Consider the following 53,429-nt stretch of genomic DNA (forward strand, 5'->3'; position numbering starts at 1 on the left):
GATCTCCGTGTATCTTTTTTCGATAATCGCTTTAATTTCCTCCACTACCTTCTGGTAGCGCCCATTTGCCGCTTTGTTGAGAAATGTTCTGACGGTGTTAATCATGCTAAACAACCAACCTTTAATATCCATCATGGTTTCAAACCGTTGCAGCTTATTCCAGACATCCAGATCATACCCGAAAACACTCTCATAGCTTTCATTTCGCTCAATCAAAATCGTTTGTACCACATTGATAATCGAAAATGCCAGGCTTTTTACATACGTCTCGGGATATAACACCGCTGTGTTATAATAAACATCCAGAAACGCAGCAACTCCTTCTTCCTCTCCGCTTTCAACAAGCCGTTCTATGCTCCGTTTGATTTCCAGTATATTGTATTGAAACCCGGTATCGGGCTCCTTTACTTCTGATGCCATAATAATGCGGTTGCCACTGCCAAAAAACTTTGATTTTACCGCATATTCAGCAGTTTGGAATAAGTCAGGCAGCGTCTTCAGGCTGCTGGAAAACTCCGTGATGCCAATCGTGATATGCAAGCCTTTTTGATTAACCGCTTCTTTGCAGCTGTTGGCTGAATCAATGATGGCAGTAAGCATTTCCTCACGGTTTGCATCCTGCATCATAAGAATGATCGCCAGACTGTTATGCTGTTGATTGGTCACGTAGCCCTGAATGTCCTGTAAAATCGTTTCTTCCACACACTTCTGTATGCTGTAAATTATCATTTGCCTGTCTTCTATGGATAGTTCCGTATATAAAACATCAAAATTGTCAATTTGCATAAAGAGCACCGCAACATATTTATTCGTAAAATCCATGCCCAGGTATTTCATGCGCTCCCTTATATCCTGCTCATCCTCTAATTTCCCATATAACAGATCCCGGATTAATTGCTCCTGAAGAAGGGGCATGCTTTCTTGAAGCTGCTGTCTTAGCCTCTGTTCGTTCTGCTCCTTCTCGGCTTCCATCATCTTTATATGTTTTACCTTTTCAATGGTTTGCGTTAACTCCTGCAAATCGATCGGCTTTAATATATAGCCATAAACCTCTAGATCAATCGCACCTTTTAAATATTCATAGTCGTCAAAACAGCTCATAAAAATAAACTTTGTTTCTGGCAGCTCAGCTTTAATCTTCTGCGTCATCTTAATGCCATCCAGAACAGGCATAGAGACATCCGTCAGGACAAAATCAGGCTTTCTTTCAACAGCTTGTCTGTAGCCATCCAACCCGTTAACAGCAAGCCCAACCACTTCGATTTGGAGAGAAGCCCAGTCGATCAAACCACGTATACCCTTTCGATCTGATGGATTATCATCAACAATAAGAATGGTCATCATCTGCATATCCCCCTAAATAATCTTCATAATGTAGGCGCTTTCATATATAAAACAGTATTCCGTGCCCTGCTCAAGCGCCATCGCAAACCTGGTACGCTGTTATTGTACTGTAGCAGATCTGGGGCAAAGAAATGAACCTAAATTTTGAAAGCCCATCAGGATGCAAAGGTGATCATCCAAGAGCGGTTTGAGGACTGTGAATAAGCGATAGTAGGACCAGCGAGAATCGAAACAATTGTCCACATGGGGATAACTTCCCCCTCCCCAGTGACGAAGCGCTTTCATTTTTGCATGTGAAATTATGGTAATGGTCATTCCAATTGAACCACTCTGGCTTCGATGCGTTTCCAAGCGTGTCGCTTGTCGAATTCCTTGACTAGCTTGAGCACAATCGAGTGACTATGCCGTACGCTGCGGGTTCGCCTTCATGAAACGGACGACTTTCCGGAATCCGCCCTCGAACGCTACGGAATCGTCTTACATAGCAGCTCGTGCGACTATTGTATAAGAACGCCTATTAACCGTTTCCGGCGGTTATATAAAAAAGATAGCCTGCAATCGCTCGCAGGCTAGAGCGTGTCTTCAAACCTAATGTAACCATAACAAAATAGAGGCCAGCGATAAAAAGGCCGCAAATGTACAGGTTAGCTTATCGTAACGAGTAGCGAGTCTGCGATAGTGTTTGAGCTTGTTGAATAGACATTCCACAAGATGGCGTTCTTTGTGGAGCCACCAATCGCACTTTCGCTGGACTTTTCGAAGTTTCCGACTCGGAATGACAGCTATCGCTTGTTGCTTCTCGATCAGTTCCAGAATGTTGTTCATGCCATACCCTCGATCGGCAATTACAGTCTTGCCTGCGAGATCCATTTCTTGAAGCATTTCATAGCCTTTCACACAGTCGTGGCTATTGCCGGCGGTCAATTCATAGCGTATTGGATTGCCAAGCGCATCTACGATGGCATGAATTTTGGTCGTTATTCCGCCTCTGGAGCGTCCGATGGCCTGGAAATGCTGCCCCCTTTTGCACCCGCTCCATGTTGGTGGACGCGGACGATGGTAGCATCGATCATGATATGTTCAAAATCAGGGGCTATGGAAATATGCTTCAGAATTTCGTCCCATACACCCGCGAGCTGCCAGCGACGGAAACGCGTATAAAAGGTCTACCATGAGCCGTAATGTTCAGGAAGGTCCCGCCACGGTGCTCCGGATCTCGCGACCCAAAGCATGGCGTTCAGCATTATGCGGTTGTCTTTTGCAATTCGTCCACCTTGTCGTTTTCGTTCTGGTGGCAATAAATCCTTAATTTGATCCCATTGATCGTCACGTATTTCGTATCGTCTTCTCATAGGGTTAGATTACCATGTTTTGGAATGGATTTATAGTTTGAAGACACGCTCTAGTTTATCTATTGCCGGGTCATTTTATTTTTTGAAGCTCTCCCACATTGACTTTGGTCATCTTCTCATCGGCTTCGCGCAGCACCGTGTTCACGTCCTTGCCCGCATAGAGCAGATCCATAAAGGCCGCGATCGGAATACCGGCCGCGCTGCCTACCTGTACGAAACCGAACGGCTTCAACACCGCTACTTTTGGCTTCGTGAAGGCGACTACGTTTTTCGAAGAAAGCTCCGGGGTCGCTTTGCCGAATTGAGCGTTGATCTTCGGATCTTTCAATACGGACGATTGCAAGTTTTTGGTCATCTCGGTTTGGACTTCATCCGACAAAATGACGGATATGATCTGCATCGCCGCATCCTTTACCTTGCTCGTGCTCGTGATCGACATCATCGGCTAGTCCACCCGTTGTCCTACGCCGGGAGCCGCTTTTATTCGACGGATATGTTACGACGTCCCACTTCAAGTCTTTCATGGCGAGAAGGTCCGGCGTCTTCACTCGCTATCTTTTAATGGAGTGGGAACGACGTGGGCATCAGGATCAGCGTTCACTTGGCGGGTTATTTTTCTTGTTTTCCGATGAAATCCGAGACCTCGATCTGAAAGCAGCTTTACAGCAAATCTTCGCTTTCTTCCTTGAGCTCTCCCAAACGAAAAACAAACGGGAGAAGTCTGCTATTTTAGGTCAAGTACAGCAATGGATTTCAAGTTTGCCCAGCTATATCAAGGCTTTGATGCCAAAATTAAGCTGCGAAACTTGAGTTAATAATATCAATATTTTCTGTCCATAACCGTCTGTTTTCTTCCAATTGCTTGCGTCCAGTTTTCGTAATGCGATAATATTTCCGTCTTGGCCCTGATACACGATCATCCCAGTAGCTCTCAATAAATCCATGAGCCTCCATCCGTTTCAAAGCGGGATACATCGTCCCTTCTTTAAGCTCCAGCTTCCCCGCGGTTTCTTCCTGCACAACTTTCGAAATCTCGTAACCATATGTATCCTGGCGATTCAGCACGGACAAAATGATCGCATCAATATAGCCTTTTATCATCTCGTTATGCAAATTTTATGCTCCTCCATTACATCGTTATTCTATGTATATAGATTAACTTATTAAATTAGCCATTTCAACCTTAGTCTGTTCATCAAACTGACGAATCAACAAATTCTATCTCATCAAAAAAATGCACACGTTCCGTCGTCCTTCTCCATGAAGTCCCTTGGCTCGTGCGCATTTTATTAATAGACGTTCAATGTATAGCCACCTTGTTTATGTCCCGTCACTTTAAACTCGCCATACTCCAAATCATAGTCTATGCGTGCAATTTGATCCAACGAATCCAGGACGACAGAAAAACGCTTCGTATACAAATACCCGGCCACAATAAAAGAGCCGCGCACCGGTATTTCGACGGTCTGGCTATGCTTTTGGCGATGCCGCTCGCTTCGCATGCCAAGCTGCTCCATCTGCTCAGCGGCAGCATTGCCCCAGTGATCTCTCGTCCCTACACCCGGAAGCTCCAAATACGTTACCAGCTCATTCTTGCCAAGTAGCTCCGACTGTTGCACATAGCGTCTGGCATGAGCAACCGGAACGCGAATATCGGTTTCGCCATGACAAATAAATAACGGTGTCAATAAGTTAGCTGCCAAGGCCAGACCGCTGCGTGACTCATAGGCCATCGGGTGCGTCTCTGGCGAACAACCAATCCACACATCCAGTTCATCGCGAAACTCTCCCGTATCATCATCATTATACCAGAGCGCATAATTGCTAATCCCGCACAGCGCCGTTACAGCAGTGAAGAAATCGGGAAATTTGCCGGCAAGTGCGTAGGCATTGCCGCCTCCACCGCTCCCTGCTTCAAAGTAGACAATCTCCGGATCAATGATACAAGCAGCGTAATGCTTTCTCACATAATTAACGGCATCGATGATATCAAGCAGCTCCCAGCCATTGCAATCCGCTTCCCCGTCCGAATAAGCTCTTCCCCGCATATCTACTTCAATAACAAGATAATCCTTATTAAATGGCTCTTCCATATACTCAAATGGCGGTATGCTCATATGCCAGCCATGAGTCGTTACTAACATTTTGGCTGGGTGCCGCGGCTTAAGTACACGCATCGCCAATTGCAGCTCCTGATCCCGCGAAGATCGGTAGTAAATAAAATCACAATACGGAGAATAACGACTTTTCCGCGCAACTGCTTCCTGCTTCCCGGTACGGATTCGATCCTCAAATCGCTCATAATGTTCACTCATCTGGCCTACTCCCCTATCCTCACAATTCTACAAATCTAGAATACGCGGAATAAGAGCACAATTTCTCATCGTTTCTTGCCTATTTTCCAAAAAATCACGCTTTTCTTGCTATACTCCATCCATTTCGACCAACTTTGCTGCATCAGTATCCCATCTCCACCGAATCGCTTTCCCTTGCAGATGCACGCCTCCGTACCACCGGTTGATTCCGTTATCGGACACCCAGTCCGCTTCATTTTGGAGCACACGTTTACCATAATCGGTCAAAGCTAATGTAGATTTCGCAAATCCATCCGGGGATTGCTTATAGTCAGGAAATATTGCTGCACCCTCCAGTTTCAACAACGGATGCGAGCCGCTGCACATTTGATTTAAAAAGACCCAATATTGCAAATCTCCCATCCCTAGCTGATGCAATTGATCTCCCACATGTCTAAAAAGCTCAAAAGGGGCATTCACGCCAGCTGCTACCTTTTCTAATGTTGTACGTTCCACAATTCCTAGCCCATTGTTCATAGCAGGATAGCAGGCCAAATGCAGTCGAAAAGCTTGTTCAACAAACGGCAATGCCGATGTATCCTGCTCCAAAACCCGCTGCAGTTCCCCCGGATCAGCAGTGTAGGCCTCCCATACCGCTTTGCCAAGCTGCAGTTCCTCTTGCCCGATTACTTTCCATGTTCCAGACAACATCTTCATTTGCTCCACAGATAATTGTCCCAGCCCCCGGAATAATGGAACTCCGGGAAATCGCCAATGCATAATAAGTGAAGCCTAGTCTTTCCTAACGACTGGCCAGAAAACCAGTGCAATAGAAAGCAGAGCATCGTCTGATCAAACAGATCATGCTCAAACCATAGCACGATGTCATCATATTTTTTAAAATCAGCGAGTATTCGTTCCTGGGCTTCGCTTGTCCGGACAAATTCGTCATACGGAATTCCCATAGCATTTTCCAAATATCGCGCCCGCACCTGCCGATTACTCGGCACCGCACCATCTGTGAACACCGGGCCTTCAGAGTACACCTCGCGCCATACTAAAATATCACCCTCAACAACGCCTGCCCGCAGCTTATCCCCTACCGTGTCGCCATTCACAATATGCAGCATCTTTTGTCCTCCCTCGTAGAGCTGGCTAAACACCGAAACAAAATCGGCAACCGCCAGCGCCCCGCGGAGCTTGTTACGCGCATCGGATAACCGCTTTTTCAGTCCGGATACAGATATGCCCAAAAAGGCTGAAATCTCTTGCAGCGAATAGCCTTCAAAATAGAACAGCTGCACCACGATACGCAGATTGTCCGATAAGGCCGCGATCGAAGCATACAGTTGTCTATGCCGATCCCGGCGTTCAGCAATTTCATGAACATCAGACTGATGATCAGCCGCATGCAAAGCTTCATTCAGCGGAACGGCCTGATGACGCTTTTTCCGTATGAAACGATGGCATTGACGAATGACAATTACTTTCAACCAGCCAGGAAAAGCCTCAGGGTCCTGCAACTGCTGAAGATGCATAAATGCTTCCATCATCGCCTCCTGTACGGCATCCTCTGCCATGTAGACGTCATGTAATTGTTCATAAGCAACAACATATGCCATGGCGAAAAACTTCCTGACAAGCCGCCCGAACGCTGCATGATTTCCCTGCTTTGCTTCCTCTATCCATTCCAGCATCAATTGGTGTACGCTTCCTTTCTTCTTTGCTGCATACAGGTGCCAGGTTGGCGAGAAAAGGTTACATGTCTGCACAACCTTCCAACAATTTCACATATTGCTCGTACTTCACTTTCCATATACTCATCCGATCGTCCACCTTTTCTCCGGCCAGCAGAGCGGCAATCACATCCATACATACATCCCAGCCCGCAAGATCCTTTGGAGTATGCGGCGTTATTTGTTTGATTGTTTCGATCAGCGCTAAGCGGCATCCACCCGAACTAACCGCCGTCAATTCAAAACGTACCCGATCCCCGCCCCATTCATACTCCAACATCTTCCCGGCCGCCAAAGCCGTAATTTTCATATCCACAAACGTACCGTCCTGCATATCAAACTTTAGATATCCGCCTTCACGCAATTCTTCAATCTGCAGTTCTGGAAACCACTGCACCAGCTTTTCATTTTCCGTCAGCCATGCCCATACCTGCTCAACCGGATAATCCCACCTGCGTTCAAAACGGACAATATAGTTTTCTTCTTTTTGTTCAATTGTTGCTAGCATGTAGTTCCTCCTTAACGAGATTTTTAATTCTTTTCACTCTTCACCTAGGATTATCTTTCACAACTTTCTTCAATTGCATGATTTCATTTTCAGATAAACCCGTTATTCGACCTATAAGCGTAATGTCCAATCCTTCTTCTAGCATCTTAAGCGCTGTTTTTCGATTACCTTTTTCTATTCCTTGTTCAAATCCTTCCTTTAGTCCTGCCGTCCGCGCGTCCTCCAGCCAGCTAGCGCGGTCATGCAGCGCCTTCTCCCGCATCGCATACCGCCTCCGGGTTTCCTCATCACTGGCCAAGTAACTCAAACGCGCCTCGGCTTCCTTTATCACTTCGTCCACCTTCATCAGCTCCTCCATTTGTTCAGCTGGTGTTCCTTGCTCCAAAAAACGCAGCCACCGGTGCAGCGGATCATTGATATTGAAGGGCAGCCTTCGAAACTTCGGACATTCAATAAAATGCAGCTCCAATATATCGCTTAGCATATAATGCCGCTCTTCATCCTCGTACAAGTGAAACGTACTGTGGTACTTCTCCAGCGGGAGATAATTATGGTCCAAAATATTTATCCCGATGGACCGCATCAAGTTTTGATAGGGCTGGCCGTTCTGCAGCGAGTCGGTTAAAAGCTTGCCCACATAGAACAAACTTCGAAGATCCATTCGTTCGAACCGGCGTACCTGCATTTCCACATTTACTTTTTCCCGGTCTTCCACCTCGCACAAAATGTCCAGTATCGACTCCTTATCCTCGATTAGCTCACGCGCCAGCTTCGTATCTCCCACTATCGACACATCCGTTATCGCCCGTTCCCCTTCTCGCCGCAAGACGGCATTCAACAATCCGATCAGCAGCCCTTTGCCTGCTTCCTCACCGAACAGCCGCTTAAACAGAAAGTCATTTTTCGGATTGAGCCTTTGTACCTCTAAAGTGTTTCCTTGCTGTGCTTTCTGTTGTGTTTGTTGTGCTGCTATCAACATTGTTTGTTGCTCTGTTTGACGTTCTGCCGCTTTCATCTTTTCTCCTCCCATTGTATCATATCCAGCCCCGCCAATAACCCTAAGGAAGACATCCGTCCTTCTTTTTTCCACGCTGAGAAGAAACGGCTGACGCCATCCTTGACGCGAGGCAAGTTTCTTCCCCTGAAATTTTATAGAATTTATCAGGTAAAACATATAAATTCTATAAAATCAAAAAAGCACGCACCGTCTGCATCTCCTGACGATCAGGATATACAGGCAGCGCGTGCTTCGCGACTGTCAAACTTGTTATTGTGTTGGCTTGCACCCAGTATAGTCAGAAACAAAGACGATGTAAAGAACAACCGCCGTTAAACTGTCTTGATAAATCTGCTTATTGCGCCGCAGCAGGACGCTCCTTCGCCTTATCCGACTCCCCGATCATGCGGTTCGTCTCTTCGCGGCTGAGCATCATTTCCGCCACCGACTTCACCGGAAGCCGCGCCGCCCCTGCATAGCCTTCGCGGGTCGGCAGCAGGCTGCCGGCCGCAAGCCGCTGCTTCGCTTCAGCGATCGCCGCAGCATATTGCGGCAGCCACGCCTCCTGCGCAACCAGCAGCTCATCGACCATCTGCCAAATCTCGCGCGGATTGCACACCGCACCGACGAGCGGATCCATCATCATCGCCTGGCGCAGCAACTGATCGTCGCCATGCACAGCCGCTTCCACCGCCAGCCGCTGCACCGAGATGCTCGCGTTACAGACCGCCGCGCAGCCGAGCGGCAAGTCGCCGACTTGCGGCATGTTAATGCCGTTGCGGTCGACATATCCCGGCGCCTCGATAATCGCATCAGGCGGCAGATTGGCAATGATGCCGTCATTGCGCATGTTGAAGTGGCCCCGATAGACCCGCCCTGTCTCCAACGCCTCAATGATGTAGGAGCCATGCTCCTCGCCGCGCTTTTCTGCTGTATACTCCATTGGCGCATCTTTCAGCCAATTTGGAAAATCGGTCTCAAACCAATTGCGGCCTTCCGTACTGATCCGCAAATAGCCTCCGGTCTCGCCATTAATCCAGCTTCCCAGATCGATCCAGTCGTTAATTTCTTCCGCGCGCTTCCGATACCACGGCAAATACTCGCTCAGATGGCCGTTCGACTCCGTAGAATAATAGCCGAAGCGGCGCAGCATATCGATGCGCACTTTTTCCGTCTTGCTGTACTCGGCGTGGTTTTCGAATGCGGCAAGCAGCTTGCCGGTCATATCCTTGCCGCGGTGCTTCACTTGAATATACCAGGTCTGGTGATTGATGCCCGCACAAATAATATCCACATCCTGCTTCTCCAGCCCAAACACATCGGCGATTTGCCGATGACCGCCCTGAACGCCATGGCATAACCCAATCGTTCGCACGCCGCCATATTGATTGCACGCCCAAGTGATCATCGCCATCGGATTGGCATAATTGAGCAGCAGCGCGTCAGGCTCCGCCACCTCGCGGATATCCCGGCATATATTCAGCATTTCGTTGATACCGCGCTGGCCGTACATAATGCCGCCGGCGCACAATGTATCGCCTATGCATTGATCGACCCCGTATTTGAGCGGGATATCGATATCGTGCTTGAAGGCTTCGAGCCCGCCGATGCGAACTGTACAAAAGATATAACGCGCGCCGCGCAGCGCTTCCCGGCGATCAGTCGTCGGATGGATCTGAATCGCTAATCCGTTCTCCCGAATATCCCGCTGGCAGAGCTGAGTCACCATATCAAGGTTATGCGGATTAATGTCCGTAAAAGCAACTTCAAGCTCGCTGAACTCCGGCACCGTAAGCAAATCCCGCAGCAAACTTCGCGTAAAACCGATACTTCCGGCGCCAATAAAGGCTACTTTAAATGACATGCAACTACGCCTCCTTATCAGTCGGTGGCTGTCACCACTCGTATACCCCCATTGTAACAGCCCAACGATGAAGGCTTTTTCAACATCGCAACCCCTTTTCACTCCAAGTTGTCAACAATTGCAACCTCTTCCCCCGACTTCTCCCAAAAGTTCGCCTCTACCGAGCTCCGATAGGCGGCCGGGGTTGTCCCTGTCAGCTTTTTAAACAACTCGCTAAAATATTGCCGGCTGTTCAAGCCGACATAATCGGCAATTTCCGCCAGCGGAATATCTGTGCGCGCCAGCAGCATTTTCGCCTTATCTACTCTGACCTGCGCTATATAATCGGCCATCGATATTTGCATACTTTTGCGAAAAATGCGCTGCAAATAGACGGGATGCAAACAAATTGCAGCCGCTATATGCTTGGCTTGCAGCTCACCGTCATAATGCTGATGGATATATTCAACCGCTTGCCGGGCATAATGATCGGTTGGGCGGCTGACATGCTCCTGCTGCTGAACCAGTCTCGCAATTTGAATGAGCAGCTGCGACATCAACAGCTGTACCAGACTTTTTTCATCTGCAGTCGCGCTCGCATCCAACTCCAAAACAAGACTTTTCAACGTGTGGTAAACGTCGCTAGGGTCAGATAAAGTTACATAGGCAATATCCCTTCTGTCCAGAAGCTTGCCCAAAGCAGGGCTCGCGGCTGTCAGCTGCGCCAGCGATAGCGAACTGTCTTCGCATTCTGCAAATGTAAACTCAACATTAAGCATCCGGCAAGGCACATCCCGCTCCAGCACGAGCCGATGAGTCACACCGGAGTCAAGTAAAATAAAATCTCCTTTATGCATCGCGATATGCTCCTGCTCCGTCTGTATGACACAAGTGCCCGAAATGATATACATAATTTCTACTGAAGCGTGAGCATGATCATCCATCTGAAAATTGAGCCACTGCTTGTAATAGTACGCATTAATCTGCGGCCGGAATCGGCCGATACGCCATTTTTCATCAAACAAGCTGCATCGCTCCATAACAAGAGAGCCTCCCTCATTGAATCCGGTAATTTCTTCCTGTATATGTTAGTTCTTCCGGTTGATTTACAGGCGAATTGAGATTTGAAATAATAGAGATCTACCTATTGTTTCTATGAAAGGAGAAAGCGAGCTCCCCATGAAAAACATCTCCGCAGTTAATCTATTAACTGCAGTTATATTTCTATTATTCGCTGCCTCCCCAGTATATGCTGAACCGGCCGTATCTGCCTTGCCTTCCTCTCCTCCAGCATCCGCCGACAAAAAAGTTCAGCTGCTGGGCTCTGAGCAAAAGCTCGTAGACCGCAAAATGAAAGTGACAGCCGATGTTCACGTTACTGCCAGCGGCAATGTGACCCTTCTGATCATCGGCTACGACTCGACCAATCGAATTATCGAAATTAAAAAAGAAGATAAATATATGTACAGCGGCCAGACTGCCACCCTGCAGTTGCTGCTGGACAGCGGGGACCGGATCAAAAAAATAGATGTACAAGCACTGGAGCCGATTGAAGCCTCCTATCAAGTGCTTACGACGGCTACGATCGCCCATAAAGATTACTTGGAAGCAATTATCGCTGTCAAAAATGGCAGCAAAGCACAAGCCATTAACGTCATTGCCAAAGGCATCGATGCCAAAGGGCGTGTCGTTGAAGTAAGCGGTGAAAGCAGCTATACATATGAACAACGGACTGCGCTGCTATCGATTAAGATGGATGCGGTTAAAGAGATCGACCATATGCAATTTATGGCTCTTGCCGACGATGAAACCTACTTTATAGACCAGGGAAGCTACATGAAGGACGGTTTTTCAGTCTATACCGCCGTCATAAAAAACGGCAAGCAAACGCAAAAGATTCACGGCATCATCACACCGCTTCAAGCTGATGGCAGTAAGCTGCCCGCCCTCTCAATTGCTGAGAACATTTATTCAAACCGCCTATACTCGGTGCGTGTACCGATCCGGCAAGCTGGCGCCGTACAAGCCACCGCCGCCTTTTTCGATGAGACAAAAAAGAATGCTATCGCCAAACGCGGTATAACGATCATCGTTAACGGGCAAGAGTTGGCCGTGAAACAGCCGCCGATTTCGGTCGCCAACACCCTATATGTGCCGATGCGCGCAATTTTTGAAGCGCTGGGCGCACAAGTCGATTATAAGCCAGAGAAGGGCACAGTGACCGCTGTTAATAAAAAAAATGAGATCACCCTCAACTTCAGAACCGGCACCGCAGCAGTAAAAGCGAACGACAAAGTCACCGTACTGCCCGTCAAGCCGCAAATCATCCACAATACAACAATGGTTCCGGTCCGTTTTGTCAGTGAAGCACTTGGAGCCAAGGTGGTGTGGGAGCCGCAAACGCAAACCGTTAGCATCAGCAATTTTGAGAAAAATGCCTGAGGGCGTCCTTTGCGCACAAGTTGCAAAGCGGTTTGACGGAAGCCACAGACCTTATTTCGCCAATAACTTTCCTTTTTGAAATCTAACGGATGCAAGCGACCTTAATGGGGCATTTTCTTGCAAAATCGCGAGCATGATTATCAAATAGAGACACACGGTTCCGTTACAATTTCAGATCCGTCGAATTTTCGAAAATAGCGGCCGCGACATCCGTTGGCGTTCGTTCATAAACGGCCTAATCCTTCCTCCCCTATTAGATAGAATAAGGTTATAATAGAGTTAGTCGTTATTTGGGGATGAAATAAGAGAAGGTTAGGAGTCATGCAAAATGGATATAACAGAAATCCCGCTGGCGCTAATCGACGAGGACAGCGCGCAGCCACGCTATCAGTTTGATGAAGAGGCGTTGCAGGAATTAATGCAAAGCATTGAAGAGCTGGGTTTGCTCTCCCCGATCAAGGTGCGTTCAACCGGAGACGGCCGCTATAAAATTATTTACGGCAACAGGCGCTACAAAGCTTGCCAAACGCTCGGCAAAAGCAGTATTCCTTGCATCATTTCGCAAGCAACTAATGAAACGGATATTTACTTGGAGCAAATTGCCGAAAACTTGACCCGGGAAGGCTTCTCCCCGATCGAGGAAGCGGAGGCCTTCCACAAATTGCTGAACGATCCCAAATTCAGCTGCTCGACCAAGTTTCTCTCCAGCAAGCTAGGCAAGCCGGAATCATACATAAAAAACAAATGCGAGCTGCTCAAGTTCGGCAATGCGGTTAAAAAGCTGATCGTCAGCGGTACGGAGATCCGCAAGGACAAGCTGACCGAGGATCAGCTGCTGCCGCTAAAAGATCTGGCGTTAGAGCATCGCGACCCGCTGGCGCTCATTGTTGCCAGAGACGAGCTGCCTGTCAGCGATGTCAAGCGGATCGCCCGCCTGTTCAAGGATTCGACTCTCTCGTCCAGCACCAAGGACAAGCTGCTTTACAAATCCGGCCGTGATCTGCTCGAAACCTGGTATGTATATGAGCAGAACAAGGCCGAGCGGGCGAAGCCGGCGCCTGAGAAGGCCAAGCCCGCCGCGGCAAAGCCTGCTGAAAAAAAGGCGGCAGAAGCCGCAGCTCCCTCGGACGCACAATCGATAACACCAGTTCTAGCTGCGGCGGTCCCGCACATTAGGGCGCAAGCTGCTGAAACAACCCCACTGGAGCTGGAGCGGCAGCTGCAGCAACTGCTTGACGCCCTTCCGCCGCATAGCCCGTTGCCTTCTGAGGCTCTGCAAGGCTATAGCGATATTACAGAGCTGGAGCGCGCCAGCTTCCACAGCGGAGTCGAGCTGCTGATCACGAATCTGGAGCGGCATCTGGCAGAATGGAAGCAAGTACGCGAGTTTATTACAGTTAAAGGAAAGTAACCATTACAATATAATGAAAAAAGGTGAAGTAGATCCCAACAATCTGCTTCACCTTTTTTCATTCACTCCGTGAAAATAAAAACCTTCGCATCCACATTCAGCACTTGCGTTCCATTTGCCAGCCGCACCAGCGCCGCCTCCCAGTGAGAATGACCGCAGAAAACGACCGTCGCGGGAGTAGCCTCCAAAGTCTGACGAATTTGGGCCGAGCCTTCGAACTGCAAAGCCGGATAATCCGGACTTTGGTGCAGCAGCAGGCTGTCCGGCTGACGAGCCAGCAATTGCTGGATTGTGCGCAAGTATTGCTGCTCCGGCGTGCGGTTCGGTTTATCCGGTCTGCCTATTACTCCTCCCAGACCGGCAATCCTCAATCCGTCCGGCTCCACAATCGAAGGTGTGTCCATAAAATAAATGCCGCTATCGCTTTGCAGCAGTTCCAGTTCGCCTGGCTGAAGCACATCATGATTGCCGGCAACCCCTGCAACCCAGCCGAAATATTGGCGGAATGCCTGCCAGACGCGAACGGGACTGCCGCTGCTGCCCCTTTGCTCCGGATCGGCATACAAATCGCCGCATAACAATACTCCAACTTTGCGGCCATCAATTCCCGGATACTCCATACCGAGCAGCAGCAGCAAATATTCCGGCAACGTCTCGCCAATTAATACTTCATCCGGTCCGCGGAAGATAGTGCCTTGCAAATCTGACGCAACAATGAGCGCATGCAGTGCAGGCGGCAGCCCGGCCATGCATCCTTTGTAAATAGGCAGCATTCGCTCGGCAATCCCCTTGCTTCCGACAGACGCGCAGCGATATGAAAACTGTTCCACTGGTTCTTCATCGATCTGAGTAATGTGCAGCCTCGGCATTTGCTCCTTCTTTTTCATAACTCATGCAGTCTGATCTGCTAACTCTCCCCTTCCCACTCTTTGTAAAACTGCTCCACATACTGCTGCATATAGCGATGCCGTTCCTCGGCAATCCGACGGGCGGAGGCTGTATTGATCCGTTCCTTCAGCTTGAGCAGCTTTTCATGAAAATGATTGATGGCCGTACTTTTTCCCTGACGGTACTCGGCTGCGGTCATTTCGTCCCGCGGCGGCAGCCCGGGATCGTGAATAGGGTCGCCCTTCCAGCCCGCATAAAGAAAGGTTCTGGCAATCGCAATCGCACCAATCGCATCAAGCCGGTCCGCATCCTGTACAACTTTGCCTTCCGGTGTGCGCATCGGCGGATTTGTTCCGGCATTATATGACATCGTCGATATAATCTCCATCAGATGCTGGCGCTCATCGTCGTCTAGCGAAAGTGCTGCGAGCCAATCGCTCACCTTTTGCAGCCCGGCTTCTTTCGATACATTCAGCTTTTCATCCGCCACATCATGCAATAATGCCGCCATTGTACAAATAAACAGGTCTGCCTTCTCTTCCCTGGCCAACCGTTCCGCCGTCCTGACAACGCGATGGATGTGCCACCAATCATGGCCAGTAGGGTCATTTCCCAGCTCGGATTTGACAAACTGCTCAGTCCTCGCAATAATTTGCTGCAGTTCCTTTTCCGATCGTGAATCCCCCATTATTCGCACTCTCCCTTCTGAATTAATTTCGCACCACTGACTTCCATATTCTGCTATACTATCGAGTGAAATGGCATCATACCTGAGGAGGAGTTCAGTTTGACAAACCATGTTACAGCGGATATCACCATTGTTGAACGTCCGGAAATGAAAGCGGTCGTCCTGAGAACACAACAAAGCGGACGAGATGTACGGGAGGCATGGAAGGAAATTGAGCATGCGATGCTGCAGCAGCCTGACCGGATCCGCCATGATCAAGGACTCGTTTTCATACCGGAATGGCAGTGGCAGACATCCGTCGAAACACTCTGGGTGGGCGTCGAAGTTCGTTCTTTTGACCAGGTTCCGCCAGGTTTTGAAACGTTAACGATTCCGGCCAAAAAATTTGCCCGCGCAACAGTGCGCGGCGACCGCGATCAAATGAATCGCATTTACGATCAGTTATGGAAATGGTTTGAACATAGCGGCTATAAGCGCGACATAAACAAAGGCTCGTACGGCTATGAGCTCAATCGCTTAGCTCCTGTCAATCCGTTTCATGTACCTGCCGACACGATTCAATATTTTGACTTCGATATTTACGCCCCGATTCAACCCGACTAATTTCCAATTATATAGAGGCTGCCGCAGCAGCCTCTTCACACGCCGGATACATTCCGCTCAAAGGCAACAATCCAATCTCCTTGTATTGCCGCATAGCCCACGTCTCCTTCCACAACGAGCCCGTACAAGTGCTTCACATCGAGATATTCCTTGCGCGCGCCATTATCGAATTCCAGCGTAATGTAATAATACGTCCGTGAACTGTTCGTGCTCATCCCGTCACCGCTATGATGGCTTCCGTGATGGCGCACCTCTGTACGCTTAGCTACCACCTTGGCAAAGACAGACTCCCGCGGCGCACTTGAATTTTTCATATACCGCGCACCGTTCGCTACCAGCGTAACAATAATGATGACAAGCACGATCACGAATAAAATGGGAAATAAAGTTGATATTATTCCAAATCCGCCGCCCATCGATATTCCCGTATCAAACATAAAACAGCCCTCCTTCAAAAACTTCCTCGTTCTTACGTCTAAATGCGTCAGCGTTTCTACCATTATACTTGATGCTTACCTTAAAGGAGAGGACTATTTTTACCATAATTTGTCCAAGCTAATGGAGCAGTTCATTTTTGCAGCATAGCAACTAAATTTGCTCTTCCAAATTATATTGAAGTACCGTAATTCTTGTACTAAGGGGCAACACTGTTTCTGTAGACCCACACGAATTCTATTATGTATAATAACACGGTACCCACCACAACTGGAAATTCCACCCTGGGTAACTGTATTCGCATAACCTGGAGGACTGCAATAATGGCAACTACTCATTCATCATCCGCTTCGGCGATCTGGATCAGCTTAATCAGCAATATTATTTTGACGCTCATGAAGCTGATTGTCGGCTTCCTGTTTAGCAGTCAAGTTTTGATCGCAGACGGTGTTCATAATGCCGGAGATGTATTCGCAAGCGCAGCGGCCCTTGTATCGATGATCATTTCCAAGCGTCCTGCCGATCATGACCACCCGTATGGTCATGGCAAAGCTGAAGTCATCGGCGCCGGCTTTGTCGCTATCGTTCTGCTGATCGCCAGCTTATATATGGGCTACCATGCTGCAATGGCGTTAATGGAGCCGCCTGGCCAAGCTACCTGGCTGGTGCTGATCACCGCCGCACTCTCTTTGATCTGGAAGCAATGGCTATACATTTATACGATGCGCGTGGGCAAAAGGTTGAACAGCCCCGGCCTCATCGCAACCGGTTATGACCATCTGGCCGATGTGTACGCATCGCTTGCCGCAGTCATCGGTGTCGGGGCGGCTATGTTTGGCGATTATTACAACATTTCTATTCTTCAGTATGGCGATCCCATCGCCGGAATTATCGTAGCCATGCTCGTATTGAAACTGGCGATAGAAATGGGCCGCGATACAATTGACGTACTCATGGAGAAAAATATCGACGATAGCCGCATGGAGGAACTTGTAACGCTCGTACAATCGATTCCGGAAGTGAAGCGCATCGACCGGATTCGGGCAAGAGAACATGGTCATTATATGATTGTAGACGTACGTGTCGGCATACCTGCAGACTTGAGTGTCCAGGAAGGTCACGATATTTCCAAAAAAATAAAACAAACGATCATTAAGGAAAACCCACTAGTGGAAGAGGTGCTGGTTCACTTGAATCCCTGGTATCCTTAATGCGTAAGGCAACGCAATGCAACCCCTTGGCGTCCGCATGCTGCAACGGCGAAAAAGCGGCGGGTAGCGACACCTGCATACGGTTCGAACGAAAAAATGCGCTCAATTTTTGCAGTTTGTGCAACAAATGTATAGGTGGAAGCTAGCATCCTCCCGAATTGTTGTACGAAATGCAACAATCAGCTCCTCCAAAGGGCTTAAATAGCGATGATTGTTGCAGACTGTACAACATTTTCGGCCATTCCGGCAGAATTCGGAGGCAAATGTTGTATTTTGTGCGACATTTGCCATTCCGTCAAAAAAGGAGCCGTCACACGGCAGCTGATAGCTGCTTTGGGACGACTCCTTTCTTCTATATAAAAAGTTATTATAGTATAAAACTGCTTGCCCCCCGTAAATAAGCGAAAAAGATTTCCAATATGCCGATCAGCCATCGCATTAGCCGGCGCAATATATTATGCTAGTATAGTAACAAAAATAAAGTGGTGGTGATTGCAGATGGAGCAAGAAGCTTTGGAAGTATTAATAGAAGAATTAATGGCCGCATTTGACCGCTGGTTTGACGACATCAGCCAGAAGGATGCCGACAATATCGTCAAACGCAGCCCGCTGCAGGTCGGCATTCATGACTATGCGTGCGTTGAATATATGAATGGCAGAATTAGCTTATCCACAACCGGTACTGATTTTCTCGACTCCTCCAACAAAAAGAAGGCCCGCCAGCAGACGGATTTAACCAGTCAGCAGGTAACGGAAATCATACACCCCCGATTGACCGCTATGTTGCTAGAGCGTGTTGAAGCGTTGAAATCCACTCCGATATTGAACTATTACATAACCTTCAACGCCACGCTTCAAGTAGAAGACGGCGTGAAGTCGATCGAACTGCTGCATTACGTGGATGAAGCCAAGCGGAATCTGCTGCTGGAACGGATCGACCGCTATGTACAGCAGAAGATAATGGATGGCCGTCATCCGACGAAGCCGCTGGATACCTTTTTTCTTGCGCGGCATTTGCTAGACAAAGGGCTTTTCTCCCAGCCTGACTACGCTGATATTATTGCCATATACAAGCAAATTATCGAGCTGAACAAAGCGCATCCAAATACGGTGGAGAAGCACCGCATGGATTTGATAAGCACTGTCCGCAGCTGGGTAGAGGATGAATTTTTATTGCAATATTTTAACCCGCCGGCACGCAAATGGAGCAACGATCCTTACACCTTGAAGGAAGATGCAGCGCTGGCCGGGGTGGATCCCGCACAGCTGGAATTGCTGCTCTATGCTGCTACGATGATTATAAAATATGAGCCTAGCTATTCACGCCATGTCGGGCTGCAATTTCTCGACTGCGCCATTGCGCTCGGAAGCAAAAAAGCGGTGCAATATACGAAGGAAGGCAGCGGCGCATTCGCGCGCGAGGATATCTGGTACAAGGATGAGCAGCTGGAGTGCAAAGCGAATGACATCTTTTCTACCATTACGGTTGCCTTCAAGCAAGAGTCTGAAGCAAGCTACGGCTTGGCGCTCGATTTTATTTGCAACCTGCTGGAAAAGGGGTTCCAGAGCAGCTATCAGCTTAAACTAAAGGCAAGCCAGAAGACCTTTCTGCCAATCAAAGGTCTGGCCAAGTCACATACCCATCGTTTCTTCGCAAGTGCCGCGGAATACGCAGGCTTGCATCCAAAGCTGGAGCAATATGCGAAGCTGGCGATGAAGGAATTTGAATGGTATGCCGACACAGAGGGCGAAAAATCCTGCATGCCGGGCAGCTACGCCGTATTCGCACTCGCTTTGCGCGATTCGGCTTACTTTCCTCTAGTTGAGCAATATATGGCGCTGGTCGACGAGGAGCATCAGCTAGTACAGGATAAATTTGTGGAAGCGCTCATTGCCGAATACGGTATTAGCCCTGTGACGATGCCAACTTTGGTGATTTGCCTGCTGAAATGTACAGAGCGTGTCTCGATTAAACCCGCAGAGGCGTTTGAAACTGAGGAAAATATGCAGATTCTGCTGGAGCAAACAAGCAAGCTGTCCGAGTATGAAGTCGATTTGCTCGTCTATCAAATTTGGCGAGGCTCCAAGAAGCTTAAAACGCGGAGCAAAAAAGCGCCCGCCGCTGCGCAGCCTTTGCTGCTCCAACTGCTTGAGCGCTGCAGCGATGCAGTCTAGGCGGATTGGGCGAGGAACAATTGACCGCAACCATGCTTTTGCCTGCAAATCGGCAAAAAAGAACCGTCCCGCAGCAGTTCAGTGAACTGCTTTGGCGACGGTTCTTTCTTGTTTGGCCGTTCTATGCCGCTTCATCCCCAGCAGCTGGCGGCTCAGCACTATCCTCTGCGTTGCCTTCCGGGCTTACAGATTTTGGAGCTGGTGCTTCTTCAGCTTTTCCCACCTTTTTCTCCGGTTTTTCCGGTGTTGGAGTCGGAGCCGGATTAGCCGGTTTGGTTGACGCTGGCTTCGCAGGCTCTTGCTTCGGAGCAGCAGAAGTCAGTATGATCGTATTCTTCTTCCCGTCCCATGTCACGCCATACTGCGATAATGTCGAGATGTCGCGCAGTGGCAGCATCACTTTGTTGTTGATCATGCGGGAAGGCGTCATTTGCACTTTTTTCCCGTCTACTAATGCAGTATCGGTGTTCGGCTTATGCACGATGGTACGCTTGCCAACGTAAGCCGTTGCCGTTCCTGTCTTGGCATCCCAATTTACTTTCGCGCCAAGCATTTCAAACAATTCTCTCATTGGCACGAACACGCGCGAATCAGAGACTAGGAATGGCGTTTTCATCTTGGTTTCGACGCCATTAACGACAATTTTGCCATCGAACTGCTTTTCAACCAGTACATATCCGTTGTTTTCAGCAATTTTTTCAAAAGATAAATCGGATGAGGTCACTACGGCATAGCTGTTCACTTTGATCTGATCAAATAACCAATGTACTTCGTCATTATACATGCGGATACAGCCTGCGCTCACATATTTACCGATCGAATTTGCATTATTATTGCCGTGAATCGCGTAGGTCGTTCCCTTCGTGCCGTAAATATCAAGCCCAATCCAGCGGTCGCCAAGCGGATTGCGCGGATCGCCGCCAGGAATTTTGTCTTTGTAGTACGGACGATTTTTAATTTTGTTAACAATTTTGTGCTTGCCGTCCGGCGTAAGATCGCTCGTCTTGCCCGTGGCAACCTTGAACGTCCGCTGCAGCTTGCCATCTTCAAAAAAAGCTAACTGATTCGTCTTCTTATTTACTACAATTAGCTGATTCGGTTCCGACTTGGCCTGGGCTCCGGCATGATCGGCAACCGCCACAGCACCCGCAAAAAATAATGCGCATGCAAGCATTACGCATTTTCTAAAAACCTTCCCCATGAAACACACTCCCTCATTCCCCATAAAACTTCTTGTTGTATTGAACAGCACCCTATAATACGTCAAAAGGAATAAATAGGTTGCAGCAAACCGGAAAAATAGTGAATTTATCCCGGTTTTAGCCCCTATTAGTTTCTTTTGCTATTACAAAAGGCCCTTTAACTACTCTATGCAAGGAGTGCACAAACATGATTACTTTTTATCGTGTCTGCTAAAAATCGCCGTAGCGCCAACAACAAGTGTAACGGCAATCAGCGTCATCATGAATAGATTGTCACTGACATCATGTACAGAATGAGTTTGGTTGTAGAAAATAATAAGTTCAATGACTAGAGCGACAATCCATACCGTATAGATTTCATATTTTCTCATTCGATAGACTGCCTCCCTACCGGGCAGATAATGACACGTCACACACGGTCAAGCAATGATCATCCGAAATACTTGTACTAGTTACGCGGGTATTATAGTAGCACCATTATACCAGCATCTTTTCTTTCCTGTATATGGAATTGTTAATTGATTCCCGCATGACACGGGAGTGGCATGGACGTTTAACTGCATTTTATGCAGATAGATTCAAGCGATTGCAGAAAGGGACTAAACTGCATTTAGTCATCAAAAAAGAGACGCCGCTGGGGCGACTCCTCGTAGTTACCTATCGCAAAAGCGCGTTACGCCATCAAGCCGTAGCCAGCCGCGCGATGACGGTCCGAGCCGCTTCCAATCCGCCCCTATAGACGCCCAAGCTTCCGCGGTACAGCGGTTTTAGGCAATGCGCTTTTTCTAAATCTGTCGGGGTAACCAACTCCGGCGGTTTGGAGCTGATTGGAATCCCATTCTGCATCAGAACGGAAGCGACAAACTGCGTACAAAAATAGGCATCCTTCCGCGGAATTCTTGTGTTCAGCAGCACACCAAACAATCCTAGCAGGTTATAAGTGTAACGGTGCTTGTTCTGCTCGAACGCGCGAATATGCAGGCAGATTCTCTCGTATGTATCCTGGTCCACATCGCAGCAATAGAGCGCGCAGGAAGCTTGTTCGAACATGTCGCTCGTCATATCTTCTTTCACGAAACCGCCGACCCATGGATTATTCCGTTTTTTGCGGCCAAAGCTGAATACTTCAGTAAGCTCCCGATCCAACGCAATCGATGCATGATTCATAGGCGCTCTCGTAAATACCCGGATCAATTTCGTGAACCATGTCCCTGTATCGGTAAGCAGCACATAGATATGACGTGTGTCCTTCATGGCATCCGGCCTCCATTGCATTCTTCGTCGCATAAACCTCTTGCTTATAAGAATAAAGCAATATACGATTTCACGTAACGTACCCGAGATGGGCATGCATCTCTGACTTTAGTCGGGGACTCCTCTGCATCTAAGGATTTTATGTCACGCGGAGCTGGCGGGGGCTTGTTCTCAATCTACTTTATTCCAATTTTCTTTAATCTGTCTAATTAACTGCGATTGCTCCCCGCCCCTGCCCTTGCCCTGCTTCTTGTCCTGCTCTGCCCACAAAAGATAGATCACACCGGCCGCTAATGAGATTATGCTCCATATTAAAAGTCCGTTGCCGATATAGCTTAATAGAGAGTCAAACAGCTCCGCGCTCCACGAGGTAACATTCGATCCGAATATAGCGGCGCTCACATACCGCATTCCATAAAGAAAAGCGGCAATGCAAATAAAAACTACACCTGTGGCACGTTTGCTCATTACATTTCCTCCTTCAACCATAAACGTTCTGTTAATAAATGTATTCCCTCTCCCTAAGTCAAATCCTTTTTTTATTGTTGTTATAACTATGAGGCTATTCCCATAAGTGTTCGTATGATACAGGAACTTCTCAAGATCGAGAAAAAGGACCTCAAAGTCCACCGTTAAGTGGAGAATGAGATCCTTTCTATCTCCTTATCTGCCAAACTTCTCACTCACCCCCATAAACAAGCTCGTCCACGCTCATATACATATAAGCCTTTGATCCGTGTGCAGCCGCCACTTTTTGTTCAACCACCCTAGCTTCCCCCTCGCATTTCTCTAGCACAATTTTAATTTTAGAGTAATTTAATGTCCATTTCGGCTTGTTTGCAATTACAATAACGGTAAGCGCAAACAAATAAAATGCTGCGATTCACGAATAACGGATCTACGCGGTCCGCCCGTGCTCCGTCTAACCTATCGGAGGTGAAAGTCATCATGGAACTCGATGCTGCAATCGGATCGGCATACCGATTTTTCGCCTATTCTCCATCGCATATCTCCATGCTGGCACTTTTTATTGCCCTTATTGCCAGCTTGTATTTAAGCCGCAATTGGCTGCGGCAAGGACAAAGAAGCCGATATGGAAGATTCGTCCTGGCTGCCATTCTCATTCTATCCGAGCTGACTCTTAATTTGTGGTATATCAACCAAAGTATATACAATGTAAGCGACACACTGCCACTGGAATTGTGCAGCATCTCGCTTTATCTTTGTATTTTTATGCTGCTGTTCAATAGCCGCTTTATTTTTCAAATCGCCTATTTTATCGGGATCGGCGGTGCGATTCAAGCTTTGCTGACGCCTGTGCTTTACTACGGATACCCGCATTTTCGCTTCTTTCAATTTTTCATTGCGCATATCGCAATCATTCTCGCCGTGCTGTATATGGCATGGGTGGAATGCCTCCGCCCTACGCTCAAATCCGTTGGGCTGACGATGGGGTTTCTCAATGTTCTGCTTGTCATCGTCCTGCCGATTAACTGGCTGACCGGCGGCAATTATATGTTTCTCGCCCGTAAACCGGACACGGCTTCACTGCTTGACTATCTCGGCCCTTACCCATGGTACTTGCTTTCTATGGAAGCCTTCGCCCTGTGCTTCTTCCTATTGCTCTATTTGCCTTTCGCCAAGGGCAGCAAGCGCTCCGCGCAGCTTGCTAGGGAGGTGAAGCATGACAGCGACTAAGGTTGCAAGCCCCCATTACCGACAGCATAAGGTTGGCCATAGGTGAATCTTCGCCAGTAAAGCTCAGATTTTCTTTAACAAACTCGATTCGAACACTCCGTTTGGTTAGGTCTTGGACGATTTTGCGAAGATCATCCAAATTTTTTCTTGAGATCTTCTGACGTCAGTTGGAGGTATAGTTCATTATGACAAGTAGACCAGAGAGGGGATTACGAACGGGCAGTTTAGTTCCAATATATGGTGGTATTTCCCCCGAGAGATTCTCCTATGTTTCAACGGGTTCAAGTGTTTTCATTCTACAATTCAGAGCCAGTGGACATAATAAAAGATGACCCTTATGAATTAAAGGGTCATCTCCTGGCAGCTTAACTCCGCGGTGTTTTGAAACTGTCCACAATCCGGGCCAATGTTCAGCGCAGCCGAACGGCAACAATAAAAAAAATAAATTGAACACGAAATGACACTATGATATAATCGATAGCGTCATTGACTAATTAAAATACGGATTACATTTAATTTTATCCCTACTTTAATTGTACATCTGGAACTTTGATTTGTCAATGCTCTTTTTTATCCCAAAAAACGGAAAAGGGAGTGTGTTCAGGGGAGATGGACGCGAAGGATTGGCGGGAGGAACAGGAGCGGCTGGAACAGGTCCGGAACAAGCTGCAGGCGAGAATCGCCGAACTGGAGCCGGAGGTTGCGGGGCTGCGCGATCAGGCTTCAGACATCCGCAAGCGGTTTTGGGAAGATGTTACGATCAACACAAGCACGGGCGGAGATTTTGAAGAGACCTACTACACGATTAACCAGCAGTCCGCGTTATTGGCCGAACGGGAGCGCGGCCACAAGCTGCTGACCGAGCAATGGAAAAGCATGAACCGTCTGCTCCCGTCTCCTTATTTCGGACGCTTCGACTTTAAGGAGGATGGTCTGGACTTCAGCGAGCAGATCTATATCGGCGTCTCTTCCTTCGTCGACGAAGACGGATTGAGCTTTCTGATTTATGACTGGCGCACGCCAATCGCGAGCCTGTACTACGACCACACCCCCGGCCCGGCGTCTTATGTCACGCCGTCCGGACGATTCGAAGGGATGATGGAGCTCAAGCGGCAGTTTCAGATTCAAAACGGGCAAATCCGCAACATGTTTGACGCGAGCGAAACGATCGGAGACGAATTGCTGCAGCAGGTGCTCGGCAAAGGCGCGGATTCGCAAATGAAGAGCATCGTGGCAACCATCCAGAAGGAACAAAACGCCATCATCCGCGACGACAACAGCCGGATGCTTATCGTGCAGGGGGCGGCCGGCAGCGGCAAGACTTCCGCGGCGCTGCAGCGGGTGGCGTACTTGCTGTACAAACACCGCCAGACGATCAAGGCCGATCAGATCGTTCTTTTCTCGCCGAATCCGATGTTTGCCGGTTATATCTCCACTGTCCTTCCGGAGCTCGGCGAAGAGAATATGCAGCAGACGACTTTTCAGGAATATCTCGATTATTGGCTCGGTTCCTCGCTGCGGCCGGAGGATCCCTTTCATCAGATCGAATACGTGCTGACCTCGCAAGGTGCGCCGGGGTACGAGGCTCGCCTTCAGGGGATCGGGTATAAAGCATCCGAGGCTTTCCTGCAAGCCCTGCAAAACTATGCAATGTGGTTGGGACGGGAAGGCATGCGGTTCAACGGTATTCGGTTTCGGGACCGCGAATTGATTACCGCGGAGCGAATGAGGGCGGAGTTTTACGGTTATGACCGCTCCCTGCCGTTGTTCAATCGTGTCCTACTTTTGCAGGAATGGCTGCTGAATGAACTGGCTTCGCTGGAACGCGCGGAACGGGAAGCGCCTTGGGTACAGGAAGAGTTGATTTATCTCGACACCGAGCAGTACGTGGAGGCCTTCGAAATGCTGCATAAAGAGAAGGAAGTATTCGAAATTGCTGAAAAATACGCCGCTCGTGAGAACGAACGCCGGGGAGATGAAGGCGACTTTGACTTCGGCCTTAAGGAGGAAGAGCTACTTCGCCGAAGGATCGTGAAAGAAGGCTTTAAACCGCTTAGGAAAAGCGTGAAGAAATTCTCGTTCGTCGATATCAAGAGCTTATATGGGCAACTGTTTGAGGGCGAAGCCCCTTATCGGGAGAAAACGAATGGGGCCGACGTCCCCCCGCTGTGGGCTGAAATATGCGGGCAAACCAAGGAAACTCTGCTCCGTAGCGAGTTGTTCCACGAGGATGCGACTCCGTATTTGTATTTAAGAGAACTGATCGAAGGCGTCCGGACGAACACGGAAATCCGGCATGTCTTCGTTGACGAGGGACAGGATTATTCGGCGTTTCAATATGAATATCTAAAAAAGCTGTTTCCCCGTGCCCGGATGACGGTGCTCGGCGATTTCGGGCAAGCGATCTATATGCAGTCTACAAGTTTGGACGCAGCCGATTCGCCACTGGTCCGCCTTTTCGGCGAAACCGAAACACGCCTTGTCCGCCTTGTACGCAGTTATCGTTCAACCAAGGAGATTGTTGAATTTACGAAATCGATGCTTCCAGGCGGGGAAAATATTGCACCGTTTGAAAGGGGCGGCCAAAGGCCCCTTCTGACGAGACTGGACGGCGGGAAGAAGCGTGATGCGCAAATTCTGGCTGACATCGCGGCGCTTATGGCCGAGGGCTTCGATTCCATCGCCGTCATTACGAAGACGGCAGCCGAAAGCCGGGAGGCCCATGAATCGTTACGGATTCATGGAGGCGAAGCTCTGCAGCTCATTACGAAGGAGACGCTGGGCTTTGAAAAAGGAGTGATGGTCATTCCCGTGTATCTCGCCAAGGGTGTCGAGTTCGATGCAGTCTTGGTCTATGATGCTTCGCCCGAAGCTTACGGCCGGGACAACGAACGCAAACTTCTTTATACGGCGTGTACGCGGGCCATGCACCGGCTTCATCTTTACACGACGGGCGATTGGTCGCCGTTCGTGCAGGCATTGCCCGCGAATTTGTACGAGAAAGCACGATATTGACGGATCGGGGATAACGTTGGCCGCGATAAGCTGCTCTCATGATTCTGCAAATCTTCGGCGCCATCCTGCAGCCCGTCATCAAGGCCGGACCAGTAAACTCTTGTCAAATGTTTTTTCTCAATTTAATGGTTAGGAGAGATGTTGAATGAGTTCTTTGGTTCTCGGTTTTCAAGAAATGAAAAAAACGCAGCTTTTGCTCGTTGGCGGAAAAGGGTTAAATTTAGGGGAATTATCAAAAATTGAAGGAATACACGTACCGGAAGGATTTTGTGTTACAACAGCGGGATATCAAAAAGCCATCGAACAAAACGAAACGTATCATGCTTTGCTGGATCGACTAACCATGCTAAAAGCAGAAGATCGAGATCAAATTGCTGAAATCAGCAGGGAAATTCGACAAATCATTATGGAAGCAGGAATTCCTGCCGATGTTGTGAAAGCAGTTGCTCACTATCTCTCTCGGTTTGGCGATGAACATGCTTATGCAGTGCGTTCTAGTGCGACTGCTGAAGATTTGCCGCATGCCTCTTTTGCCGGTCAACAAGACACCTATTTAAATATTATCGGCAAAGAAGCGATCTTGCAGCATATCAGCAAATGTTGGGCTTCCCTGTTCACGGATCGCGCGGTAATCTACCGTATGCAAAATGGATTCGACCACAGCCAAGTTTATTTATCTGTTATCGTTCAAAGAATGGTTTTCCCGCAGGCATCAGGAATTTTATTTACTGCTGATCCGATTACTTCTAACCGAAAGCTGCTATCCATCGATGCCGGTTTTGGACTTGGAGAAGCAATGGTCTCTGGCTTGGTATCTGCCGATGTTTATAAAGTGCGGGATGAGCAAATCGTCGACAAGAGGATAGCAGCCAAGAAAATAGCGATCTATGGACGGCAAGAAGGCGGAACAGAGACCCAGCAGATCGATCCCGATCAGCAGAAGACGCAAGCCCTTACTGACCAACAAATTTTACAACTGGCACGCATCGGAAGACAGATCGAAGCTTATTTCGGCCAGCCGCAAGATATCGAATGGTGTCTGGATGACGATGCATTTTATATTGTCCAGAGCCGGCCGATCACGACGTTATTCCCAATTCCTGAAGCGGATGATCAGGATAACCACGTTTACATCTCTGTCGGGCACCAACAAATGATGACCGATCCCATCAAGCCGCTCGGATTGTCTTTTTACCTATTAATGACTCCAGCGCCGATGCGTAAAGCTGGCGGAAGGTTGTTTGTTGATGTTGCACAAATGCTGGCTTCACCAATCAGCAGAGAATCATTATTAACTACCATGGGACAACATGACCCGCTCATGAAAGACGCACTTATGACCATAATTGAACGAGGAGATTTTATAAAATCGTTGCCTGATGATGAAAACCCGCCGAATCCCAGAAGAAGCAATCCAAATCCGCTGGCACAATTCGATAACGATCCGACAATCGTCTCGGATTTGATCAAGCGCAGTCAAGCGTTGATCGAACAGTTGAAACGAAACATTCAAACGAAGTCGGGATCGGCATTATTCGATTTTATTCGGGAAGATATCCAGCAATTAATGAAGTTCTTGACTGACCCGCAAAGTTTGAATGTCATTATGACCGTTATAAATGCTTCAATTTGGATCAATGAAAACATGAACGAGTGGTTAGGCGAAAAGAATGCGGCGGATACGCTTTCTCAATCTGTGCCGAACAACGTTACGTCGCAAATGGGTCTGGAGCTAATGGATGTCGCAGATGTGGTTCGTCCCTATCCGGAGGTCATTGATTATTTGCAATATGTAAAAGCGGATAACTTTTTGGATGAACTCCATAAGTTTGACGGCGGACAGGAAACCCGAGACGCGATCTATGCTTTTCTCCAAAAATACGGAATGCGGTGCACCGGAGAAATCGATATAACAAGAACGCGATGGAGCGAAAAACCGAGTACGCTTGTCCCCATGATCCTGGGCAACATTAGAAACTTTGAGCCTCTTGCCGGCAGCTTGAAATTCGAACATGGGCGACAGGAAGCTATGGACAAAGAACAAGAGCTTTTGGAACGATTGAAGCGTCTTCCGGACGGTGAGACAAAAGCCAAAGAAACCAAACGAATGATCGACATCGTTCGGAATTTCAGCGGTTACCGGGAATATCCCAAATACGCTTGGATGAATCACTACTTCGTTTATAAGCAGGCTTTGCTGAAAGAAGCCGAACGACTTGTACAAGCGGGCGTGATCCATGAAAAAGAAGATATATACAATCTCACTTTTGAAGAACTTCACGAAGCCGTACGCACCCATAAAATGGATAACCAGATCATCAGCAAACGAAGAGACGAGTATAAATTATTCGAAAAACTAACTCCGCCGCGTGTGATCACGTCTGATGGCGAAATTATTGCAGGCAAGTACAAACGAGAAAATCTCCCGGCGGGAGCTATTGTGGGTCTGGCTGTTTCTTCCGGAGTGATCGAGGGGCGAGCGCGTGTCATTGTAAATATGGAAGCTGCTGATCTTGAAGAGGGAGATATATTAGTCACGACGTTCACTGACCCTAGCTGGACACCATTGTTCGTCTCCATAAAAGGCCTGGTCACCGAAGTTGGCGGACTGATGACCCATGGCGCAGTGATCGCACGTGAATATGGCTTGCCGGCAGTCGTCGGAGTGGAGAACGCGACCAAATTGATAAAAGATGGGCAACGAATTCGCGTGCATGGAACAGAGGGGTATATCGAACTGTTGTAATGGCTGAATACGTCAAGTAAGAGCCTCTGTCATCCTTTGCGGGTGGTGGAATCTTTGATGAAGACTGGATACGCGAAACCGCCCGCAATGTTTTCGACCGTACTCGCGATCTTGCTGCACAACTGACGAATCCATTCTTGATCGATGCTGGTAGCCCTTGGCGTGAAAAACGCGGATTGTAAGGATGATCCAACTTTCGCGGCCTGAAATACGCAGATAAACCCTTAAAACCGATGGAAGGAGAACGTTAGTTGAACTTCACTTGCTAATATGAGAACCGGATTCCTTTGAGGGTCCGGTTTTTCCGTGCGACGCATTGTTAGCGTACGATTTTTTCCGTTTCGTGAGGTGACCCCATATAGGCTGACAAAATTCCGCCGGGATGAAGAATGCTTACTTCATCCCTTGGCGTTCCTTCTAAGCAGCGACGTCTGTTGCAGTTCTTTTGTTATGTGTGGGCGAGTGGACCCGAGCGGACCGTCGTTCCGTTATTGGCCTCAAATCGCCCCGAAAATCAGGGTAAATCCACAAATAACGGATTCTCCGCCAAAACTTCCAATCGCCTGTTTTCCGAGCAAATAGCGGATCGTAGGTCCGCATGACTTCACAAAAGGCAACGATCTACGATTGTTTCAGCAATTCGATCACCGTAATCTCCGGCGGATTAAAGACCCGCGGCAGCTTCACCTCGCCAAGGCCTATATTAACCTTCTCGTCTCCCATCCCGCGATTAATAATTAGTGCGGCCGGCCCGGACGCTTGCTCAAGCGTAAATTTGCCGGCATCATATTTTGGGAAAAAGGATCGCTCCGGCGACAGGAGTCCCCCTGCAAAAGGAATACGGATTACCCCGCCATGCATATGGCCGGCGAGCGTCAAATCTGCTCCCCATTCCGCATATTGCTCAAAGTAGAGCGGATTATGCGTCATCAGGATCGTGAAGGCGCCGGGCTCCGCCGCACCGATCCTTTTTTCGATATACGCTTTGTCGAGCGGCTTTTCCCCTACATAAGAGGCCGTGTCCTTCGCCTTATAAAACCGTAAGGGCAGCGTAAGCCCGTATAACTGAATCGACTCGCCATTCTTCACAATTTTTGTCCCCGACTCGTCCATCACATGGACACCGAGATCGGCAATCCGCGCCATATATTGCTCATATTCGTCCGACTGCTCTCTTGATGCAATGCTGCTCATAATTTGCTCATGGTTGCCGGAGACGTAATAAATCGGATATTGCGCCTGCAACTGTTCCGCCAACTGCAGAAAAATCTCACCGTCATCATTCGTCGAGTTTTTCATGTCTCCGGTCATGACGATCAAATCCGGCTGAATCTCATGAATTTTATTGACAAGGTCGGCATTGTTATGACCAAATGTTTTGCTATGCAAATCCGACAGCTGCACGATTTTATAGTGGTCGAATGCAGCCGGCAGCTTATTTGAAGTAACGGTATACCGGCTGACCTGCAGCCACCCGTTCTGCATATATACGAATGCAATTAATAGTACAAAGCAAGCCAGCACACTGAGCAGAGCTCTCTTGAGCCGCTTGCCTTTTGAAGATTTTTTCATGCTGCACTCCTTATCCCGAATTTGGTGCCGGCTCATCGCGGTCATTGGGCAAAAACAGCGAAAACGTGCTCCCCTCCCCAACAACGGAGGCAGCCTTTATATAACCGCCCTGTGCAGCAACAATTTTGCGCGCCAGATAGAGGCCGATCCCGACCCCCTGAACCGCTTTTGCTTGCTCTCCCCGGTAGAAGCGGGCAAATATTCGCCCCAGTTCCTCCTCTGCGATCCCGGCTCCCTGGTCCCGCACATCAATCCTGACGAACAGCTCATAGGGAATAATGGCGATCTCTACGCTAGCAGATGGCTTGGAATATTTTATGGCATTATCGATGAGGTTGAAAATCGCCTCACCAGTCCATTTCGGGTCATGCTTCAACGCAAGCTCTGCAGAAGGCCCGCCCTGCAGCTTGATTTCGATTCCCTTTTGCTGTGCCGCGGGATATGCCTGCTTGATTGCTGTAAGTACAGTGGATGCCAAGGGCCGCTTTTCCGGGACGATCGCAATGATGCCCGTCTCGATACGCGACATTTGGATCAGACTATCGAGCAGCCAGCTTAGCTTTTCCAGCTGATTTTGCATATGGCCGGTAAATTCACCGCGTTTGTCCGCAGGCAGCGTCGCATCCAGCAGCAATTCATTATACATGCGCAAGTTCGCCAGCGGCGTCTTCAATTGATGGGATATATCGGAGATGAGCGCCTTTACTTCCTCGCTGTCCTGCCTGTAACGCTCCCTTTGAGCGGTCAGCATGCGCGATAGCTTCAAAATTTGCGCCTGCAATTTGGATACTGCGGTATCCTCCGTAATGGAAAAAGCGACAACGGCCTCCTGCCTGTTGAGCAGCAAAGACTGGATCGTCGCCGTTAACTGCTGCAGCACTGTAGTTGTCTGCTTGCGAATCGCCAATAAGAACGCAGCATACAAAACTGCGGCAGCAGTGATAAAAAGCAAAGCAAGGCCGACCATTGTCCGACCCGCTTCATAGTAGATTAATGCGCTTAAATATACTGCGCTCAGCGCGGCAAAAAGCATAAACCCGATTAGGACCGTTTTTCTAAAAGACGGTTTCATTCATCCGCTCCCCAAGTATAGCCGATGCCGAATACCGTTGTAATGTACTCGCAGTTTCGCGGGTCCGTTTCGATTTTGCTGCGCAGCCGCTTGATCGTCACGCTTAATGTATTCTCATCGACATAGTTGCCGTCAGCATCCCATAGCTTCTCCAGTATAAGCTGCCTTGTCAGCACTTGCTTGCGGTGCTCGATGAGCAGCGTCAGCAGCTTGTACTCATTGGCAGTCAGATGCACTTCCTGCCCCCGCTTATACACCTTTCGTTTGGCATGATGAATCGCAAGCTCTTTATACTCCCATTTGTCGCCCGGCTCGTCGTTGCCGCTCCTGCGCAGCACCGCTCTGACATGCTGCACAAGCACCGGCATGCTGAACGGCTTGGTGATGTAATCATCAGCCCCCCGTTCAAAGCCGGCCACAATATCCTGCTCCGTATCATTGGCAGTGAGGAAGATGACCGGTACAGCCGATTTCGCGCGCAGTGCCTCGCATAGCTCAATCCCGCTGCGATCCGGCAACTGAATATCCAGAATGACCAGATCAAAATTGCCCGCCTCCAGCGCAGCCCAGCCCCCGGCATATGAAAATGCCGACTTGGTCCGGTACTGTTCCCGGGAAAGCGCAAAAGCCAAGCCTTCATTTAGCAGCTTATCATCTTCCACAATTAAAATACTGGCCATTCCTTCACTCCACCCTCCAAAAACTTAAGCTGTCGCTCTCAATCGTTCTACAATGCTATCTCCTTTTGCCGCCCGGTAGGCAAGTAACGGTACGGCGAGACATACGGCAAAAATAACGGCAACCGCACTGCAAAGCGACCAGGCTGGAAAGGTATAAACCGCGTAATCCGCCTCGGTTTGAAACAAACGGAAACTGGCATAGCTGATCAAGCTGCCTAGGGTAGCAATGAGCAGTGAAGAAATTGCCGCATAGCCAATCCCTTCAAATAAAAGCATATTGCGAAGCTGTCTGCGCGTCATGCCGATGCTCTCCAAAATCGCAAACTCGTGCTTGCGCACCTGAATGCCGGTTAGCATCGTATTAATGAAATTCATCACGCCGATCGCCGCCAGAATGAGCGTAATGGCTGTCCCCAGCAAATACATCAACTGCTTCACCTTCTCCATATCGGCCGCCTGCTCCAGCTTGGATTCCATATAGAGCTCATGGTCGTCGGCGAGCATATTGCCGATTTGGGCGACAATTTGCGGCTGCTCCCGTTTCTCCGCCTTAATATTCAGCTTGTAGATAAGCGGGTCTTCCAGCATTTGCTTCAACGCCTGCACACTGACATAAACATTGGGAGCCATGCCAAAGCCGGGCGTTTGCGAATTGGAGGATAAGAAACCGCCAATTTCCAATTTATTCTTAGGCGAGGACGCTTCGGACAGCAGCTGCAGCTCAAATTTGTCCCCGATCGCAACGTTTTGCGGACTTGCATCCAGCAGCGCGATTTCGCCTTTATTAAACCGCTCCAGATCAACTGGCCTCTGCAGCGCCTTGCTGAGTTCCGCCGCATGAGCTGGTTCCAGCCCGATCAAGTTCCCCCAGAACATTTCACGGTTCGCGGCCAACGCCTCATCGCCGGGCCGCTCTATCCCAAAGCGCCGGGCCAGATCATCCATATAGCTGGCGAATACGGCCGGATCATACAGAATTTGCGCTCGTTCGGTATATGTGGGACTAACCTGTGTAACACCGTCCATCCCGGCAATTTTCTCGATCATGGACTGCGTGATCGTCTGCTTGCTCTCGCCCTGATAGCCAACCGTAAGCGTATTATTGTACACGTCCACGTCATTTTCCATATATCGGTTTACAAAATGATCGGTGTCCATACTTAATATGACGGTATGCACCGTCAAAAAGATCGTCATGCCCAAAAATAAAGAGAGAAAAACGATAGCCGCCCGTTTACGGTCGCGAAAAATATTGCGGATGGCCATGCGGTGCAGCTTCGCGCCCTGCTTCCCTTTTTTCGCTGTTCGCTTCATTGCCGGTCCTGTATACTTGATCGCCTCGATCGGCGATACCTTGCCCGCAATCCGCGACGGCTTGAAGCAGCTGATCATCGTTGTGATCCAGGCAAACAAGGCCGCCCCGGCAAAAATAAGCGGGTTAAACGACATTTCAACCCCTGTCTGCAAATTGAAGGTTCGCAAAGCGAGCGGAACGAAGATGAGCGAGGTCAGTCCGCCTATTACAAGTCCGGCTGGAATAGCGGCCAGCGCCAGCCGGTTCGCCTGTCCGGCGACGATCCGTCTTATTTGCCGGGGAGTTGTGCCTACCGTTTTGAGCAAACCGTAGAAGCGAATATCTCTGGACACGGAAATATGCAAAACATTATAAATGAGCAAATAACCACTAAACATGACCAGTGCAACAATACTTGCAAACCCTGCTTTTTGGGCCCAGCCCATATCGGCGGCTGTACTATACAGCGGGACAAGTTTAAGCTGCTCTCCTTCCTGCAGCCCAAGACGGCGTTCCACCATGCCGGCATCATCTTCAATCGAGCCGCCATCGGCAAACAAGATGGATGCCGCGCCGGAACGCTCAGGACTGACCCCCAAAGATTCCGCCAGCGACCGGGACACCAGTATGGCCCCAATATTGCCGGAACGAATTTGTACATACTCGGTATACCAGCCGCTCAGCACAAATTGACCTCTGAGCTCCGCCGCCTCGCCATCAGTCTTGTAAGCCAGCGGAAGCTCCATGCCAAGCTGGGGCTGATCGATGCCCATTTTAGCCAATATCCAGGTTGGAACCATCACTTCATTATGCTGCTGCGGATAACCGCCTGTAATATTATCTACGACGGGGGCCCGCAGCTTCATCCATTCCGTCTCATCAAACCAATGTAGATTGACCGTAATATTGCCCATCTCCGGCGTATTGACAACCTGCGCTACACTTGCCTGCAGGCCGACTTGCCTCACCTCGTTAAGCTGCTGCAATTGCCGTACCTGCTCCTCTGTCGGATACTTAAGTACGGCATGCGCGGCTGTCCCCATCATTTTCAGCTCCTGCAGCTGAAACGATTTGACGTAGCTCATCCCTATGCTAAACACTGATGTAATTAGCCATGCCGTTAAAACGATCGCCGCCGCAACGAAACGGTTTCTCATCCGGTTGGCGCGCAGGCTGCGGTTGATCAGCTTTTTTACTACATGCCGGTTCGCGTTAGGGATCATGCTATTCACGCTCCCCGGCAATTTTGCCATCTTCGATACGGATAATTCGATCCGCCAACTGGGCAATTTCCTCGTTATGGGTAATCATGACAATCGTCTGCTGGAATTGCCTGCTCGTCACCTTGAGCAATCCGATCACTTCCTGGCTAGTCCGGCTGTCCAAACTGCCTGTCGGCTCATCCGCCAAAATGATAGCCGGCTTGGCAGCAAGCGCCCTGGCAATCGCCACTCGCTGCTGCTGACCGCCGGACAATTGATTCGGCAATACGTCCAGCTTATCCTTCAGCCCTAATGTCTGTATAATCTGCTCCAGATATGGCTCATCAATCCGGTCTCCATCAAGTTCAATCGGCAGCACGATGTTTTCATATACATTGAGCACTGGAACCAAATTTATAATGCTGGAAGACAAACCCGATTTTCCGTCGTCTGAACACCGTCAATTCATCATCGCTCATCTTAAAAAGGTCATGCCCCTCCACGATGACTTGTCCGCCGGTCGCCCGGTCAAGCCCGCCCAACAAATGCAAAAAGGTCGATTTTCCGCTCCCCGAGGTGCCGACGATCGCGACAAAAGCGCCTTCCTTGATCGCCACATTGATCCCGTCGACCGCTTTGACTACATTCGAAGTTGAACCATAATATTTTTTGAGATCGCATGCTTTCAATATACTCATGACAACAGCTCCATCTTCATAGGTTGCTAATCAGTATATCGTTCACTTCTTACAATCTCGTGACACCGCACACGCCCCTGGCAGAATGCAAAAACCACCGCGCTTCAACATGCTGAAGCAACGGTGGTTCCTCGCCATTTTAAGCCAATATTTGTTCGATTCGCTCTAGCACCTCAGAAGACAGTACGACGCCCGAAGCCTTCACATTTTCCTCGACCTGCTCGGGGCGGCTCGCTCCGACAAGCGCGCTCGCTACATTTGGCTGACGCAAAATCCAGGCGATCGCCAGCTGGCCGACTGTAATGCCAAGCTCACCCGCCACTGCGGAGAGCCGCTCGACCTTTTCCAGTTTTTCCGCTGTAATTTGGCCGCGTACCCATTCCACCTTGGCCGCCCGGCTATCTGCCGGAATATCGGTCGCCGAGTTATACTTGCCTGCAAGCACTCCTTGCGCCAGCGGCGAAAATACGACTTGACCGATGCCGCAGCGCTCGCCGAGAGGAATGACCTCTTTTTCAATATAACGCTCGAACATATTGTAGACGGGCTGATTGACGACGATCCGGTCCAGCAAATAACGATCAGCAATACCATGCGCCTCCGTCATTTGTGCGGCTGTCCATTCACTTATGCCGACATATAATACTTTTCCTTGACGCACAAGATCATCCAATGCGCGCAGCGTTTCATACAGCGGCGTATCCGGATCGTGGCGGTGACAATAAAAAATATCGACATAGTCTGTACCGAGACGCTTCAGACTAGCATGGCACTGTTCCATCACATGCTTGCGGGACAAGCCGCGGTCGTTAGGACCATCGCCCATCGGCCCGAAGGCCTTTGTCGCGAGTACATACGATTCACGCGGGAACGCCCGCAATGTTTCACCCAGCACAATCTCTGCAGCACCCTGCTCGTATATATTAGCTGTATCAAAAAAGTTGACGCCCAGACCATAAGCGGTCTGAATCGCTTTGACTGCATTTTCCTTTTCTACATATCCGCCATATGTCAACCAGCTTCCCAGACTGATCTCGCTTACCTTTAGTCCGCTTCCGCCTAATCGACGATAGTTCATCCTTGTTTCCTCCCTATCCCGTCATATATTGGGCTTACTTCACCCATTCATTGTATACACCTATGTATAAATATTAAAGTAGTGAAATTTTTATCTCTATATTATAGAAAGTATACATGCTATACTTTTGTATAGTTGAGTTTGAGGGGAGTTTGACTTCATGTCGGCAAACAACTATATACCGAAGGAACCGACCGTTATAGAATGCAATATTGAAAAAACATTAGATGTCATTGGCGGAAAATGGGCATTTCTCGTCTTGCGCGAGCTGTTTAATGGCAAAAAAAGATTTGGTGAACTGCAGCGCCTCATTCCCGCAGTCAGTCCGCGCGCCCTTACGACTACTTTGCGCCATCTGGAGGAGCATGGCGTATTAGAGCGGCAAGTATTCCCGACCGTTCCAGTAACGGTCGAGTATTCTTTAACCCCCAAGGGAGAGGATTTACACCGGATTTTGAAAGAAATGAAGCTGTGGGCTGCGAAGTGGAGCTAACGGCGCAGCCGTACCACAGTTGCTGTCATCTATAACGAAGCTGGATTAGCAGACAGAAAGACAGGGCAAGCCCGGCGGAAGAAATCCTTCCCATGCTTGCCCTTTTTCATTATTTGACTATGATAACCAGCTTCTCGCTACTTGTAGCGCCTGCTTCATTAATTAGCTCGACCGTATATTCATACTTGCCGGAAGCCTTGCCGCGAAACGCAGTTTGAATCGATTGCGCCTGCGGAGTATGATTGCTGAGTTCCTTAGTCTCAATGAGCTTATTATTCTCATACAAGCTATAAGCCGTTCCATTCGTTCCCCACCACATGTTCATCACGACATTGTAATTGCCGGTTCCGCCCGTATCGACTTTGGATAAGACCGGCTTGGCGGGCTTCGCCTGGGTAACTTTGACTGTAAGGATATCGCTTCTCGTCGTACCGAGCTGATTGATCAGTTCCGCATAATAAATGTAAACTCCATCTTTTTTATTGTCGATCGAAGTTATGGCTGTTTGCGCCTTTGGCGTTTGAGCATCGAGCTGCTGGACATCAATCAGAACATCATTTTCGTAAAGTTTGTAGAGACTGCCATTGTTGCCCCACCACATGTTCATGGTCACGTTGTATTTCCCGTCCAAAATGCCGGTATCGTGGCCGTTGTCATCCGACAGTACCGGTTTGCCTGGTGCAGCTGAAGGAATGTCGTCACCAAAATAGGGGGCAATAGTAACTGTCACACTATCGGCGGCGGCGCCGTCATACAGCAAATCCTCGCTGGTAACGCTGTGCGAAATGTGAATATCGCGGGCTTCCTCGGCCCGATGATCATTCAGCGCCCGAATTTGTATCTGCTGCTCCATATGCCAATTGTCCGGCGTAAATACAAGCTGCCGTGGTACAATTTCGAGCGCCTCTTCTCCCCCCAGTATATTAATCGTAACTGTAGAATTGGGCCGGCCGGTCAGAACAGCGCCGTAGTATTGGCCCTCCCCGCCTTTTTGCAGCTTCAAGCTCCCTGCTTCATTTGTCTTCACCGTCACTTGCTCTTCAGGGACGCTTCGTGGATCCAGCTTACCCGGAGTTGGCGCTTGATGAACAGCAAGCTTGCGCATCAGACTCTCGTTAGGCCCCGGCATCGAATAGACAATCGCTTCGTCTTCACCTGCCTCGACGACGCCTTCATTGTACTTCGCGCCAATGACATGATTAAAAGCCGGCGCACTGCGAATACCAACCGCTCGGCCATCCGCGCTTAACGCATCAATCGGATCGGATTGTGCCCGTGGGAACACGCCAAGAATGCGATCGTCCGGCAAATCATTCTCCGTTACTCCAAAATGACCGCGAAAAGCGTCAAGGTCAGCTTTGCCCAGCGGCCCTGGTGCATTCCTCATCCACAGCACCTTTGTTTCCTTGGGCGCGATAATCGTCTTGGAAGTGCCGGCAGTCGTCTCTCTGACGCCGCGGCTGAATACATATCCGGGATCAAACAGATGCTCAGGGTCGCCGTAATAGACCATCCGATAGCCATTGTCCGGCAATGTCATCAAATCAAGCGACTCATTGCCGGCGTTGTATATTTCCATATAATTAAATTCACCATTCGGACCTGCATTTGGAACGAGCTCTGTTATCCATAGGCTGGAATAGGCTGGCGGCTTCTCCTGCGGATCAACGGGGGGCGAAGATGTCTTCATGCTGTTCAACAATACATCGGCCACATAAGGATAATGATCGCTAGGATATTGACCGTCCATATTGTAGGTCAAAATTTCTCCCCTCAGCGCCTGAACCTCTCCCCTGAACAGCACCCAGTCAATTCTTGTAGCAGGACCGCCGCCAGTCATGTCCACATAATTATGGAAGGAGCCCAAGCCTTCATTTATTTTTTTGCCCGCCTCCAGCATCGAATCTTTCAATTGCCCGGTCCCGGTAAAGTAGCGGTAAACAGAGCTGTCCGGGCCGGAATTGAAATCTGCCGTGACGAAAACCGGAACATCCGGGTCGAACGCTTGCAGCTTCCGCACAATCAGCTCTGCGCTTTTATCACGCGCCTGCTGCGACTGATGGTCGAGATGGGTGTTCAGCATATAGAAGATTTTTCCCGTTTGCACATCCTGAAACTTGACCCAGCTGGCCATCCGGCCGATTTGATTGCCCCAGCTAGCGGAATAGATAATGTCCGGCGTATCCGACAGCCAGAAGTGATATTGTTCGAGCGGCTTCAATTTATTCACATTATAAAAAATAGCGGTATGCTCGCCAAAGTTGGAGCCTTCACGGCCGAAACCGATCCATCTGTACTCCGGGAGCTGCTCCTGCAAATCGGTTAGCTGATGATATAGCCCTTCCTGTGTGCCGATCACATCCGGCTTCTCCTGTCTGATCATCGCGGCCATAGCCGGAAGGCGATTCACCCAAGCCTGTTTTCCTGTATCCTCAGGCGTATCGAAGCGCATATTGAGGCTCATTACCCGCAGGCTGTCCGTACTCTTGCTTACATGAACCGGAAATGAAGACATAAATGAGCCTACGGCGGCGGCAACGGTTGCCGTCCCTTCGGCCATCCCCGTAATCTCCCCTCTGGCGACATCAAGGACCGCTGGATTGTCCGTAGTCCAAGCTGCCTGACGTGTCAAATCCATCGTTGTTCCATCCGAGAAATGTCCTGTCAGCGCAAGCTGCCTGGACTCATGGAGAACCAGACCGTCAAGTGCAGGAGCGATTGTTAAGCCCGTTAATTCCTTATGTGAGCCTTTTGTCTCCATGTTTCCAAAAAGGACGAATTCCCCTTTGACATTGCGGTATGAAGCTTGAATCCATTCTGCGCTGCGGGCTTTGTTGGCAATCGTCACCTCATCAATATTCCCTCTCATCGGCGATTGGCCATTCGAGTATGCACCGAGCACCAGTTGGGCTTCCTTGCCGATTCCGTTCGCCAAATTGCCGGAGCCAGCACGGGATCCCGCCAAGTAGCCATTCACGTACAGCTTCACATTATTGCCTGCTTGGGTACTGCTATAAGTGAGTGCGATATGCATCCATTCTCCGGTTTTGACTGTGCCGGCCGTTCTGTCGGCCTGATACTTGTTCCCGTTCGCCTCAAAATTTTGCAAATCTGTCTCGGTTACCAGATTATACACAAATGTTGTTCCATTATAGATGCGCAGCCAGTAGAGCTCGCCCTTCTCCGGCAAATCACCGCCAGTCACATCGCGCATAATGAGCCCGACCTGGCCGTTTGCGGGCAAAGCGTTCGGAGCGAAGTAGACAAAGCCCGACACGGTCAGCTCCGCTTCCCCATCTCCTACATAACCGAGTGGTACATGACCGCCCTGAAAAGCGACTGCCGGACCGGCAGCGCCTTGCTCTTCCGGCATTACGGCTCCGACGGCGGTACCGTTATAGCCATTCCCGGTAGAATCGGTCAATACTCCGCCGTCGCCATAAACCATATGGTGCACGGCCAGAAATCCATCCGACCACACTGCCCGCGGATCGATGTTAACCGGTTCATTCCCGCCAAAATACATCCAGATTGAGCTGCTCCCGTCCTTGACCAGTCGTGGCACTTTCACCCAGACGGTGCTATCCCCGCCCTGATTCCACGATTCCACTTCATAGGGCAGCTCGATCTGGCCGTCACTATCAAAAAATCTCAAGTCCTCTCGGCCATTCGGATAGACACCATTAGAAAGCTTCGACGGGGATAAGCGGATCAGCACCGGGAAGTCCGTCAGGTTCTCCTGCGTCCCCGGACGATCAACAGTCAATTCTACCCTGTAGCTTCTTTCCGGCGCAGCCCAATCATAAGATTGGGCCGCTACAGGCTCTTGTAATGGAGGAAGCAGAATACAAAGAAGTGTCACAACAAGCAAATTCGATAGATACTTGTAACCTCTGTTACTTCGCTGACAATTTGCCATAGCTGTTCACCTGTCCTTGAAAGGAATTTGCTAATTGCTTACTTGCCAAACTCGCCTGCCAATTTTTTCGCCTGCTCGTAATTTGCCAACACTTCATCAAACGCCTTGCCAACACCCATATTGTTAAAATCTTCAATCGCCTTCTGCTTGACAGCGTCGAATGAAGCATCGTCCTTGGCCATGACAAATTTGGCGACATTAGCCATAAAATACTCTTGCGCCTTGCTTAGCGCCTGCGATGATTCTTCTGATGGAGCAGCCAGCAGGCTCGAAGCGAGCCAAAACTTAGTCGCGGACTTGGCCTTGTTTTCTTTTATCAGCTTGTCGTATACTTGACCCGGATATTGAAACTCCGCCCCGTAATGAGCCGCAAAATCCTTTTCCGCAGCCGTTATCGATTCAGGCATGACATTCATACCAAGGTCGATCGGCATACCGTTATCATCCGGATAGGAGCCGGCAAAGCTGCTCAGTACTTTATTGTACTGGCCGATGCCAACCTGCTTTTTATACTCCGAGTTCTCTGCTCTGGCCAATTCCCCAATCAGCTGCGGCTTTCCGTCCACTACATCCCAATCCGTGCCTTCTACACCGCTGAACAGCAGTCTTCCTCCCTCAGGAGAGCTCAAATAATCAAGCAACTGCATCGTCCGTTCCGGATTTTTGTTATTGGAGGTAATGGCGTGAGACGTCAGCCCCCATCCCCAAGGATTATCCTCGGCGTAGACGCCCGGAATGTACGGGAACGGGCCGGGAATCATAATCATCTGCGCATTTTCGTCTCCGCCGGCACCGGCAATCATCGTCCCGCTTTTTGCCGGCATATAATGGGTAATAATTTCTCCTGTTTTTCTGCGCTCGCTGTTTTGCGATGATTTCTGAATGAAGCCGTCCGGATCGAAGAGCCCCATCTGATACGCTTTATTGAAAAACTTGATTCCTTTCCAGAAGATGCCGTCAGGATTTGTATAAGTCGCTTCCACCTCGCCTGTCTCGCGGTCCAGGAGCAAGTCGCCAGAACCAACATTGGTATAGCCATGGGAGAACGGATATGTAATCATGTAAGGCCATGTGCCCCAATCCGTCCATGACGAGAGCGCGTACACCTTCTTTCCGTTACTTGCCGTCGGCTGCAGCGCCTGCATTTTCTGCAAAGCCAGCAAATAATCATCCTCATTGTTCATCTCAGGCGCACCGATTTTCTTGTATAGATCCCAGCGGGTAAAAAAACCATAAGCCGCATTTTGCTTGACGAGTCCGTCATAGGCTTTCTCTTGAGCGGTCGTCAAAAAATAAACGTTCCCGGTGTTGTTGCTGTTGACCTTTCGCATCACATCGAGCGAAAGCGAGCTGTGTTTTTTAATATTGGCGCCGTACTTGTCCAGCAGCTCATCCAGCGCCATTACTTGGCCGCTCTGAATAAGGGAGTCCTTCATATTAATAACTGCGCCTTCGAGCGTGATGACATCCGGCAAATCCCCGCCAGCCAGAAGCGCTTGCAGCTTCTGCTCGTCGCCCTTGACCACATCGAGCGTAATATTGAACTTCTTTTTAATTTCCTCGGCGATAGCCGTCTTCTGCACGCCCGCTTCCGAGCAATCTGTACAGAACAGCTTTAATACAATCGGATCGTTCGACAAGGCGGACGGCTCCTTCACTTCCTGCACCTTTCCGGCATTGCCGCCATTGTCTCCTGTACCGCTGCTGCATGCCGTAATGACAAGCAGCATGGCCAATACCGCAGTCATCCACTTCAGTCGCTTTATTTGCTTCATTTGCAACCCCTCCTGTATCTTCTCTAATAGTAACGCTGAACATCATTAGCCTTTTACGGCGCCAAGCATAATGCCCTTTACAAAATATCTTTGCAGAAACGGATATACAAACATGATCGGAATAATTGAAATAATCGTAATCGTCATCTTGATCGATTCCGGCGACACCTCATCCGTTTTCAGCATCCCGCCCGATGTTTGCTTCACCGCATTATTCGCCAGTTCACTTGCTTCGTTCAAATAATTGTATAAAATGAGCTGGATCGTCTGCAGACTCTCTTTATTGACGAGAAAAAAGTTGTCCTGCCAGGAATTCCACAGGCCGACCGCCGAATAGACCGCGACCGTAGCTACAATTGGTTTGGAAAGCGGAAAAATGATCGCATGAAAAATTTTCATAAATCCTGCCCCATCGATCTCAGCCGACTCTTCCAGCGAGGCGGGAATGGATTCAATATATGTTTTGACCAGTATGATGAAAAAGGCATTGACCGCACTAGGAATGATATACAGCAGGAAGCTGTCCTTCAACCCGTAAGTCTTCATCGTCAAGTACCACGGGATCAAGCCGGCATGCAAATACATGGAGGCGATCACGAAACGGTAAATGGCTGTTCGGGCGAACATTTCTTTTCTGGTCATAAAATAAGCAAACAGCGACGAGGCGTATACACACAGCACAGTTCCCAAAATCGTCTTGCAGGCGGAAACAAAAAATGCTGCCGGGATCGTACCGAGCGACATAATCCGCACATAGCTGCCAAGTGTAGGCGAAACGGGCCATAAGAAGATGCCGCTCGCCGAAGCGCCCGGATCGCTGAGCGAATAAATAAACACATAATAAAACGGATACAGGCACAGCAGCGCAAACACGATCATAAGCAAATAATTAAACACATCAAACAGCTTGCTAGCAAACGTTTCCTTGCCTTGAACCGGCATGTCCTTGATCTCCTTCCTGGTGCATAAATGGCTACACTAGCGATTGACCACGCAGCTTTTTGGAAAGTCTGTTGACACTGAACAGCAAAATGAGACTAATGATCGACTTCAGCATTCCAAGCACAGTGGCGTAGGAGTAATCGTTAGTACGAAAAGCAGCGCTATACACGTAATAATCAAGCACATTCAGCTTCTCTGAGACAAGCGAATTGTAGAAGACAAAATACTGATCGAACCCATTGTTCAACAGATTACTAATCTGCAGCAGCAGCAGTACGAAAAATGTCGGCGCCAGATTCGGCAGTGTGATGTGAACGGCCAGCCTGAACCGGTTGGCACCATCAATCCTGGCCGCTTCATACAACTCCCCGTCAATTCCCGCAATGGCAGCGATGTAAATTATCATTGACCAACCAAGCGTCTTCCATATGCCGAGCAGCAGCTGAAAAATCCAGGCCCAATCTGCATTGCCCATGAGACCGATGACCGGAATCTCCAGTCCCAGCTGCTTCATGATGGTGTAAACGAATCCGCCGGACGTCGAAAACATCGCATACGATAGTGAAAACACAACAATCCAGCTAATGAAATTAGGCAACGTTGTCGCCGTCTGGATGAATTTTCTGAATTTCCCGTTCTTGATCTCATTCAACAGGATCGCCCCGATCATCGGCAGCGGAGCTGTCAGCAAATTCAAAAAGCTCATCGCCAGCGTATTCTTCATCACCTGAAGAACCGTGTGCCGATCCGAATACAGCTTGGCAAAATTGTCGAAGCCAACAAAATTCATTTGATCGAGCCGCAGTGCTGGCTTGTAATTGAAGAAGGAATAGATCCAGCCAAATAAAGGCACATATGAAAACATCAGCACAAAAATGACAAACGGCAGCGCCGCCAAAAACAAAGTAAAGCTTCTCTTTTTGCCTACTCTACCTGCACTCATCTGTCTCCCCCCTTTGTCTGCTAACTGCGCGAGCAGGCACAGGCTATCCATTGATACACACCAAGTATACCGGGAGAGGAAACAGATTCCGATGAACGCAGCAACAAAAAATATAACAATATTACGCATCAATAAAAAGAAAACGTAAATACCCTGCAAGCCTTCTAAAAAAATCTTGGACGATTTTACGATTTTCGGACAACGGGGATTTTCAACTCGACTACAGTGCCATTGTCCGGCTCGCTGTGAAGGGATAGCCCGTATTTCTCGCCAAAATGAAGCCGCACCCTCCGCTGCACATTGCCAAGTCCAATTCCCTGCCCACTGTCTTCCTCCTGACCGGACCGATCCGCTTCCGCATCAAGCGTCATTGCAACCTCCTTCAGCCTCTCATGCGTTATCCCTCTTCCGTTGTCAGCAACCCGAACTACAATATCATCGCCCTGGCGAGCGAATGTAATGGTGATATGACCGCCGTTCCGGTTGTTTAGCCCATGATAAATCGCGTTTTCAACGAGCGGTTGAAGCATGAAGCGAAGTATTTTTTCATTTTTCAGCTGCTCCGGAACGAGAATTTCTGTCCGAATGCTCTCCGCATAACGATAATTCATAATTCGGATATAATGCTTTGTATAAGCGACCTCCTCTTCTATCGTGCACCACACATCATGCTTTTGAAAAAGAGGGCGCAGCAAATCTCCAAGCGTCGTAACGCTTTCTGCGATATTGTCGGCCTTCACCATAACAGCCATCCATTTGACTGTATTTAATGTGTTGTATAAGAAATGCGGGTTAATTTGCGATTGCAGCGCTTTGATCTCGATTTCACGCTTCTCCTCCTCAATCGCCTCTTTCTGCCCGATCACTTCTGACAGCCTCATGGACATCCGGTTGAACTGCCTGATCAACACCTCCAGCTCGTTGGAATATGTTCCGGCCTCTACGGTCATCCCAAAGTTGCCTTGCTCTACCTTTTTCATCGCTGCAGTGAGGCGAATCAATGGGCGGGTCACACGCCGAATCCAATAGAAAGATAACAAAGTGGCCAGTAGCACCCCCAATGCGAACATGGTCAAGCCAATCTCCCGCAATGTAAGTACATCTTTGCCGAATACACCGAGCGGAATTTCCGAAACCAGCTTCCAGTTCAAACTGTCCACATTGCGGATGACGATCTGCCGCGGCGGTTGCTTTGGCTCTGCTCTTATTTGCCCAATTTGTGATTCGTCATAATGGGAGACGATGACTCCGCTGGCATCCGTCATATAAAGTTCATTTTCCGGCACTTTGCTGGCATTGTTATAAATTTTTGTAAACGTTCTCATGTCAATATTGATCATTACCGTACCGACCCGCTTCCCATATGTAACGCTCCTGGCAGCCGATATATAATAACCGGACTGTCCGGCTTGCTTGCCCAACTCCCGGGCTGTTGCGCCCGATTGCCATACATCATCCTTCTTGATGCCGCCCAGCCAGATCAGCTTCTGCGGCTCCATCATCGCGGCAGGATAAACGGCAGCTATGTATTGGCGGTACAGCTTGCTGTTTTTATCAAACTCCACCTGATTTTCCAGCTGGCTTATTTTAATGACAAGTCCCTCTTCCAAAAAAAACGCGACAGACTCGATCGCCGGGTAGCTGGCCAACTTATCCGACAAGCCCCGAAATAAGTTGTATAACACAAGCGACCTTTCCAAATCCGATAGCCGCCCGTAATTCATCAGAGTTTGCAGATCCGCTACTCCGCCAGTCTGGCCCTGCATCACGATCTGTCTGGAAACATAGTCGATTTCATTGCGAAAGGCAGTCAAGTTGTAATCGTACTGCGCAAGCTGCACGATATTATTGTTCTCCCAGTTGCTTCGCAGCAAGTTCGCAATCCCTGAGTAAGCGAAGATTACGCTAATAACGAATACCAGAATAAACATACCAATAAAAGAGGCAACAAGCTGGTTCGCCAGCTTTCTGTTTTTAATTGCGCGGAACGTTTTGATCATAAACACGGCCATCCTCGCTGCGATTTTCGACAAAACGGCTTTTGCGGTATTCATTCGGCGCCATGCCGCAATAACGCTTAAACATCCGGCTGAAATAGCTCTCGTCCGCATAGCCGACTTCAAGAGCGACTTCATAGGATTTCATTGGGGTATCACGAAGCAGTTGCTTCGCTTTGTCCACCCGAATCCGGTTCATATACTCTACCAGACTAAACCGGAGCTCCTTTTTGAACAGACTACTCAAGTAATTCGGGCTCATATGCACATGATCGGCAATCTCTTGCAAGGAGAACTCTTCCCGGTAATGCGTCCGGACAAAGGCCGCCGCCTCAGCGACTTCTCTCGTTAACGCCTTCATTCCATACAGGCACTCATTTACTAATGACACATATCGCTTGAAGCAATCAATCGTCTCCTCCAAGGTCGCATGCCGCTGAATCTGTTCGGTATACTCAAACGCCAATCTCGATACTTCGCTTAGACGGTAATCCTGAAGGTGAATGGCCGGCCAGTGCACCCATCTGACGAATGCAAGAGTGAGCTCATTTCTTGTTATTTCAGTCTCGGCAAGCTCATGAATACGACGGTCTATTTCCTTGTTATAGTCGGGGGAAGCAACCTCGATCTCCTTCAGCATCATCTGCAGCTTCTTCAGCGTTTTTCTCCGGATGTCGCAGCCCTGCAGCTCCTTCCAGTAGATCATTGGCGCCGCTCCGGCAAAATAGCGGTATTCAAGCGTCTCCTCGCATTGCACATACATGGCTCCCAGCTTTCCATAGCCATCGTATTGCTCGCTGATTGCAAAAGTCAGCGTCGTGTTCAGGTAGGTGCGCATGACAACATTGGCATGATTAAGAATATTTTGCAGTTGATCGCGTATCTGCCGTTCGTCTCCCGTTTCCGGGAAGCTGAACAGCAGCAGATAGCGGTCATCCTTCTCATGAATCACTTCGCCACGGCCAACCCCTTGTAGCACTTCGTCCAGTATATTAAGAACAGAAAAGCGAATTAAGCTCCCGTGCTTATCATGAAATCGCCGTTCAATCCGCTCATAGTCGCGAATCGATGCCAGACACATGACGAGCCCTTCGGGAGATAACCGGAGACCAAGACGGCCCGCAATATCCGAAAACTGCTTCTCCGAGTAAGTCTGATAGAAGAGATAGTCTTTCACGACTGCCTCCTTTTTGCGGGGCAAATCGATCTCTAAGCTATTATGACGGCGGTTGTCAGATTCATTTTCTGCCGCTTCAGCCTCTAATTCAGCCTTGACTTTACCCAGAACAGCTTCGATCTCGTTCATTGTCATTTTAAGCTTCAAAATATAATCGGTAACGCCAAGCTGCAAAGCTTTATGTACGTAGTTAAATTCCTCATGGACGGTTAAAACGACAATTTTCGTTTTTTTATCGTTTTCTCGAATTTTCCCAATAAGCTCCATGCCGTCCATAAGCGGCATTTTAATGTCGGTAAGGATAATATCCGGCTTCTCTTTTAAATAAACGTCCCATGCCTCTTCTCCGTTAGCGACATCAGCGATGACCTTCATGCCGTACTTCTCCCAATTAATCGAATTTTTCATGCCGATCCGCACGAACATTTCATCTTCTGCAATGACGACTTTCAACAAGATGCTCCCCCCAAAGATCAAGATAGTCCGTATCAAGAAAAAGCTGTTCCTGCACGAAATGAATTCGTTCAAGAACAGCTAGTATATTATATGCTAGTATTTAAGACGTCAACCTGTATGAGAAGTGATAACGGCCAGATCCAACCAGGAAACGGACTCCGTCGGTTGTTTCTGCCGCAGTCTGCCGATGTTCCGCCAGCACGTCCGCAAGCAGTCTACCGCCTTCCGCAACCTCCAGCAATCTTGCTCCCGGAAGCACAATTTCCGCTGAGGTGTTTGGCGGAACAATCACAGACAGCTCAACTTGCCCATTGTCAATCCTCCAAGCGGATTCAATTCGACCGTAAGGGGAATTCAGAACTGCTCGGGCAGTAGAAAGCCCATCGGCGCCAAAACGGGGATGGATGCGGACTCGCTTATAGGCCGGCTCCGCCTCATTCATATCCAGGCCCGCTACATAGCGATATAACCAATCGCCAATCGCGCCGTAAGCATAATGATTGAATGAATTCATATTATCACTCCAGAACGAGCCGTCAGGCTTAATTCCGTCCCAATGCTCCCATATAGTCGTCGCTCCCTTGACAACCGAATAGAGCCACGATGGATAGCTCTCCTGCACGAGCAGCTTGACCGCAGTCTCATGATAGCCGTTATCCGATAAAGCCTGGCAAAGATAAGGCGTCCCTACAAACCCGGTCGTTAGCCGGTAACCATTCTCTTCCACCAGGCGGTTTAGTTCCCGCGCAGTCCGTTCTCGCGCCCCGCCTTCAACAAGACCAAATTGCAAAGCCAAGACGTGCGCAGTCTGCGTTGGTGATGCAAGCCGCCCGGAAGGCGTAACAAATTCTTCATTAAATCGGGCCTTAATACGCTCTGCGAGCTCGCTGTAATATTGTGCATCGTCAGTACGCTTCAGCACATTGGCAGCCTTCTGAAGAAGCGATGCGCAATAAGCGAAGTATGCAGTAGCAATCAAGTCTTTGGGCGTTGCGCCGATATAACTGTTTTCTTTGGCGTCCAAAGCAAGCCAGTCGCCGTAATGCTTGCCCGTATTCCACAGCAACTCGTCCTCCCCTTGGCCGCGGACAAAATCGACCCATGCTTTCATGCTCTCATACTGCGATTCCAGCAAACGAATATCGGCAAAGCTGATATAGGTGATCCAGGGACAAATGACCGCGGCGTCCCCCCAGGCTGCGGAAGAATGCGGACTTGTGCCCATCGTTCCGGAAACATGGTTGCCGAGCACATCGGGAATGACAGAAGGGACGCCGCCATCGGGGCGCTGATCCGCCTTTAAGTCCCGCAGCCATTTGGTGAAAAATGGCCCCACCTGATAATTGAACGCCGCTGTGCGGATAAAAACCTGCGCGTCCCCCGTCCACCCAAGCCGCTCATCACGCTGCGGACAATCTGTCGGCACATCGAGAAAATTGCCGCGCTGCCCCCATACAATATTTTGCTGCAACCGATTTACCAGCGGATGCGAGCAGGAGAACTCTCCGGTCTGCTCCATATCGCTATGGATTACTTCGCCGGCAAAGCTGCCCAGCAGTACATTATCAGCCGCCTGCCACCCTTCCACCTTGACATAGCGAAAGCCTTGAAACGTAAAGCAAGGCGCATAACTTTCCGTTCCTCCGCCTTTGGCAATATATTCAACCGCTTGTTCTGCATGGCGAAGATTGCCTGTATAAAAATTGCCCTCTTTATCCAGCACCTCCGCGTGCCGCAGCTTAATATGCGTTCCTGCCGGCACATTTAAGGTCAAACGCATCCGCCCTACCATATTTTGGCCCATATCCAGCACACATTCCCCTGCCGGCGTATGGATGACCGCCTGCGGATATAGTGTTTCAATAACGCGCACAGGCTCATTTTCCTGAGGGACCAACTGCGCGTATGGCAAGCTGCACACCACTGCAGCGCACCATCCCTCTTCATCATATTGAGCGGTAGTCCAGCCCGACCTTTCCAATCGCGCATCATACAGCTCGCCGGCATAGATTTCTGATAAGAGAACGGGGCCTGTCGCACACTTCCATGAGCTGTTGCTGGCGATTACTTCCTCACTTCCGTCCTTATAACGGACATGAAGCTGCAGCAGCACAGCTCTCTGGCTGCCGTAATAATTGCGGTTATCCTTCTTGACCAGCTCTCCCTTGTACCAGCCGTCGCCGACCATAACCCCAATTGCGTTGCCTCCGGATTTCAGCAGGCCGGTAACATCATAGGTCTGCACTTGGTGCCGCTTGTTATAGCTGGTCCAGCCTGGCGCGAACAGAGCGTCGCCAACACGGCTGCCATTGACAAATACCTCGTATACCCCTGCGGCGGTCGCATACATCCGGGCACGGACAATTCCGCTTTTCAGTTTATAGTGCTTCCGCAGCAAAAATACAGGCTTCGCATGGGGATCGATATGCTCCGGATCCGGCGTAATCCAGCTCGCTTTCCACTCGTTTGCCGCCAACAAGCCCGTTTCCCACCAAGCGACGTCGCTCCAGCCCGACTCACGGCCGTAATTATCCCAAACGTTGACTCGATAGGAATAGCGGGTTTGGGAACGCAAATCAGGACCCCCGTACAGCACCTGAATGGATTGCTCCGAGTCTACTTTGCCGGAATCCCACAGCAATCGGGTAAAATCCGCTTCATGCCCCGACACTTGAATTCGGTAGCTTGTCTGCCGCGTTCCTCTCCTTTCAGAGAGCAGCTTCCAGCTAAAATGCGGCCTTTCTCCGTCTGTGCCTAGCGGATTCACCCGGTAATTGCATGTTAAAGCTTCTAGTTTCAGTTTTGTCATAATGGTCTCCTCTGCTTTATGCTTGAGCATTGTTACGCATCATTATAAAATATCAATACTGAGCATAACCCTGTCTTTTCAGACAATTTAGCATGGCGAAACAGACAAATCTAGCGAAAGGGATCTTTCCGATGCCTATAAAACGAAGTATTGATCTTTATCTTGGGGAGCTTTTTTTTCGCGGCAAGCTGCCTATTTACTTTAATCGGTCAGTCGAACGCTACAACCAGATTGAACACCGGCATGATTTTATTGAAATCAGCTATGTGAGCGAAGGTAAGGGCACTCATTATGCGGGCGACCAAGCAATCCCCGTCTCGCAAGGAGACATTTTCCTCATTCCAGTTGGTCTTTCCCATGTGTTTCGACCCTCAGCGCAACCTAACCAGCCGCCGCTGATCGTCAACAATCTGGTCATCTCCCCCGATGCCGCAGCAAAGCTGCTTGGTTCACTTCCCGGCGGAAGCGAGTTGCTTCCACTGCTCAAACATACCGATTACCAGCATTATCGGGATCATTACGGCGAGCTGCAGCGCAGCTTTCAGCAAGGACGCTTCGAGTACGTCTCCTCCCGTCCGGGGAGAGAAGCGGCTCTGTATGCGTATGCCCTAGCTATCTTTCTCTTTCTCCATCGCGCAGACAGCAGCATCCGGCAATTAGCCGCTGCGCTCCCTGACCGTATGGAGGCTGTATTCGATCTCATTCGCCGCAAATACACCACCGCTTTGACAACACGAGAGCTCGCGAAAACGCTAGGTGTCGGGGAAAGGCAATTTCACCGCTTGTTTGTCAAGTATGCCGGCATGACGCCTAAAAACTATGTACAGACTGTCCGGATCCGTGAAGCCTGCGAGCTGCTGCGGACGACAAATCGCAAAATAAGCGATATTGGCTCCGCTGTCGGCTATGAGGATGTTGATTTTTTTGTCAACGTCTTCCGCGAAATAACCGGGATGCCGCCTGCTTTATACCGAAAAGAGCAGCGCTGCAGCACTAATGGGCAAAACTGAGCAGCCTTGCTGCGTATCCCGGAGATCAAGCGGACACACGATCCTTTATTTGCAGATTTGGCTCGATTTTTATGGTGGTTGGAAGCCATTAGAGGATCTACGGTCCGTCTATCGTGTCAAGACAACCGCGGCGCCACCACGCCACTGCTCGGCAAACGGAAAAAAGGCTCAAATGTTGCAGCTTGTGCAGCAAATCTATAAGGTGAGGCTAACATGGGCTCGAATTGTTGCACGAAATACAACAATCTGCTCCTCTAACGGGGGTAAACGGCGATGATTGTTGCAGAACGTACAACATTTCGGGAAAGACGGCAGAAACCTTGTTGAAATGTTGTATTCTGTGTAGGCCTGTTGATTAGCCAAAAAAAGGTATGCAATAAATGGTAAAAAACTAATAAAAAAGACCGTCCAGTCGATGTAATGTTTGTCCCCACAAACTAATCGAAACGAGGCGGTCTCATGAAAAAGTT

The 53,429-nt window shown here is 49.2% G+C and carries 40 protein-coding genes and 2 pseudogenes (1 of these 42 running past the window's edge); 10 read left to right on the forward strand and 32 right to left on the reverse strand.

Translation table 11 applies throughout. From position 1 onward, the window contains the following. The 12 genes and pseudogenes from ACFQ0N_RS12890 to ACFQ0N_RS12945 form a co-directional block, all read right to left on the reverse strand. Positions 1-1,344, reverse strand: the 5' portion of a protein-coding gene (locus tag ACFQ0N_RS12890) for a response regulator transcription factor (RefSeq protein WP_379326579.1). 267 nt of this gene lie to the left of the window's left edge; the window shows 1,344 of its 1,611 coding nt (coding positions 1-1,344); it begins with the start codon at positions 1,342-1,344; the stop codon falls past the left edge of the window. Between the two features lie 588 nt (positions 1,345-1,932). After that, positions 1,933-2,358: pseudogene (locus ACFQ0N_RS12895) on the reverse strand (IS5 family transposase); the annotation flags it as partial. Positions 2,359-2,510: 152 nt separating this feature from the next. Then, positions 2,511-2,696: a transposase gene (locus ACFQ0N_RS12900; RefSeq protein WP_379326581.1), complete on the reverse strand. Its 186-nt coding sequence runs from the start codon at positions 2,694-2,696 to the stop codon at positions 2,511-2,513. A gap of 70 nt (positions 2,697-2,766) precedes the next feature. Then, positions 2,767-3,138 (reverse strand): type 2 periplasmic-binding domain-containing protein, encoded by a 372-nt coding sequence (locus ACFQ0N_RS12905; RefSeq protein ID WP_379326583.1) that lies wholly within the window; start codon positions 3,136-3,138, stop codon positions 2,767-2,769. 350 nt (positions 3,139-3,488) lie between these two features. Further along, entirely contained in the window at positions 3,489-3,809 is a 321-nt protein-coding gene (locus ACFQ0N_RS12910) for a PadR family transcriptional regulator (RefSeq protein WP_379326585.1), read from the reverse strand. Between the two features lie 176 nt (positions 3,810-3,985). Continuing rightward, the gene (locus tag ACFQ0N_RS12915) at positions 3,986-5,011 is read right to left on the reverse strand and encodes an alpha/beta hydrolase family protein (RefSeq protein ID WP_379326587.1); all 1,026 of its coding nucleotides are present in this window, start codon (positions 5,009-5,011) and stop codon (positions 3,986-3,988) included. 108 nt (positions 5,012-5,119) lie between these two features. Next, positions 5,120-5,701: a hypothetical protein gene (locus ACFQ0N_RS12920; RefSeq protein WP_379326589.1), complete on the reverse strand. Its 582-nt coding sequence runs from the start codon at positions 5,699-5,701 to the stop codon at positions 5,120-5,122. 2 nt (positions 5,702-5,703) lie between these two features. Continuing rightward, entirely contained in the window at positions 5,704-6,687 is a 984-nt protein-coding gene (locus tag ACFQ0N_RS12925) for a sigma-70 family RNA polymerase sigma factor (protein ID WP_379326676.1), read from the reverse strand. Positions 6,688-6,748: 61 nt separating this feature from the next. After that, a complete protein-coding gene (locus ACFQ0N_RS12930; RefSeq protein ID WP_379326591.1) occupies positions 6,749-7,234 on the reverse strand; it encodes an SRPBCC family protein in 486 nt (161 codons plus the stop codon). 40 nt (positions 7,235-7,274) lie between these two features. Continuing rightward, positions 7,275-8,249: an Rpn family recombination-promoting nuclease/putative transposase gene (locus ACFQ0N_RS12935; protein ID WP_379326593.1), complete on the reverse strand. Its 975-nt coding sequence runs from the start codon at positions 8,247-8,249 to the stop codon at positions 7,275-7,277. A 337-nt stretch (positions 8,250-8,586) separates the two neighbouring features. Then, a complete protein-coding gene (gene melA / locus ACFQ0N_RS12940; RefSeq protein ID WP_379326595.1) occupies positions 8,587-10,095 on the reverse strand; it encodes an alpha-glucosidase/alpha-galactosidase in 1,509 nt (502 codons plus the stop codon). Positions 10,096-10,193: 98 nt separating this feature from the next. Then, positions 10,194-11,114: an AraC family transcriptional regulator gene (locus ACFQ0N_RS12945; protein WP_379326597.1), complete on the reverse strand. Its 921-nt coding sequence runs from the start codon at positions 11,112-11,114 to the stop codon at positions 10,194-10,196. 139 nt (positions 11,115-11,253) lie between these two features. Here ACFQ0N_RS12945 and ACFQ0N_RS12950 point away from each other — a divergent pair, with 139 nt between their 5' ends. Together ACFQ0N_RS12950 and ACFQ0N_RS12955 are read left to right on the forward strand one after the other, a co-directional pair. Further along, positions 11,254-12,516 carry a stalk domain-containing protein gene (locus ACFQ0N_RS12950; RefSeq protein ID WP_379326599.1) on the forward strand — a complete coding sequence of 421 codons (1,263 nt, stop codon included), beginning with the start codon at positions 11,254-11,256 and terminating at the stop codon, positions 12,514-12,516. A gap of 328 nt (positions 12,517-12,844) precedes the next feature. Further along, complete coding sequence (locus tag ACFQ0N_RS12955) at positions 12,845-13,927, forward strand: ParB/RepB/Spo0J family partition protein (protein ID WP_379326601.1); 1,083 nt, start codon at positions 12,845-12,847, stop codon at positions 13,925-13,927. A 62-nt stretch (positions 13,928-13,989) separates the two neighbouring features. Here the strand turns inward: ACFQ0N_RS12955 and ACFQ0N_RS12960 are convergent, their stop codons facing one another. Both ACFQ0N_RS12960 and ACFQ0N_RS12965 read right to left on the reverse strand, forming a co-directional pair. Further along, entirely contained in the window at positions 13,990-14,796 is an 807-nt protein-coding gene (locus ACFQ0N_RS12960) for a metallophosphoesterase family protein (RefSeq protein WP_379326603.1), read from the reverse strand. A 38-nt stretch (positions 14,797-14,834) separates the two neighbouring features. Next, positions 14,835-15,503, reverse strand: coding sequence for an HD domain-containing protein (locus tag ACFQ0N_RS12965; protein ID WP_379326605.1), 669 nt, complete (start codon positions 15,501-15,503; stop codon positions 14,835-14,837). A 99-nt stretch (positions 15,504-15,602) separates the two neighbouring features. On the opposite strand from ACFQ0N_RS12965, the gene ACFQ0N_RS12970 reads away from it, so the two are divergent. Beyond that, the gene (locus ACFQ0N_RS12970; RefSeq protein ID WP_379326607.1) at positions 15,603-16,106 is read left to right on the forward strand and encodes a GyrI-like domain-containing protein; all 504 of its coding nucleotides are present in this window, start codon (positions 15,603-15,605) and stop codon (positions 16,104-16,106) included. A 35-nt stretch (positions 16,107-16,141) separates the two neighbouring features. On the opposite strand, the gene ACFQ0N_RS12975 is transcribed toward ACFQ0N_RS12970, so the two are convergent. After that, a complete protein-coding gene (locus tag ACFQ0N_RS12975; RefSeq protein ID WP_379326609.1) occupies positions 16,142-16,543 on the reverse strand; it encodes a DUF2500 domain-containing protein in 402 nt (133 codons plus the stop codon). Between the two features lie 321 nt (positions 16,544-16,864). Here ACFQ0N_RS12975 and ACFQ0N_RS12980 point away from each other — a divergent pair, with 321 nt between their 5' ends. Then, positions 16,865-17,752 carry a cation diffusion facilitator family transporter gene (locus tag ACFQ0N_RS12980; protein WP_379326611.1) on the forward strand — a complete coding sequence of 296 codons (888 nt, stop codon included), beginning with the start codon at positions 16,865-16,867 and terminating at the stop codon, positions 17,750-17,752. A 498-nt stretch (positions 17,753-18,250) separates the two neighbouring features. Next, the gene (locus ACFQ0N_RS12985; protein WP_379326613.1) at positions 18,251-19,927 is read left to right on the forward strand and encodes a DUF6138 family protein; all 1,677 of its coding nucleotides are present in this window, start codon (positions 18,251-18,253) and stop codon (positions 19,925-19,927) included. A 121-nt stretch (positions 19,928-20,048) separates the two neighbouring features. Here the strand turns inward: ACFQ0N_RS12985 and ACFQ0N_RS12990 are convergent, their stop codons facing one another. From ACFQ0N_RS12990 to ACFQ0N_RS13005, 4 genes are all read right to left on the reverse strand, one after another. Then, positions 20,049-21,128 (reverse strand): stalk domain-containing protein, encoded by a 1,080-nt coding sequence (locus ACFQ0N_RS12990; RefSeq protein WP_379326615.1) that lies wholly within the window; start codon positions 21,126-21,128, stop codon positions 20,049-20,051. Positions 21,129-21,320: 192 nt separating this feature from the next. Next, complete coding sequence (locus ACFQ0N_RS12995; protein ID WP_379326617.1) at positions 21,321-21,500, reverse strand: hypothetical protein; 180 nt, start codon at positions 21,498-21,500, stop codon at positions 21,321-21,323. Between the two features lie 310 nt (positions 21,501-21,810). Next, the gene (locus ACFQ0N_RS13000) at positions 21,811-22,383 is read right to left on the reverse strand and encodes a hypothetical protein (RefSeq protein ID WP_379326619.1); all 573 of its coding nucleotides are present in this window, start codon (positions 22,381-22,383) and stop codon (positions 21,811-21,813) included. A 171-nt stretch (positions 22,384-22,554) separates the two neighbouring features. Then, positions 22,555-22,851, reverse strand: coding sequence for a hypothetical protein (locus ACFQ0N_RS13005; RefSeq protein ID WP_379326621.1), 297 nt, complete (start codon positions 22,849-22,851; stop codon positions 22,555-22,557). Between the two features lie 480 nt (positions 22,852-23,331). Here ACFQ0N_RS13005 and ACFQ0N_RS13010 point away from each other — a divergent pair, with 480 nt between their 5' ends. The 3 genes from ACFQ0N_RS13010 to ppsA all read left to right on the forward strand — a co-directional run bounded on the left by ACFQ0N_RS13010 (position 23,332) and on the right by ppsA (position 29,842). Then, a complete protein-coding gene (locus ACFQ0N_RS13010) occupies positions 23,332-24,081 on the forward strand; it encodes a YwaF family protein (RefSeq protein ID WP_379326623.1) in 750 nt (249 codons plus the stop codon). 609 nt (positions 24,082-24,690) lie between these two features. Continuing rightward, positions 24,691-27,096 (forward strand): RNA polymerase recycling motor HelD, encoded by a 2,406-nt coding sequence (gene helD / locus ACFQ0N_RS13020; protein ID WP_379326625.1) that lies wholly within the window; start codon positions 24,691-24,693, stop codon positions 27,094-27,096. A gap of 145 nt (positions 27,097-27,241) precedes the next feature. Then, complete coding sequence (gene ppsA / locus ACFQ0N_RS13025) at positions 27,242-29,842, forward strand: phosphoenolpyruvate synthase (protein WP_379326627.1); 2,601 nt, start codon at positions 27,242-27,244, stop codon at positions 29,840-29,842. Positions 29,843-30,463: 621 nt separating this feature from the next. Here the strand turns inward: ppsA and ACFQ0N_RS13030 are convergent. From ACFQ0N_RS13030 to ACFQ0N_RS13055, 6 genes and pseudogenes are all read right to left on the reverse strand, one after another. Further along, positions 30,464-31,414 (reverse strand): metallophosphoesterase, encoded by a 951-nt coding sequence (locus ACFQ0N_RS13030; RefSeq protein ID WP_379326629.1) that lies wholly within the window; start codon positions 31,412-31,414, stop codon positions 30,464-30,466. Positions 31,415-31,424: 10 nt separating this feature from the next. Beyond that, a complete protein-coding gene (locus ACFQ0N_RS13035; protein WP_379326631.1) occupies positions 31,425-32,486 on the reverse strand; it encodes a sensor histidine kinase in 1,062 nt (353 codons plus the stop codon). Beyond that, positions 32,483-33,166 carry a response regulator transcription factor gene (locus ACFQ0N_RS13040; RefSeq protein ID WP_379326633.1) on the reverse strand — a complete coding sequence of 228 codons (684 nt, stop codon included), beginning with the start codon at positions 33,164-33,166 and terminating at the stop codon, positions 32,483-32,485. Before ACFQ0N_RS13040 ends, ACFQ0N_RS13035 begins: the two co-directional genes overlap by 4 nt. Before the next feature lie 24 nt (positions 33,167-33,190). Next, positions 33,191-35,683, reverse strand: coding sequence for an ABC transporter permease (locus ACFQ0N_RS13045; protein WP_379326635.1), 2,493 nt, complete (start codon positions 35,681-35,683; stop codon positions 33,191-33,193). A gap of 1 nt (position 35,684) precedes the next feature. Continuing rightward, positions 35,685-36,360, reverse strand: a pseudogene (locus ACFQ0N_RS13050) (ABC transporter ATP-binding protein). A gap of 139 nt (positions 36,361-36,499) precedes the next feature. Next, a complete protein-coding gene (locus ACFQ0N_RS13055) occupies positions 36,500-37,438 on the reverse strand; it encodes an aldo/keto reductase family protein (protein ID WP_379326637.1) in 939 nt (312 codons plus the stop codon). A 160-nt stretch (positions 37,439-37,598) separates the two neighbouring features. Between ACFQ0N_RS13055 and ACFQ0N_RS13060 the strand changes: the two genes are divergently transcribed. Continuing rightward, positions 37,599-37,931 carry a winged helix-turn-helix transcriptional regulator gene (locus ACFQ0N_RS13060; protein ID WP_379326639.1) on the forward strand — a complete coding sequence of 111 codons (333 nt, stop codon included), beginning with the start codon at positions 37,599-37,601 and terminating at the stop codon, positions 37,929-37,931. Between the two features lie 109 nt (positions 37,932-38,040). On the opposite strand, the gene ACFQ0N_RS13065 is transcribed toward ACFQ0N_RS13060, so the two are convergent. The 7 genes from ACFQ0N_RS13065 to ACFQ0N_RS13095 form a co-directional block, all read right to left on the reverse strand. Further along, the gene (locus ACFQ0N_RS13065; RefSeq protein WP_379326641.1) at positions 38,041-41,850 is read right to left on the reverse strand and encodes a DUF2341 domain-containing protein; all 3,810 of its coding nucleotides are present in this window, start codon (positions 41,848-41,850) and stop codon (positions 38,041-38,043) included. Between the two features lie 38 nt (positions 41,851-41,888). After that, on the reverse strand, positions 41,889-43,625 hold the full coding sequence (locus ACFQ0N_RS13070; protein ID WP_379326643.1) for a type 2 periplasmic-binding domain-containing protein: 1,737 nt from the start codon (positions 43,623-43,625) through the stop codon (positions 41,889-41,891). Between the two features lie 45 nt (positions 43,626-43,670). Beyond that, the gene (locus ACFQ0N_RS13075; RefSeq protein WP_379326645.1) at positions 43,671-44,567 is read right to left on the reverse strand and encodes a carbohydrate ABC transporter permease; all 897 of its coding nucleotides are present in this window, start codon (positions 44,565-44,567) and stop codon (positions 43,671-43,673) included. 31 nt (positions 44,568-44,598) lie between these two features. Beyond that, positions 44,599-45,510 (reverse strand): ABC transporter permease subunit, encoded by a 912-nt coding sequence (locus tag ACFQ0N_RS13080; protein WP_379326647.1) that lies wholly within the window; start codon positions 45,508-45,510, stop codon positions 44,599-44,601. Positions 45,511-45,695: 185 nt separating this feature from the next. Further along, complete coding sequence (locus ACFQ0N_RS13085; protein ID WP_379326649.1) at positions 45,696-47,510, reverse strand: sensor histidine kinase; 1,815 nt, start codon at positions 47,508-47,510, stop codon at positions 45,696-45,698. After that, positions 47,485-49,137 (reverse strand): response regulator, encoded by a 1,653-nt coding sequence (locus tag ACFQ0N_RS13090; protein WP_379326652.1) that lies wholly within the window; start codon positions 49,135-49,137, stop codon positions 47,485-47,487. Before ACFQ0N_RS13090 ends, ACFQ0N_RS13085 begins: the two co-directional genes overlap by 26 nt. Positions 49,138-49,240: 103 nt before the next feature. Further along, positions 49,241-51,949, reverse strand: coding sequence for a family 78 glycoside hydrolase catalytic domain (locus ACFQ0N_RS13095; protein WP_379326654.1), 2,709 nt, complete (start codon positions 51,947-51,949; stop codon positions 49,241-49,243). Between the two features lie 131 nt (positions 51,950-52,080). Between ACFQ0N_RS13095 and ACFQ0N_RS13100 the strand changes: the two genes are divergently transcribed. After that, the gene (locus ACFQ0N_RS13100; RefSeq protein WP_379326656.1) at positions 52,081-52,959 is read left to right on the forward strand and encodes a helix-turn-helix domain-containing protein; all 879 of its coding nucleotides are present in this window, start codon (positions 52,081-52,083) and stop codon (positions 52,957-52,959) included. The last annotated feature ends 470 nt before the right edge of the window (positions 52,960-53,429 follow it).

This window comes from Paenibacillus sp. GCM10027626 (assembly GCF_042676285.1).
Classification (GTDB): Bacteria; Bacillota; Bacilli; order Paenibacillales; family Paenibacillaceae; genus Paenibacillus_Z.

Excerpts from the sequence above, each read along its gene's own strand:
- ACFQ0N_RS12900 (WP_379326581.1), bottom strand. The coding sequence starts at position 2,696 with ATGAGAAGACGATACGAAATACGTGACGATCAATGGGATCAAATTAAG.
- ACFQ0N_RS12905 (WP_379326583.1), bottom strand. The coding sequence starts at position 3,138 with ATGATGTCGATCACGAGCACGAGCAAGGTAAAGGATGCGGCGATGCAG.
- ACFQ0N_RS12915 (WP_379326587.1), bottom strand. The coding sequence starts at position 5,011 with ATGAGTGAACATTATGAGCGATTTGAGGATCGAATCCGTACCGGGAAG.
- ACFQ0N_RS12920 (WP_379326589.1), bottom strand. The coding sequence starts at position 5,701 with ATGTTGTCTGGAACATGGAAAGTAATCGGGCAAGAGGAACTGCAGCTT.
- ACFQ0N_RS12925 (WP_379326676.1), bottom strand. The coding sequence starts at position 6,687 with ATGCTGGAATGGATAGAGGAAGCAAAGCAGGGAAATCATGCAGCGTTC.
- ACFQ0N_RS12930 (WP_379326591.1), bottom strand. The coding sequence starts at position 7,234 with ATGCTAGCAACAATTGAACAAAAAGAAGAAAACTATATTGTCCGTTTT.
- ACFQ0N_RS12935 (WP_379326593.1), bottom strand. The coding sequence starts at position 8,249 with ATGAAAGCGGCAGAACGTCAAACAGAGCAACAAACAATGTTGATAGCA.
- melA (WP_379326595.1), bottom strand. The coding sequence starts at position 10,095 with ATGTCATTTAAAGTAGCCTTTATTGGCGCCGGAAGTATCGGTTTTACG.
- ACFQ0N_RS12945 (WP_379326597.1), bottom strand. The coding sequence starts at position 11,114 with ATGGAGCGATGCAGCTTGTTTGATGAAAAATGGCGTATCGGCCGATTC.
- ACFQ0N_RS12950 (WP_379326599.1), top strand. The coding sequence starts at position 11,254 with ATGAAAAACATCTCCGCAGTTAATCTATTAACTGCAGTTATATTTCTA.
- ACFQ0N_RS12955 (WP_379326601.1), top strand. The coding sequence starts at position 12,845 with ATGGATATAACAGAAATCCCGCTGGCGCTAATCGACGAGGACAGCGCG.
- ACFQ0N_RS12960 (WP_379326603.1), bottom strand. The coding sequence starts at position 14,796 with ATGCCGAGGCTGCACATTACTCAGATCGATGAAGAACCAGTGGAACAG.
- ACFQ0N_RS12965 (WP_379326605.1), bottom strand. The coding sequence starts at position 15,503 with ATGGGGGATTCACGATCGGAAAAGGAACTGCAGCAAATTATTGCGAGG.
- ACFQ0N_RS12975 (WP_379326609.1), bottom strand. The coding sequence starts at position 16,543 with ATGTTTGATACGGGAATATCGATGGGCGGCGGATTTGGAATAATATCA.
- ACFQ0N_RS12980 (WP_379326611.1), top strand. The coding sequence starts at position 16,865 with ATGGCAACTACTCATTCATCATCCGCTTCGGCGATCTGGATCAGCTTA.
- ACFQ0N_RS12985 (WP_379326613.1), top strand. The coding sequence starts at position 18,251 with ATGGAGCAAGAAGCTTTGGAAGTATTAATAGAAGAATTAATGGCCGCA.
- ACFQ0N_RS12990 (WP_379326615.1), bottom strand. The coding sequence starts at position 21,128 with ATGGGGAAGGTTTTTAGAAAATGCGTAATGCTTGCATGCGCATTATTT.
- ACFQ0N_RS12995 (WP_379326617.1), bottom strand. The coding sequence starts at position 21,500 with ATGAGAAAATATGAAATCTATACGGTATGGATTGTCGCTCTAGTCATT.
- ACFQ0N_RS13000 (WP_379326619.1), bottom strand. The coding sequence starts at position 22,383 with ATGAAGGACACACGTCATATCTATGTGCTGCTTACCGATACAGGGACA.
- ACFQ0N_RS13005 (WP_379326621.1), bottom strand. The coding sequence starts at position 22,851 with ATGAGCAAACGTGCCACAGGTGTAGTTTTTATTTGCATTGCCGCTTTT.
- ACFQ0N_RS13010 (WP_379326623.1), top strand. The coding sequence starts at position 23,332 with ATGGAACTCGATGCTGCAATCGGATCGGCATACCGATTTTTCGCCTAT.
- helD (WP_379326625.1), top strand. The coding sequence starts at position 24,691 with ATGGACGCGAAGGATTGGCGGGAGGAACAGGAGCGGCTGGAACAGGTC.
- ppsA (WP_379326627.1), top strand. The coding sequence starts at position 27,242 with ATGAGTTCTTTGGTTCTCGGTTTTCAAGAAATGAAAAAAACGCAGCTT.
- ACFQ0N_RS13030 (WP_379326629.1), bottom strand. The coding sequence starts at position 31,414 with ATGAAAAAATCTTCAAAAGGCAAGCGGCTCAAGAGAGCTCTGCTCAGT.
- ACFQ0N_RS13035 (WP_379326631.1), bottom strand. The coding sequence starts at position 32,486 with ATGAAACCGTCTTTTAGAAAAACGGTCCTAATCGGGTTTATGCTTTTT.
- ACFQ0N_RS13040 (WP_379326633.1), bottom strand. The coding sequence starts at position 33,166 with ATGGCCAGTATTTTAATTGTGGAAGATGATAAGCTGCTAAATGAAGGC.
- ACFQ0N_RS13045 (WP_379326635.1), bottom strand. The coding sequence starts at position 35,683 with ATGATCCCTAACGCGAACCGGCATGTAGTAAAAAAGCTGATCAACCGC.
- ACFQ0N_RS13055 (WP_379326637.1), bottom strand. The coding sequence starts at position 37,438 with ATGAACTATCGTCGATTAGGCGGAAGCGGACTAAAGGTAAGCGAGATC.
- ACFQ0N_RS13060 (WP_379326639.1), top strand. The coding sequence starts at position 37,599 with ATGTCGGCAAACAACTATATACCGAAGGAACCGACCGTTATAGAATGC.
- ACFQ0N_RS13065 (WP_379326641.1), bottom strand. The coding sequence starts at position 41,850 with ATGGCAAATTGTCAGCGAAGTAACAGAGGTTACAAGTATCTATCGAAT.
- ACFQ0N_RS13070 (WP_379326643.1), bottom strand. The coding sequence starts at position 43,625 with ATGAAGCAAATAAAGCGACTGAAGTGGATGACTGCGGTATTGGCCATG.
- ACFQ0N_RS13075 (WP_379326645.1), bottom strand. The coding sequence starts at position 44,567 with ATGCCGGTTCAAGGCAAGGAAACGTTTGCTAGCAAGCTGTTTGATGTG.
- ACFQ0N_RS13080 (WP_379326647.1), bottom strand. The coding sequence starts at position 45,510 with ATGAGTGCAGGTAGAGTAGGCAAAAAGAGAAGCTTTACTTTGTTTTTG.
- ACFQ0N_RS13085 (WP_379326649.1), bottom strand. The coding sequence starts at position 47,510 with ATGATCAAAACGTTCCGCGCAATTAAAAACAGAAAGCTGGCGAACCAG.
- ACFQ0N_RS13095 (WP_379326654.1), bottom strand. The coding sequence starts at position 51,949 with ATGACAAAACTGAAACTAGAAGCTTTAACATGCAATTACCGGGTGAAT.
- ACFQ0N_RS13100 (WP_379326656.1), top strand. The coding sequence starts at position 52,081 with ATGCCTATAAAACGAAGTATTGATCTTTATCTTGGGGAGCTTTTTTTT.